Annotated in this window: 56 protein-coding genes and 1 pseudogene (2 of these 57 only partly in view); 28 read left to right on the top strand and 29 right to left on the bottom strand. The window is 55.3% G+C overall.

Features of this window, described 5'->3' with window-relative positions; genetic code table 11:
• A protein-coding gene (gene hcr, locus ACMYSO_RS22080) for an NADH oxidoreductase (protein WP_434585746.1) crosses the window boundary here: on the top strand, positions 1-617 show its 3' portion. The gene continues 352 nt to the left of window position 1, outside the view; only the last 617 of its 969 coding nucleotides appear in the window; its start codon lies beyond the left edge, outside the window; the stop codon is at positions 615-617.
• A gap of 72 nt (positions 618-689) precedes the next feature.
• Here hcr and ACMYSO_RS22075 read toward each other — a convergent pair whose 3' ends face one another.
• Positions 690-1,124: a DoxX family protein gene (locus ACMYSO_RS22075; protein ID WP_434667881.1), complete on the bottom strand. Its 435-nt coding sequence runs from the start codon at positions 1,122-1,124 to the stop codon at positions 690-692.
• Positions 1,125-1,276: 152 nt separating this feature from the next.
• Here ACMYSO_RS22075 and poxB point away from each other — a divergent pair, with 152 nt between their 5' ends.
• From poxB to ACMYSO_RS22055, 4 genes are all read left to right on the top strand, one after another.
• Positions 1,277-2,995 (top strand): ubiquinone-dependent pyruvate dehydrogenase, encoded by a 1,719-nt coding sequence (gene poxB, locus ACMYSO_RS22070; RefSeq protein ID WP_434667878.1) that lies wholly within the window; start codon positions 1,277-1,279, stop codon positions 2,993-2,995.
• A 149-nt stretch (positions 2,996-3,144) separates the two neighbouring features.
• Positions 3,145-4,146, top strand: a complete 1,002-nt coding sequence (gene ltaE / locus ACMYSO_RS22065) for a low-specificity L-threonine aldolase (RefSeq protein WP_123756134.1) — start codon at positions 3,145-3,147, stop codon at positions 4,144-4,146.
• A gap of 9 nt (positions 4,147-4,155) precedes the next feature.
• Positions 4,156-5,589, top strand: a complete 1,434-nt coding sequence (locus ACMYSO_RS22060) for a DUF2867 domain-containing protein (protein WP_434667874.1) — start codon at positions 4,156-4,158, stop codon at positions 5,587-5,589.
• Between the two features lie 96 nt (positions 5,590-5,685).
• Entirely contained in the window at positions 5,686-6,699 is a 1,014-nt protein-coding gene (locus ACMYSO_RS22055) for an NAD-dependent epimerase/dehydratase family protein (RefSeq protein ID WP_123756132.1), read from the top strand.
• Positions 6,700-6,706: 7 nt separating this feature from the next.
• Here ACMYSO_RS22055 and ACMYSO_RS22050 read toward each other — a convergent pair whose 3' ends face one another.
• Complete coding sequence (locus ACMYSO_RS22050; protein WP_434670857.1) at positions 6,707-7,537, bottom strand: N-acetylmuramoyl-L-alanine amidase; 831 nt, start codon at positions 7,535-7,537, stop codon at positions 6,707-6,709.
• A 405-nt stretch (positions 7,538-7,942) separates the two neighbouring features.
• On the opposite strand from ACMYSO_RS22050, the gene yahO reads away from it, so the two are divergent.
• Positions 7,943-8,218, top strand: a complete 276-nt coding sequence (yahO, locus tag ACMYSO_RS22045; protein ID WP_434667871.1) for a DUF1471 family periplasmic protein YahO — start codon at positions 7,943-7,945, stop codon at positions 8,216-8,218.
• A 298-nt stretch (positions 8,219-8,516) separates the two neighbouring features.
• Complete coding sequence (locus ACMYSO_RS22040) at positions 8,517-9,704, top strand: OmpP1/FadL family transporter (RefSeq protein ID WP_434667868.1); 1,188 nt, start codon at positions 8,517-8,519, stop codon at positions 9,702-9,704.
• Positions 9,705-9,755: 51 nt separating this feature from the next.
• Here the strand turns inward: ACMYSO_RS22040 and ACMYSO_RS22035 are convergent, their stop codons facing one another.
• On the bottom strand, positions 9,756-10,571 hold the full coding sequence (locus ACMYSO_RS22035) for a hypothetical protein (protein WP_434667865.1): 816 nt from the start codon (positions 10,569-10,571) through the stop codon (positions 9,756-9,758).
• 355 nt (positions 10,572-10,926) lie between these two features.
• On the opposite strand from ACMYSO_RS22035, the gene ACMYSO_RS22030 reads away from it, so the two are divergent.
• From ACMYSO_RS22030 to artJ, 6 genes are all read left to right on the top strand, one after another.
• A complete protein-coding gene (locus tag ACMYSO_RS22030) occupies positions 10,927-11,445 on the top strand; it encodes a lipoprotein (protein ID WP_434667862.1) in 519 nt (172 codons plus the stop codon).
• Between the two features lie 223 nt (positions 11,446-11,668).
• Complete coding sequence (artP, locus tag ACMYSO_RS22025; protein ID WP_123756129.1) at positions 11,669-12,397, top strand: arginine ABC transporter ATP-binding protein ArtP; 729 nt, start codon at positions 11,669-11,671, stop codon at positions 12,395-12,397.
• Positions 12,398-12,417: 20 nt separating this feature from the next.
• A complete protein-coding gene (gene artI, locus ACMYSO_RS22020) occupies positions 12,418-13,149 on the top strand; it encodes an arginine ABC transporter substrate-binding protein ArtI (RefSeq protein ID WP_123756246.1) in 732 nt (243 codons plus the stop codon).
• Positions 13,150-13,155: 6 nt separating this feature from the next.
• Positions 13,156-13,872: an arginine ABC transporter permease ArtQ gene (gene artQ / locus ACMYSO_RS22015; RefSeq protein ID WP_434667859.1), complete on the top strand. Its 717-nt coding sequence runs from the start codon at positions 13,156-13,158 to the stop codon at positions 13,870-13,872.
• Positions 13,872-14,540 (top strand): arginine ABC transporter permease ArtM, encoded by a 669-nt coding sequence (gene artM, locus ACMYSO_RS22010; protein WP_434585755.1) that lies wholly within the window; start codon positions 13,872-13,874, stop codon positions 14,538-14,540. Before artQ ends, artM begins: the two co-directional genes overlap by 1 nt.
• A 218-nt stretch (positions 14,541-14,758) precedes the next feature.
• Positions 14,759-15,490, top strand: coding sequence for an arginine ABC transporter substrate-binding protein ArtJ (gene artJ, locus ACMYSO_RS22005; protein WP_434667856.1), 732 nt, complete (start codon positions 14,759-14,761; stop codon positions 15,488-15,490).
• 60 nt (positions 15,491-15,550) lie between these two features.
• On the opposite strand, the gene ACMYSO_RS22000 is transcribed toward artJ, so the two are convergent.
• The 12 genes from ACMYSO_RS22000 to ACMYSO_RS21945 all read right to left on the bottom strand — a co-directional run bounded on the left by ACMYSO_RS22000 (position 15,551) and on the right by ACMYSO_RS21945 (position 26,710).
• Positions 15,551-17,029, bottom strand: a complete 1,479-nt coding sequence (locus ACMYSO_RS22000; RefSeq protein WP_434667853.1) for a sensor histidine kinase — start codon at positions 17,027-17,029, stop codon at positions 15,551-15,553.
• A complete protein-coding gene (locus ACMYSO_RS21995) occupies positions 17,026-17,742 on the bottom strand; it encodes a response regulator transcription factor (RefSeq protein ID WP_434667850.1) in 717 nt (238 codons plus the stop codon). Before ACMYSO_RS21995 ends, ACMYSO_RS22000 begins: the two co-directional genes overlap by 4 nt.
• Before the next feature lie 77 nt (positions 17,743-17,819).
• Positions 17,820-18,950 carry a 23S rRNA (uracil(747)-C(5))-methyltransferase RlmC gene (rlmC, locus tag ACMYSO_RS21990; RefSeq protein WP_434667847.1) on the bottom strand — a complete coding sequence of 377 codons (1,131 nt, stop codon included), beginning with the start codon at positions 18,948-18,950 and terminating at the stop codon, positions 17,820-17,822.
• A 42-nt stretch (positions 18,951-18,992) separates the two neighbouring features.
• Positions 18,993-19,466, bottom strand: coding sequence for a YbjO family protein (locus ACMYSO_RS21985; protein WP_123756123.1), 474 nt, complete (start codon positions 19,464-19,466; stop codon positions 18,993-18,995).
• Between the two features lie 75 nt (positions 19,467-19,541).
• Positions 19,542-20,387: a putrescine ABC transporter permease PotI gene (gene potI, locus ACMYSO_RS21980; protein WP_434585760.1), complete on the bottom strand. Its 846-nt coding sequence runs from the start codon at positions 20,385-20,387 to the stop codon at positions 19,542-19,544.
• Positions 20,384-21,337, bottom strand: a complete 954-nt coding sequence (gene potH, locus ACMYSO_RS21975) for a putrescine ABC transporter permease PotH (RefSeq protein ID WP_434667844.1) — start codon at positions 21,335-21,337, stop codon at positions 20,384-20,386. The genes potI and potH overlap by 4 nt, the downstream gene beginning before the upstream one ends.
• A 10-nt stretch (positions 21,338-21,347) precedes the next feature.
• Entirely contained in the window at positions 21,348-22,481 is a 1,134-nt protein-coding gene (gene potG, locus ACMYSO_RS21970; protein ID WP_123756120.1) for a putrescine ABC transporter ATP-binding subunit PotG, read from the bottom strand.
• A 190-nt stretch (positions 22,482-22,671) separates the two neighbouring features.
• Positions 22,672-23,784, bottom strand: coding sequence for a spermidine/putrescine ABC transporter substrate-binding protein PotF (potF, locus tag ACMYSO_RS21965; RefSeq protein WP_434585762.1), 1,113 nt, complete (start codon positions 23,782-23,784; stop codon positions 22,672-22,674).
• 349 nt (positions 23,785-24,133) lie between these two features.
• Positions 24,134-24,613 carry a YbjN domain-containing protein gene (locus ACMYSO_RS21960; RefSeq protein ID WP_123756245.1) on the bottom strand — a complete coding sequence of 160 codons (480 nt, stop codon included), beginning with the start codon at positions 24,611-24,613 and terminating at the stop codon, positions 24,134-24,136.
• A gap of 88 nt (positions 24,614-24,701) precedes the next feature.
• Positions 24,702-25,604, bottom strand: coding sequence for a 30S ribosomal protein S6--L-glutamate ligase (gene rimK, locus ACMYSO_RS21955; RefSeq protein WP_434585763.1), 903 nt, complete (start codon positions 25,602-25,604; stop codon positions 24,702-24,704).
• Between the two features lie 112 nt (positions 25,605-25,716).
• Positions 25,717-26,439 carry a nitroreductase NfsA gene (gene nfsA / locus ACMYSO_RS21950; RefSeq protein ID WP_434585764.1) on the bottom strand — a complete coding sequence of 241 codons (723 nt, stop codon included), beginning with the start codon at positions 26,437-26,439 and terminating at the stop codon, positions 25,717-25,719.
• A complete protein-coding gene (locus ACMYSO_RS21945; protein ID WP_123756116.1) occupies positions 26,423-26,710 on the bottom strand; it encodes a YbjC family protein in 288 nt (95 codons plus the stop codon). Before ACMYSO_RS21945 ends, nfsA begins: the two co-directional genes overlap by 17 nt.
• Positions 26,711-26,915: 205 nt before the next feature.
• On the opposite strand from ACMYSO_RS21945, the gene ACMYSO_RS21940 reads away from it, so the two are divergent.
• On the top strand, positions 26,916-27,179 hold the full coding sequence (locus tag ACMYSO_RS21940; RefSeq protein WP_004859945.1) for a GrxA family glutaredoxin: 264 nt from the start codon (positions 26,916-26,918) through the stop codon (positions 27,177-27,179).
• Between the two features lie 6 nt (positions 27,180-27,185).
• On the opposite strand, the gene ACMYSO_RS21935 is transcribed toward ACMYSO_RS21940, so the two are convergent.
• Entirely contained in the window at positions 27,186-27,569 is a 384-nt protein-coding gene (locus ACMYSO_RS21935) for an inner membrane protein YbjM (RefSeq protein ID WP_123756115.1), read from the bottom strand.
• A 265-nt stretch (positions 27,570-27,834) separates the two neighbouring features.
• On the opposite strand from ACMYSO_RS21935, the gene ACMYSO_RS21930 reads away from it, so the two are divergent.
• Both ACMYSO_RS21930 and ACMYSO_RS21925 read left to right on the top strand, forming a co-directional pair.
• The gene (locus ACMYSO_RS21930) at positions 27,835-29,520 is read left to right on the top strand and encodes an aspartate:alanine antiporter (protein WP_123756244.1); all 1,686 of its coding nucleotides are present in this window, start codon (positions 27,835-27,837) and stop codon (positions 29,518-29,520) included.
• Between the two features lie 514 nt (positions 29,521-30,034).
• The gene (locus tag ACMYSO_RS21925) at positions 30,035-30,277 is read left to right on the top strand and encodes a hypothetical protein (protein ID WP_434667840.1); all 243 of its coding nucleotides are present in this window, start codon (positions 30,035-30,037) and stop codon (positions 30,275-30,277) included.
• An 831-nt stretch (positions 30,278-31,108) separates the two neighbouring features.
• Here the strand turns inward: ACMYSO_RS21925 and ACMYSO_RS21920 are convergent.
• Positions 31,109-31,654 (bottom strand): TetR/AcrR family transcriptional regulator, encoded by a 546-nt coding sequence (locus ACMYSO_RS21920; protein ID WP_434667837.1) that lies wholly within the window; start codon positions 31,652-31,654, stop codon positions 31,109-31,111.
• A 160-nt stretch (positions 31,655-31,814) separates the two neighbouring features.
• On the opposite strand from ACMYSO_RS21920, the gene ACMYSO_RS21915 reads away from it, so the two are divergent.
• A complete protein-coding gene (locus ACMYSO_RS21915) occupies positions 31,815-33,017 on the top strand; it encodes an MFS transporter (RefSeq protein ID WP_434667834.1) in 1,203 nt (400 codons plus the stop codon).
• Positions 33,017-33,829, top strand: a complete 813-nt coding sequence (locus ACMYSO_RS21910; protein ID WP_434667831.1) for a Cof-type HAD-IIB family hydrolase — start codon at positions 33,017-33,019, stop codon at positions 33,827-33,829. The genes ACMYSO_RS21915 and ACMYSO_RS21910 overlap by 1 nt, the downstream gene beginning before the upstream one ends.
• A gap of 51 nt (positions 33,830-33,880) precedes the next feature.
• On the opposite strand, the gene ACMYSO_RS21905 is transcribed toward ACMYSO_RS21910, so the two are convergent.
• Positions 33,881-35,119, bottom strand: coding sequence for an MFS transporter (locus ACMYSO_RS21905; protein WP_434667828.1), 1,239 nt, complete (start codon positions 35,117-35,119; stop codon positions 33,881-33,883).
• 318 nt (positions 35,120-35,437) lie between these two features.
• On the opposite strand from ACMYSO_RS21905, the gene ybjG reads away from it, so the two are divergent.
• Both ybjG and deoR read left to right on the top strand, forming a co-directional pair.
• The gene (gene ybjG, locus ACMYSO_RS21900; protein ID WP_434667825.1) at positions 35,438-36,031 is read left to right on the top strand and encodes an undecaprenyl-diphosphate phosphatase; all 594 of its coding nucleotides are present in this window, start codon (positions 35,438-35,440) and stop codon (positions 36,029-36,031) included.
• Positions 36,032-36,101: 70 nt separating this feature from the next.
• Positions 36,102-36,860 (top strand): DNA-binding transcriptional repressor DeoR, encoded by a 759-nt coding sequence (gene deoR, locus ACMYSO_RS21895; protein ID WP_434667822.1) that lies wholly within the window; start codon positions 36,102-36,104, stop codon positions 36,858-36,860.
• 28 nt (positions 36,861-36,888) lie between these two features.
• Here deoR and dacC read toward each other — a convergent pair whose 3' ends face one another.
• Positions 36,889-38,091 carry a serine-type D-Ala-D-Ala carboxypeptidase gene (dacC, locus tag ACMYSO_RS21890; RefSeq protein WP_123756107.1) on the bottom strand — a complete coding sequence of 401 codons (1,203 nt, stop codon included), beginning with the start codon at positions 38,089-38,091 and terminating at the stop codon, positions 36,889-36,891.
• Between the two features lie 84 nt (positions 38,092-38,175).
• Between dacC and ACMYSO_RS21885 the strand changes: the two genes are divergently transcribed.
• Complete coding sequence (locus ACMYSO_RS21885) at positions 38,176-38,568, top strand: hypothetical protein (RefSeq protein WP_434667819.1); 393 nt, start codon at positions 38,176-38,178, stop codon at positions 38,566-38,568.
• 193 nt (positions 38,569-38,761) lie between these two features.
• Here ACMYSO_RS21885 and ACMYSO_RS21880 read toward each other — a convergent pair.
• The 3 genes and pseudogenes from ACMYSO_RS21880 to ACMYSO_RS21870 all read right to left on the bottom strand — a co-directional run.
• Positions 38,762-39,070: pseudogene (locus ACMYSO_RS21880) on the bottom strand (MliC family protein); the annotation flags it as partial.
• 3 nt (positions 39,071-39,073) lie between these two features.
• Positions 39,074-39,232 carry a hypothetical protein gene (locus tag ACMYSO_RS21875; RefSeq protein ID WP_434667816.1) on the bottom strand — a complete coding sequence of 53 codons (159 nt, stop codon included), beginning with the start codon at positions 39,230-39,232 and terminating at the stop codon, positions 39,074-39,076.
• Positions 39,233-39,623: 391 nt separating this feature from the next.
• On the bottom strand, positions 39,624-39,923 hold the full coding sequence (locus ACMYSO_RS21870) for a hypothetical protein (RefSeq protein WP_434667813.1): 300 nt from the start codon (positions 39,921-39,923) through the stop codon (positions 39,624-39,626).
• 485 nt (positions 39,924-40,408) lie between these two features.
• On the opposite strand from ACMYSO_RS21870, the gene ACMYSO_RS21865 reads away from it, so the two are divergent.
• Positions 40,409-41,035 (top strand): glutathione S-transferase family protein, encoded by a 627-nt coding sequence (locus ACMYSO_RS21865; RefSeq protein ID WP_434667810.1) that lies wholly within the window; start codon positions 40,409-40,411, stop codon positions 41,033-41,035.
• 2 nt (positions 41,036-41,037) lie between these two features.
• Here the strand turns inward: ACMYSO_RS21865 and ACMYSO_RS21860 are convergent, their stop codons facing one another.
• Positions 41,038-42,129 (bottom strand): PQQ-dependent sugar dehydrogenase, encoded by a 1,092-nt coding sequence (locus tag ACMYSO_RS21860; protein WP_434670856.1) that lies wholly within the window; start codon positions 42,127-42,129, stop codon positions 41,038-41,040.
• Positions 42,130-42,254: 125 nt separating this feature from the next.
• On the bottom strand, positions 42,255-42,638 hold the full coding sequence (locus tag ACMYSO_RS21855) for a biofilm formation regulator BssR (RefSeq protein WP_434587015.1): 384 nt from the start codon (positions 42,636-42,638) through the stop codon (positions 42,255-42,257).
• A gap of 403 nt (positions 42,639-43,041) precedes the next feature.
• Here ACMYSO_RS21855 and ACMYSO_RS21850 point away from each other — a divergent pair, with 403 nt between their 5' ends.
• From ACMYSO_RS21850 to rimO, 4 genes are all read left to right on the top strand, one after another.
• Positions 43,042-44,280, top strand: a complete 1,239-nt coding sequence (locus ACMYSO_RS21850) for an oligosaccharide MFS transporter (RefSeq protein ID WP_434667807.1) — start codon at positions 43,042-43,044, stop codon at positions 44,278-44,280.
• Between the two features lie 431 nt (positions 44,281-44,711).
• A complete protein-coding gene (locus tag ACMYSO_RS21845; RefSeq protein ID WP_434667805.1) occupies positions 44,712-46,400 on the top strand; it encodes an arylsulfatase in 1,689 nt (562 codons plus the stop codon).
• A gap of 76 nt (positions 46,401-46,476) precedes the next feature.
• The gene (locus ACMYSO_RS21840) at positions 46,477-47,739 is read left to right on the top strand and encodes an anaerobic sulfatase maturase (RefSeq protein WP_434667802.1); all 1,263 of its coding nucleotides are present in this window, start codon (positions 46,477-46,479) and stop codon (positions 47,737-47,739) included.
• Between the two features lie 198 nt (positions 47,740-47,937).
• A complete protein-coding gene (rimO, locus tag ACMYSO_RS21835) occupies positions 47,938-49,245 on the top strand; it encodes a 30S ribosomal protein S12 methylthiotransferase RimO (RefSeq protein ID WP_434667800.1) in 1,308 nt (435 codons plus the stop codon).
• A gap of 98 nt (positions 49,246-49,343) precedes the next feature.
• Here the strand turns inward: rimO and gsiD are convergent, their stop codons facing one another.
• From gsiD to iaaA, 5 genes are all read right to left on the bottom strand, one after another.
• Positions 49,344-50,255 carry a glutathione ABC transporter permease GsiD gene (gsiD, locus tag ACMYSO_RS21830; RefSeq protein ID WP_434667798.1) on the bottom strand — a complete coding sequence of 304 codons (912 nt, stop codon included), beginning with the start codon at positions 50,253-50,255 and terminating at the stop codon, positions 49,344-49,346.
• A gap of 1 nt (position 50,256) precedes the next feature.
• A complete protein-coding gene (gene gsiC / locus ACMYSO_RS21825; protein WP_123756097.1) occupies positions 50,257-51,177 on the bottom strand; it encodes a glutathione ABC transporter permease GsiC in 921 nt (306 codons plus the stop codon).
• Positions 51,178-51,243: 66 nt separating this feature from the next.
• Complete coding sequence (gsiB, locus tag ACMYSO_RS21820; protein ID WP_434667796.1) at positions 51,244-52,785, bottom strand: glutathione ABC transporter substrate-binding protein GsiB; 1,542 nt, start codon at positions 52,783-52,785, stop codon at positions 51,244-51,246.
• Positions 52,786-52,821: 36 nt separating this feature from the next.
• Positions 52,822-54,678, bottom strand: a complete 1,857-nt coding sequence (gene gsiA / locus ACMYSO_RS21815; RefSeq protein WP_434667794.1) for a glutathione ABC transporter ATP-binding protein GsiA — start codon at positions 54,676-54,678, stop codon at positions 52,822-52,824.
• Between the two features lie 12 nt (positions 54,679-54,690).
• Entirely contained in the window at positions 54,691-55,632 is a 942-nt protein-coding gene (gene iaaA / locus ACMYSO_RS21810) for a beta-aspartyl-peptidase (RefSeq protein WP_434667792.1), read from the bottom strand.
• 364 nt (positions 55,633-55,996) lie between these two features.
• Here iaaA and moeA point away from each other — a divergent pair, with 364 nt between their 5' ends.
• Both moeA and moeB read left to right on the top strand, forming a co-directional pair.
• Positions 55,997-57,232, top strand: coding sequence for a molybdopterin molybdotransferase MoeA (moeA, locus tag ACMYSO_RS21805; RefSeq protein ID WP_434667790.1), 1,236 nt, complete (start codon positions 55,997-55,999; stop codon positions 57,230-57,232).
• Positions 57,232-57,671 carry the 5' portion of a molybdopterin-synthase adenylyltransferase MoeB gene (gene moeB / locus ACMYSO_RS21800; RefSeq protein ID WP_434667787.1) on the top strand. Its footprint extends 319 nt past the window's final position, so 440 of the gene's 759 nt are visible here — the first part of the coding sequence; the start codon lies at positions 57,232-57,234; its stop codon lies off the right edge, out of view. Before moeA ends, moeB begins: the two co-directional genes overlap by 1 nt.

Raw genomic sequence — 57,671 nt, 5'->3', positions numbered from 1 at the left:
CGGCCGGCTGTGGCGTCACGCCAATCATGTCGATGCGTCGCTGGCTGGCAACCTATCGTCCGCAGGCTGATGTGCAGGTGATTTTCAATGTCCGCTCGCCGCAGGATGTGATTTTTGCCGACGAGTGGCGTCAGTATCCGCTGACGCTGGTCGCGGAAAACAACGCCACCCACGGTTTTGTCTCCGGTCGCCTGACGACGGCGTTACTGCAAAGCGTACCAGACCTCGCTTCGCGCACCGTGATGACCTGTGGACCGGCGCCTTACATGGAGTGGGTTGAGCGGGAAGTGAAAGCGCTGGGCGTAACGCGGTTTTATAAAGAGAAGTTCTTTACGCCGGTGGCGGAGGCCGCCAGCGAAGGACTGAAGTTTACGAAGCTCCAACCGGCGATGTCATTCTATGCGCCGGTCGGCACCACGCTGCTGGAGGCCATGGAGAGCAACCGCGTCCCGGTTGTCGCCGCCTGCCGCGCGGGCGTTTGCGGCTGCTGCAAAACCAAAGTGGTCTCCGGGGATTACACGGTCAACAGCACCATGACGCTAAGCGACACAGAAATCGCTGAGGGCTACGTGCTGGCGTGCTCCTGCCACCCGCAGGGCGACCTGGTCCTGGCGTAATCCAGTGCTCTTATCCGGCCTGTGCCAGCAGCGGCAGGCCGGATTAATCGTTAACGTCACACCCGCCATTTATTAGCGCCAGGCCGAATTTCCCACCACCGAATAACGTCCCGCCCCAAGACAGGCAATCGCCAGCGCGCTGATAAAGAAATAGACCAGACTTTCAATCGCCCAGGCCCCCACTGCATCCAGCATAAAGGTTTTGCCGGTCCCCACCATCAGCCATGCCACTACCATGGTAAACGCCAGCACCAGCGCCGCCGGACGTGTCAGGATCCCGAGAATCAGCAGGCACGGCACCACCACTTCCCCCACCAACACACCATACGCAATAAACCCCGGTAATCCTTTGGCAACCAGCATGGCGCTGATCCCGCCTACACCATCAAACAGCTTATGCAACCCGTGAAATAGCATTAGTCCGCCAACGGCAAGTCGTAACAAGAGTTTGCCGGCATCCTCATGCGATAGCATTTTATTAACAGTATTTAACAGTGATTTAACCATTTGAAATGATTCCTGTTTACCCTTTTGAGTGTTCACAGAGTATGCGGAATTTGTGCGGAATAACACCAGCGGAAAATGAGGGGGATCAGGGCACAGAACGGTCAGTTTCATCTAAGCTTGTAAGCGTTATCACAAAAAGGAGATGGAGAACCATGAAACAGACCGTGGCGGCATACATAGCAAAAACCCTTGAACAGGCTGGCGTCAAACGCATTTGGGGCGTCACCGGCGACTCCCTCAACGGACTGAGCGACAGTCTGAATCGAATGGGTACCATCGCCTGGATGCCCACCCGTCATGAAGAAGTTGCTGCTTTTGCAGCGGGTGCAGAAGCACAGCTCACCGGCGAACTGGCGGTATGCGCCGGCTCCTGCGGCCCTGGCAATCTCCATCTGATTAACGGCCTCTTTGACTGCCATCGCAATCACGTCCCGGTGCTGGCGATTGCCGCCCATATTCCCTCCAGTGAAATCGGCAGCGGCTATTTTCAGGAAACCCATCCGCAGGAGTTGTTTCGCGAATGCAGCCATTATTGCGAGCTGGTCTCGACGCCGGAGCAGATCCCGCAAGTGCTGGCCATCGCTATGCGCAAAGCGGTGATCAATCGCGGCGTTTCGGTGGTGGTGTTACCCGGCGATGTTGCCCTGAAAGCGGCGCCGGAAAGCGCCAGCACCCACTGGTACCCGGCGCCGCTCCCGCGGGTGGTCCCTGCGGAAGAGGAGATCAAAAAGCTGGCCCAGGTGCTGCGCTACTCCAGTAACATCGCGCTGATGTGCGGCAGCGGCTGCGCCGGGGCGCACGCCGAACTGCTGGCGCTGGCGGAAAAATTAAAAGCCCCGATTGTCCACGCCCTGCGCGGAAAAGAGCATGTTGAGTACGATAACCCCTATGATGTCGGGATGACCGGGCTGATTGGTTTCTCCTCCGGTTTCCATACCATGATGAACGCCGATACCCTGCTGCTGCTCGGCACACAATTCCCTTATCGCCCCTTCTACCCCACCGATGCCAAAATTATCCAGATTGATATCAACCCCGGTAGCATTGGTGCTCACAGTAAGATCGATATGGCGCTGGTCGGCGATATTAAATCCACCCTCAGCGCGCTGCTGCCGCACCTGGAGGAGAAAACCGACCGTCAGTTCCTCAATACCGCCCTTGAGCACTATCGCGACGCGCGTAAGGGCCTCGACGATCTGGCGAAGCCGAGCGAAAAAGCGATCCATCCTCAGTACCTGGCCCAACAGATTAGCCATTTCGCCGCCGACGATACCATTTTCACCTGCGATGTCGGGACACCCACCGTCTGGGCCGCACGCTATCTGAAAATGAACGGCAAACGCCGGCTGATCGGCTCATTTACCCACGGCTCGATGGCCAACGCGATGCCACAAGCGATTGGAGCCAAAGCCACAGCGCCGGAACGTCAGGTGGTGGCCATGTGTGGCGATGGCGGCTTTAGCATGCTGATGGGCGACTTCCTCTCGCTGGCGCAAATGAAGCTACCGGTAAAAATTGTCATCTTCAACAACAGCGTGTTGGGCTTCGTGGCGATGGAAATGAAGGCCGGGGGTTATCTGACCGACGGTACCGAACTGCACGACACCAACTTCGCGCGTATTGCAGAGGCCTGCGGGATCACCGGGATCCGCGTCGAGAAAGCCAGCGAGGTCGATGCGGCTTTGCAGACCGCCTTCAGTACCGATGGCCCGGTGCTGGTCGATGTCGTCGTCGCCAAAGAAGAGCTGGCGATCCCACCGCAGATCAAACTGGAACAAGCCAAAGGTTTCAGCCTGTATATGCTGCGGGCCATCATCAGCGGACGCGGTGATGAAGTGATCGAACTGGCGAAAACCAACTGGCTCAGGTAAAACAGTCTTTTGGTTTATCCCCACCATCATGCCTGACATCGTCATGTGGTCAGCCTGATAACGCCGACGACAGCCGCAAGGGTGTCGCCGGCGTCAATTAAGGCCCCCGCAGCGAATCCCTGCAGGATGAGCACCCAGAAGGAAATGCCGTGATAGATTTACGCAGTGATACCGTAACCCGTCCAGGACTCGCCATGCGAGAAGCGATGATGGCCGCACCGGTCGGAGACGATGTGTATGGCGACGATCCGACCGTCAATGAACTCCAGCGTTATGCCGCCGAACTTGCCGGCAAAGAGGCCGCGCTGTTCCTGCCGACCGGCACTCAGGCCAACCTCGTCGGCCTGCTCAGCCACTGTCAACGTGGCGAGGAATATATCGTCGGCCAGGGCGCGCATAACTACCTGTATGAAGCGGGCGGTGCGGCGGTTCTCGGTAGTATTCAGCCGCAGCCCATTGATGCCGCCGCCGACGGCTCGTTACCGCTAGATAAAGTCGCGGCAAAAATTAAGCCTGACGATATTCACTTTGCCCCGACCCGTCTGCTCAGTCTGGAAAACACCCACAACGGGAAAGTGCTGCCGCGCGACTACCTGAAATCCGCCTGGGAATTCACCCGTGAACACAACCTGGCGCTACACGTCGACGGCGCGCGCATCTTCAACGCGGTGGTCGAATACGGCTGCGAACTGCGCGACATCACGCAATATTGTGACTCGTTTACCATCTGTCTCTCCAAAGGGCTAGGCACGCCGGTCGGATCGCTGCTGGTGGGGAGCCATGACTATATTCGTCGCGCCACTCGCTGGCGGAAAATGGTCGGCGGCGGGATGCGTCAGGCCGGCATTCTGGCGGCGGCGGGCCTGTATGCCCTGCAAAACAACGTGCAACGTCTCAAAGAAGATCATGACAATGCGGCATGGATGGCCGGGCAGCTCAGCGCCATTGGCGCCGACGTGACGCGCCATGACACCAACATGCTGTTTGTCCGCGTGGGCGAAGAGCATGCGCAGGCATTAGGGGCATTTATGCAGGAACGTGGCGTCCTGATTAACGCCTCGCCGGTAGTGCGTCTGGTCATGCATCTCGACGTTAATCGCCAGCAGCTCACGGATGTCGTGAGCCACTGGCAGGCATTTTTGCAACGCTAAGGAGTCGGCGTGTCGCAACGAATTCTGGTGCTCGGCGCCAGCGGTTATATCGGCCAGCATCTGGTAGAGGCGCTCAGTCAGCAAGGTTACCCGGTTCTGGCGGCGGCACGCCATATCGACAGGCTACAGAGGCTGAACCTGCCTGGCGTCAGCTGCTTCTCACTCGACCTGAATCAGCCGCAGGGACTCGCTTCCCTGCTGGCACAGGCGGATACCGTTTACTATCTGGTGCACGGGATGGGCGAAGGCGGCGATTTTATTGCCCATGAGCGCCGGGTGGCGCTGAATGTTCGTGATGCCCTGCGCGCCACGCCGGTCAGCCAGCTGATTTTTCTCAGCTCACTGCAGGCGCCGGAAGCCGAGCAGTCGGATCATCTGCGCGCCCGGCAAATCACCGCCGATATTCTGCGCGAGTCCGGGGTGCCGATCACCGAACTACGCGCCGGCATTATCATCGGCGCCGGCTCCGCCGCGTTCGAAGTGATGCGCGATATGGTCTATAACCTACCGATCCTGACGCCGCCGCGCTGGGTACGCTCGCGCACGACGCCGATCGCGTTGGAAAACCTGCTCTACTATCTGGTACAGCTGCTCCGCCATCCAACCAGCGACCATCGCGTGCTGGAGGCTGCAGGCCCGGAAATTTTAAGCTACCAACAGCAGTTCAGGCGTTTTATGGCGGTGAGCGGTAAGCACCGCCTGCTTATCCCGATCCCCTTCCCGACCCGCTGGATTTCAGTGTGGTTTCTCAACGTGATCACCTCCGTTCCACCCACCATCGCACGAGCTTTAATTCAGGGGCTGAAACACGATTTGCTCGCCGACGATCGCGCCCTGCGCGCGCTGATCCCGCAGCCACTTATCGCTTTCGATGAGGCCGTGCGCCGGACCCTGAAAGAGGAACAGCAGCTCGCGAATTCCAGCGACTGGGGCTATGACGCCCAGGCCTTTGCCCGCTGGCGACCGGAATATGGCTACTACCCGAAACAGGCGGGCTGCACCGTCCGTACCCACGCCAGCGCGGCAGCCATCTGGCAGGTCGTTAATCAAATCGGCGGTAAAGAGGGCTACTTCTTTGGCAATATCCTGTGGAAGATTCGCGGCGCTATGGACCTGCTGGTGGGCCATCGGCTGGCGAAAGGCCGCCCGGAAAGGGCCGAACTGCGCACCGGTGATACCGTGGATAGCTGGAAGGTGATTATCGTCGAACCGGAAAAGCAGCTAACCTTATTATTTGGTATGAAAGCGCCGGGGCTGGGCCGTCTGAGCTTTACCCTCAGCGACCAGGGCGACCACCGGACCCTGGATGTGCGGGCATGGTGGCATCCGCATGGGATGCCAGGGCTGTTCTACTGGCTGCTGATGATCCCTGCACATCTGTTTATCTTTCGCGGTATGGCACGGCGCATTGCCCGACTGGCAGAACAAATCACAGACAAATAGGCAGTATGTATTGGATTCTTTCATCATTCTCATTGCATCATGAGGAGAATCACGGAAAAATGCGCACGAAATTCTTTTCTGGGACAGTAGGTTGATATGAAGGTACTGGTTACCGGTGCGACCAGCGGATTAGGCCGCAACGCGGTGGAATATCTGCGTAACAAAGGCATCAGCGTCAGAGCGACCGGGCGTAACGAAGCGATGGGTCGTCTGCTGAGCAAAATGGGCGCCGAGTTTGTACCGGCAGATTTAACCGAGCTGGTGTCTTCTCAGGCCAAAGTGATGCTCGCCGGTATTGACACCCTGTGGCACTGCTCAAGCTTTACCTCTCCCTGGGGTACCCAGCAAGCCTTCGACCTCGCGAATGTTCGGGCCACCCGCCGCCTTGGCGAATGGGCCGTCGCCTGGGGGGTACGCAATTTCGTGCATATCTCCTCGCCGTCGCTGTACTTCGACTATCACCATCACCGCGCCGTACAAGAAGACTTTCGTCCCCAGCGTTTTGCCAACGAGTTTGCCCGCAGCAAAGCCGCCAGTGAAGAGGTGATCAACCTGCTGGCGCAGGCCAACCCCAACACCCGGTTTACGATTCTGCGTCCGCAAAGCCTGTTTGGCGCCCATGATAAAGTGTTTATTCCGCGCCTGGCGCAGATGATGCAGCACTATGGCAGCGTCCTGCTGCCACGGGGCGGCAATGCGCTGGTGGATATGACCTATTACGAAAATGCCGTGCATGCCATGTGGCTTGCCAGCCAACCGCACTGCGACCATCTGCCTTCAGCCCGGGCGTGGAACATCACCAATGGCGAGCCGCGTCCGCTGCATACTATCGTGCAAAAGCTGATTGATGAACTGGGGATCAAATGCCGGATTCGTTCGGTGCCCTACCCGATGCTGGATATCATCGCCCGCAGCATGGAGCATTTTGGCAATAAGTCAGCCAAAGAGCCGGCCTTTACCCACTACGGCGTCTCGAAGCTGAACTTTGATTTTACCCTGGATATCACCCGCGCTCAGGAAGAACTAGGCTATCAGCCGGTGGTGACGTTGGATGACGGGATTGTCCGTACCGCGGCCTGGCTTAAAGACCACGGTAAATTACACCGCTAACAGCGCGCTATCCCTGACCGTATTTCTCCAGCAGCGCTTCGGCGATAGCCTGGGTTTCGGCATCGGCGACGCCGTCCCAGCGGGCCGGGCGGAAATGCATCTGAAAGACCATGATCACCCGTTTTTGCTGCGCCGGTGTCATCTCCGGCGTCACCTGATAGCCGTAACGGGCCAGTAAATCCAGAAGTTCGACGCTATCGACAGGTTCATTTGACGGACGGCCGCGCAGGTAGAAGCGCACCCGATCGGCATCCGGCCAGGCGCCGATCCCCTGCTGCGCCAGCTGCCGCCACGGGAACAACGGCCCGGGATCGTCTTTGCGCTGCGGGGCAATATCGGCATGGGCAACCACATTCTGGGGGCTGATGTGATAGCGAGAAATAATATCTTTCGCGAGTGGAACGAGCGCATTAATTTGCGCCGGATTAAACGGCGTAAAGCTTTTTACCCCGGCGGTCTGCTGCCAGCCGAGGTTTTCCAGCTCAATGCCGATAGAAGTATCGTTAATCCGCGTACTACCTCGCCAGAAACTCACACCCGCATGCCAGGCTAAATCTTCTTCGGGCACCAGTTGCCAGATACGCGGCTTACCTTGATACAGCGGTGGCTGTTGGGGAATTAAATAATGAGAGCTGACCTGTTCATCGGTTAATGTCGCCAGCGATACGTCAAAATCATCTGCGGTATAGTGGATAACCAGCACCTTCACTCGCGGATAAGCGGCCTGTGCCGGGTGGCGTGTATCCAGCTGATAACCGTCTCGGTCGATAATCCCTTTCTCAGTGCTACAGCCGGCGAGTAGCAATAGCAGGAACGCAATAAGCCCGGAACGTTTCATCAAGAGGCGAACGCCCCGCTTACAGTAGATAAAGCCATCAGTCAGATCCTTCATGTCAACAAGCGGCCGCCGATTTAAAATGTGACTTAACGCATAATAGACCATCCCCCCAGTGATGTCTTCCGACACCTTTTTGGTTTTACATACGGCAATTTATATAAGATAAATTTATACTATCTTTCGTTAAAAACGAGCATAAGTAGAGTCTCAACACCTTTCAGCAGAATTGACAACGCAAATCAATTCCCTGCGTTCATTTTTTCCTTATGAGTTCACAAGTTAGAGGTCATATTTTTGTAGTATTTAGCTTGAAAAAAAAATTCACTTGATTCAATCTGGTGCCGCTCATTGGTTAGTTAAAACAAGAGCATGATGATAGCAAGTTAAACAATGGAGATTAAAAATATGAAATATGCAGCTTTAGTGGCAGGTGCAGCATTGTTTTTAACCGCAAACGCATTCTCTGCAGAAATCTTATCTAAAGAAGATTTCGCGAAAGTGCAAACCCAGTATCAGAAAGTGGGTACTATTTCCTCTACAGGCCAGACCGCTCCGAGCGATGCGCGTGCAGAGCTGCTGAAGAAAGCTGAAGAAAAAGGCGCGGATGTTGTGGTTCTGTCTTCTGGCAACACCGACAAGAAACTTCACGTTTCTGCCAATATTTATAAGAAAAATAATTAATTTTTTCTCTGAAGGAGCATTATCATCAACCGGTGATAATGCTCCATCTGCTGTTTTGACAATATTTATTTTTAGATAGCATTTAATTTTACAATCCTTTCATTCTATTATCAAATAACCATCTCCGCACAATAAGCACTCTCAAACCCAGGTCATTACTTCTAATTATCTACGAAATTATTCTTTTATCGCTGAGGGCGACATTATTTTGCAAAAGAATCCCTTCCGGAGAAAAAAGTGTTGACTATACTTAGCGGGTATAAAAACGAGACATAAATTAACACATTGCAGGTGGCAAATGAAAAAAGTCGCATTACTTATCTCTGGATTGATCTGTTCCAGTTTCTCGCACGCCAGTGCGCTCTATTTTTATGAAATAGGCACTGAAAATGTCGGCCTTGCTGGTGCAGGACAGGCCGCGCGCGCGCAGGACGCTTCCACTATCGTCACCAACCCTGCCGGGATGACCCGCCTACCAGATCATATGTTCACCGGGGGCATGCAGGTGATGGGCGGCGATATTTCCTATCAGTTAAAAGATGAAGATGGCAGAAGCAGTCCGGGAAATGTGATGAACCTGTTTCCCAATGCCAGTGGTTTCTATTCGCAAAAAATTAATGATGATTTATACGCTGGCATCGGTTTATACGGCAACTACGGCTTAGGTATCGATTTTGGTGACTGGGCCGGCGACCGCTTGATTAAAAAGAGCACCATGGTGGCGATGACCTTGAGCCCGTCGCTGGCCTATAAGCTCAACGACCGTCTGTCTATCGGCGCCTCCGCCAACCTGAACTACGGCTATCTCTCGCTGACCCGTAATGTTGATGGCAGCGATCAGAAAGATAAAGATTACGACTGGGCCATGAGCTACCGACTGGGTCTGCTGATGCAGTTAACGGAACAAACCCGCGCCGGGATTACCTGGAACAGCAAGACCGATTACAACTTTAATATCGATGGTAAAGCCCGTCTCCCCAATCTGCCGAATACCTCTTATGACTTGCCAATTTCAGCGCAGGTGCGTGCTCCCCAGCAAATTATGCTGAGCCTTGTGCATGATATTAATAAACAGTGGTCGGTGATGGGCGATCTCGGCTGGCAGGACTGGAGCCAGTTTGGCAGCCCGCAAATTACCGTCGCTGGTCGGGAAAGCGATAAACAGAACCGGCTAAAAGACTCCTGGCATACTGCACTCGGCGTTCAGTATCGACCAACCGAGCAGTGGCGTTTGAACGCCGGCGTGGGCTTCGACAGCACGGTCTACAATTCACAAAGTGATGTTGCGCTGTCGATGCCGACGGGTGACGAATGGCGCTTTGCCACCGGTGCGCAATACCAACTGACGCCTGCCAGCAATATTGGCGTGGCGGTATCTTATCTGCATATGCAGTCGGGACATGTGAAAACGCCAGAGATTATCGCCGGCGATTATGACCATCCCTACCTGTGGTTTGCGAGCATGAACTACAGCTATCAGTTTTAATCCACAACCGAGCCTGGGGTGTTCACCGCACCAGGCTCTGCTGGCTTCCTGCTAGATCAGTTTGAATAAAAAGCGCACCGGCTTAATTTGTAAAATATCCTGCCAGATTTTATGTAAATCAATCACCCCAGCCAGGCCGAGTAATGCCAAGGTAATAAAAACGGTGGCGACGGTAATGACCAGCATCAGACGGATCATATTGCGCTGCATTTTGTCCTGCTGCTGCGAGCGGCGTTCATCTTTTTCAAACTCGACCAGGGTGGTGATGGCGTTGCCCTGAACGGTATAACGCTGGTTTTCAACCGCCAGATCCCCTGACAGCACCAGGGATTCAATCAGCAGCGTGACTTTATATCTGAACTGCTCATTGCGGATATGCTTGTACCACAGCTTGCCATAAAGAAGCTCAATCACTTCATCAATGGTGATGCCTGCGACAGGTCTCGACGGGCGACGCTTCACAAACTCGTTGACGATCAGGCCGAGTAAAAAAACGCGTTCCCGGCTCTTTAATTCACGTTCTCTGAAGAAGGTGGAAACCAGCGCGCCTTTCCCGCGCAGGAGAAACGTTTTGATATCGATAAGGTGTAAATAGTGATTAATGGCGAAAACAAATATAGAGTTAAGCGTTATTTTGCCATATTTTTTATAGCTGACAATTTCACTTTCCATCTCCAGCAATTGCGCCAGCGAAAATTTATTTCGTAGCTCACAGTCATCTGGCTGGGGATCTAAATATTCGAGGGTAACGTGACGGCCATTAAACCTGACCAGGCGGTAGCGGCATCGATTAACGTCGGCAAAGTAGACGACGTAGTAATCATACGGATCGCCGGCATTAGCATCGTTTTTAATGAAATACGGCAAAAACTTTACCCAGAGCTTAGTCTTAGCATTCGCTAGTATATTTTTAATCATTGTCAACCCAACATAAATATGTGTATTGCTATAAACATAGCAAACTTCAATATATATTATTGAGCATTTAAGCCGCGCGTACAGTTTACTTTTATGCAAAAAAAAATATTCTGTGATGAACGGTTAAACATGCCGACCCTTGCACATCGCGGAGATAAATATCCGTCAACGTTAATGCGGTGGCCGTAGTTTACCGCTTCCCGCAAACGCATAACCTGAGCTCTTAGAGTCAAGCACATCCTGGAAGCAGTAAGCTATGCTTGAACAGAAACTAATAACGTAGTGAGCTTATAAGGAAATCATCATGCGCTACAAACTCGTTGCATTTATTCTCCCTTGCGCGCTCGCGCTGAGTGCCTGTACCACCGTGACACCAGCCTATAAAGATAACGGCACCCGCAGCGGCGCCTGCATTGAAGGTGGGCCAGATGCCGTGGCACAGAAATTTTACGATTATCAGATCCAGCACCGTAATAACGATCTGACGGCGTTGCGTCCTTATCTGAGTGACGATCTGGCGAAACTGCTGGACAGCGCTCGTCAGGACCCGGCGCGTAGCTCCCTGCTCCAGTCTAATCCTTTCTCCAGTTCCGCCACGCCGGCAGATAGCGCCAGTGTAGCCAGTGCTTCTACTATTCCTAACCGCGACGCCCGCAATATCCCGCTGCGTGTCGATTTAAAACAGGGCAGTCAAAGCTGGCAGGATGAGGTGCTGATGATTCAGGAAGGACAGTGCTGGGCCGTCGATGACGTGCGCTATCTCGGCATAAACTCGCATGCTCCGGCAGGATCGCTGCAACAGAGTCTGGAGAAACGCGGATAAGGGGGTGGAAGCCACGCCGCTGAAACGATAACCCCGGTAAAATGTCGGTATTTCTCCAGGTTATACCGACATTTGTTCCTCCCCACCCCACGAACCCCTATTTTGTGCTAAGTTTAGAGGTAAATGTGGTTTACATTTAACTTTTAACGCATAAATATTGCATAACTATTCTGTCAAAGGTAGTATTTGCGGCCTCAATAGCTATTTGTATCAGACAGCCCAGATGAGTATTAAACTAAACGGCATTAACTGCTTCTACGGCGCGCATCAGGCGCTGTTCGACATCACGCTGGATTGCCCGCAGGGGGAAACGCTGGTGCTGCTCGGCCCCAGTGGCGCCGGGAAAAGCTCGCTGCTTCGCGTACTCAACCTGCTGGAAATGCCGCGTTCCGGTACATTACATATCGCCGGTAACCACTTTGACTTTACGAAAGCGCCTTCTGATAAAGCCATCCGTGAGCTGCGCCAGAACGTCGGTATGGTCTTCCAACAGTACAATCTGTGGCCGCACCTGACCGTGCAGCAAAATCTGATCGAAGCTCCCTGCCGCGTGCTGGGCCTAAGCAAAGATCAGGCTCTGGCTCGCGCCGAGAAGCTGCTGGAACGTCTTCGCCTCAAACCTTACAGCGATCGCTACCCGCTGCATCTTTCCGGCGGGCAGCAGCAGCGTGTCGCCATTGCGCGGGCGCTGATGATGGAACCTCAGGTTCTGCTGTTTGACGAACCAACGGCAGCACTCGATCCGGAAATCACCGCCCAGATCGTCAGCATTATTCGTGAGCTGGCCGGCACCGGCATTACCCAGGTTATCGTCACCCACGAAGTGGAAGTGGCGCGTAAGACCGCGAGCCGGGTGGTGTACATGGAAAATGGCCATATCGTTGAACAAGGGGATGCCAGTTGCTTTACGCATCCGCAGACCGACGCGTTTAAAAACTATCTTTCACATTGATGTTTTTCGGGGAAATGACGATGAAAAAAGTACTGATTGCCGCGATCCTGGCAAGCATGAGCCTTTCAGCTACTGCCGCCCAGACCATTCGTTTCGCCACCGAGGCGTCCTACCCTCCGTTTGAATCGATTGATGCCAACAATAAGATTGTCGGTTTTGACGTCGATCTGGCAAACGCGCTGTGTAAAGAAATTGACGCCACCTGTACCTTTACCAACCAGGCGTTCGACAGCCTGATCCCAAGCCTTAAGTTCCGTCGTTTCGACGCGGTCATGGCCGGGATGGATATCACGCCTGAGCGTGAAAAACAGGTGCTGTTCACGACCCCTTACTATGAAAACTCTGCGCTGTTCGTCGGCCAGCAGGGTAAATTTACCAGCATCGACCAGCTGAAAGGCAAGAAAGTCGGTGTGCAGAACGGTACCACCCACCAGAAATTCATTAACGACAAACACCCGGAAATCACCACCGTGCCGTACGACAGCTACCAGAATGCCAAACTGGATCTGCAAAATGGTCGTATTGACGCAGTATTTGGCGATAATGCCGTCGTCACCGAGTGGCTGAAGAGCAACCCGAAACTGGCCGCTGTGGGTGATAAAGTCACCGATAAAGACTACTTCGGTACCGGCCTCGGCATTGCGCTTCGCCAGGGCAATACCGAACTGCAGCAGAAATTTAATGCTGCGCTGGAAAAAGTGAAAAAAGATGGGACTTACCAGACCATCTATAGCAAATGGTTTCAGAAGTAACGCTAAATGAATGAAATTTTTCCATTAGCAAGTGCCGCCGGGATGACCGTCGGCCTTGCCGTTTGCGCACTCATTATCGGCCTCGTGCTGGCAATGCTGTTTGCCGTGCTGGAGTCAGTAAAATGGCGCCCGCTGGCATGGCTCGCAACCGGCGTGGTCACCGTCCTGCGCGGACTACCGGAAATTCTGGTGGTCCTGTTCATCTATTTCGGCTCTTCACAGCTGCTGCTCACCCTGTCTGACGGCTTTACGATCAACCTCGGGTTCGTGCAGATCCCGGTGCAGATGCAGATTGAGAACTTCGACGTCAGTCCGTTCCTCTGCGGTGCCATTGCCCTCTCCTTGCTATATGCGGCTTACGCCTCACAAACCCTGCGTGGCGCGCTGAAAGCAGTACCTCAGGGGCAATGGGAGTCTGGCCAGGCGCTGGGGTTGTCAAAGGCGGCAATCTTCTTCCGCCTGGTGATGCCGCAGATGTGGCGCCATGCGCTGCCGGGTCTGGGCAACCAGTGGCTGGTGCTGCTGAAGGATACCGCGCTGGTGAGCTTAATTAGCGTGAACGATTTGATGCTGCAAACCAAAAGTATTGCCACCCGCACCCAGGAGCCTTTCAACTGGTATATCATCGCGGCGGCCATCTACCTGGTCATCACCCTGCTCAGTCAGTACATCCTCAAACGTATTGACCAACGTGCGACGCGCTTCGAACGGAGACCGGGCTGATGCTTGATTATTTACCCGAACTGCTAAAAGGGCTGCATACCAGCCTGACGCTGACGGTGGCCTCCATCGTCGTGGCGCTGATCCTGTCGCTGATCTTTACCATCGTGCTGACGCTGAAAACGCCAGTGCTGGTGTGGATCGTCCGCGCTTACATCACGTTATTTACCGGTACGCCGCTGCTGGTGCAGATCTTCCTGATTTACTACGGTCCAGGGCAGTTCCCGTCACTACAGAACTACCCGGTACTGTGGCATCTGATTTCTGAACCGTGGCTGTGCGCGCTGATTGCTCTGTCCCTCAACAGCGCAGCTTATACCACTCAGCTGTTTTATGGTGCGATTCGCGCGATTCCTGACGGCCAGTGGCAATCCTGCAGCGCGCTGGGCATGAGCAAGAAAGACACCCTGGCGATCCTGCTGCCGTACGCGTTTAAACGCGCGTTGTCTTCGTATTCCAACGAAGTCGTGCTGGTCTTCAAGAGCACCTCGCTGGCTTACACCATTACCCTCATGGAAGTGATGGGCCACGGTCAGTTGCTGTACGGACGGACCTACGATGTGATGGTGTTTGGCGCGGCCGGTATTGTCTATCTCATCGTCAACGGTCTACTGACCCTGATGATGCGACTGCTGGAACGCAAAGCGCTGGCCTTTGAACGGCGAAATTAATGCCCGGTGTTAAGGGCATCCGAGCGGCGGGTTCACCGCCGTTCATCAATGCATAATTAATATACTTAAAAACGGGCCAGTCTCATCACTGCCCGTTTTTTATATCTCATAAAAAATAATTATACGTAATTATTGAATATAAATTCATTTAATGGCATTGTGAAAATCAGCCGCAGACACGGCACAACATCATAAGATTGACCGACGGGAGTTCCACGATGAAAAAGTTAGTTTTGGCTGCACTGCTTTCCTCTTTCGCCTTTGGCGCCGCTGCCGCGGAAAAAATCAGCTTTGGCGTTTCCGCCACCTATCCGCCATTTGAATCCATGGATGCCAACAATCAGATCGTCGGTTTCGACCTCGACCTGGCGAAAGCGCTGTGCAAACAGATGCAGGCCGATTGCACCTTTACCAATCATGCATTCGATAGCCTGATCCCGGCGCTGAAATTTAAAAAATATGACGCGGTGATTTCCGGCATGGACATTACCCCGGAACGTAGCAAGCAGGTGGCGTTTACCGAGCCGTACTACGCGAACTCAGCGCTGGTTATCGCCAAAAAAGATGCCTACCACTCCTTTGCTGATCTAAAAGGCAAACGTATTGGTATGGAAAACGGCACCACCCACCAGAAGTACCTGCAGGACAAACATCCGGAAGTCAAAACCGTCGCCTATGACAGCTATCAGAATGCGATTATCGACCTGAAAAATGGCCGTATCGATGGGGTGTTCGGTGATACCGCGGTGGTCAATGAGTGGCTGAAGACCAACCCGCAGCTGGGCGTGGCAACGCCAAAAGTGACCGACCCGCAATACTTCGGCACCGGCCTCGGCATTGCAGTACGCCCGGATAACAAGGCGCTGCTGGAGAAACTAAATGGCGCGCTGAAAGCGATTAAAGCCGACGGCACCTATCAGAAAATCAGCAACCAGTGGTTCCCGGAATAAACATCCGCCAACCGGGCTACTCCAGTAGCCCGTTAAACCACGCGCGGGGAAGCCTCCCCGCTACGGACGCAGCGGCAGGGTGAAACGGAAGCTGGCCCCTGTCGTGACCTCCAACAGACGAATATCGCCGCCGTGCAGTTGCAGCATACGCCGGACAATCATCAGCCCTAATCCTCCTCGCGTCCCGCGACTCTGACCGGGTTCCAGTACCGAAGGTCGTTCAAACAGCGTGGCCCGCAGCTCACCGGCAACGCCCGGGCCGCTGTCCGTCACTTCCACCACCATTTCTGCGCCCTGCTGACGCGCCGTCAGGCTGATGCTGCCCCCGTCCGGGGTGTGGCGAATGGCGTTATCCAGCAGGTTGGTCAGCACCCGCTCCATCATCGACAAATCTGCGACCACCGGCGGCAAACCGCTGGCTAGCCCCAGCTGCAGACGAATATTGCGCGTGGCAATCGACAGATCGAACTTCTGCGCCACGTCCTGAACCAGCTCGGCCAGGAAAAACTTCTCCGGCTGCGGTTTAATACCGCCGTGTTCCAGCCGCGCCAGTTCAAACAGCTGCGACGAGAGATAGCGGACTTTATTTCCCTGGCGCAGCGCGATATCGAGGTAACGCCGACGTTCTTCTGGGCTGAGCCGGTCGGCTTTCAGCGTCAGGGTCTCAAGGTATCCCAGCAGCGACGTCAGCGGCGTCCGCAGGTCGTGGGAGATATTAGCCACAAACTCACGACGCTGGCGATCGCTGTCGGCCAGACGATCCCACTGCCCGGCGATCTGCCGGGCAAGGTCAATAAAGCGGTTATGCAAAATCGCCACTTCATTTCCCGGATGCGGATCGGGGGTTTGCGCCGCCAGTAATTTGATCGCCCCGATGCTGTCTTCTTCAGGGATGACCACCTGGGCGGTCAACTGACGCACCGGACGCGTAACCCAATACCAGGCAAGGCCGCCGGCCAGCAGACCAAACAGCGCCACCAGCAGCAATGTCCAGATCACCAGGCTGCCCAGCGTCTTCTGCCAGGCGTTGGCCGCCAGTTCGTTAAAGGTTTCCCCTTGCAGAATGATATAGAGATAGCCGCGAAGCTGACCGTCAACGTTCAGCGGCGCGACGCTGAAGACTTTCTGCTGATCCGGGCTGCGCGGGTCGTCGCCGTACACCGGCCAGGCGCTACCGGAAAGAAACGCCTGGATCGGCGCGATCGCCACCCGCTGGCGTTTGATATGGCCAGGAGGCGCGGCATCGGCCAGCAGTTCACCTTCAGGAGAAATCAGGTACAGCTCTACGCTGGGATTAAAAACCATCAGCCGGTCAAAAAGCGGCTTCAACGCCTGGCGGTTCACCTGCCCCTGCGCATCAAGAAGCGGTTCGCGGGCCACGATTTGCTGGGCTAGTCCAGCCGACAGCCGCTGCACCATTGCATTACCGTATTGCGCGCTGCTGTACAACTGCACCACGCAGACGGCCGCCGCGCACAGCAACAACAGCGAGGTAAAAACCAGTGCCAGGCGCTGACTCAGGCTCAGTCGGCGCATCATTGCCCCGCTCCTTGACGAGCCGGCGAAAATTTATAGCCCTTGCCCCAGACCGTCAGAATTATTTCCGGCTCGGCCGGATCGTGTTCGATTTTACTGCGCAGGCGGTTGATATGGGTATTCACCGTATGCTCATAGCCTTCGTGCTGATAACCCCAGACGTGATCGAGCAGCGCCAGGCGGGAAAAGACCTCGCCGGGATGGCGAGCGAAGTAGTACAGCAGGTCGAATTCGCGCGGGGTTAGGTCTACCGGTTCGCCGCGTAGCCTGACCTCCCGCGCCAGCGGATCGATGCTCAGGCCGTGGCAGTTAATGCGCCCGGCGTCCATCAGCAAATTCTGCCCCATCGCCTCCTGGCGACGAAACAGCGCCTTGACCCGCGCCACCAGTTCAATGATCGAGAACGGCTTGGCAAGGTAGTCGTCTGCACCCATTTCCAGCCCCAACACACGATGTGTCTCGCTGGCGCGGGCGCTGATGATAATCACCGGCAGATAGCGGGTCATCTGGCGAATACGGCGGCAAATCTCCAGACCGTCGACATGGGGCAGCATCAGGTCAAGGATCACCGCATCCCAGCTTCCCTTTTCAAGCTGCACCAGCGCCTGGGCGCCATCGGCCTCATGGACAATCTGGAACCCTTCATCCTGCAAATTCAGGCGCAGCAACGTAGCGATATCGTCGTCATCTTCGACCAACAGAATTTTCTTTGCCATCGTCTCGCTCCGCTCATTTCAACCTGTTATTCGCCAAGCTTACCCGATTTACACCTGCAGAAGAGTTCACATTTTGTTTAAACTTCGCGGACCAGTAACGTCAGCACTTCATAGTGCGCGGTGTGAGGGAACATATCGAACAGCTGCACCCGCTCAACCCGATAGCCGGGCAGCAGCGCGAAGTCTTTCGCCATCGTCCGGGCGTTGCAGCTGGAGTAGATTATATACGGGGGCGCCATCCGGCCTAAATAGTCGCACAGCTCGTGGCCGATACCGCGACGTGGCGGGTTCACCAGCACCAGGTCCGGAATATCGCCCTCAGCAGTAGCAAACTGCGTCGAGTCCAGCGCCTGAAAATGGAGGTTCGTCAGCCCCAGTTCAGCGGCAGATTGCTTCGCACTGGCAATGGCCTCTGGCGCAATCTCAATGCCCGTCAGCCGCATCTGCGCCGTAGCACAGTGCAGGCCAAAACCGCCTACGCCGCAGAACAGATCCCACATATGCTTCACCGGCAGCTGGCGCACCCAGTCGCGAGCGGTGGCATACAGCTGGCTGGCAACGGCCGGGTTGGTCTGAAAGAAGCTCTGCGGGCGGATCCACAGCGGAACGCCATTAAAGTTTTCCGCCAGCGCGGGCTGCTCGCCGAGCAGAATTTCCTGCTCGCCTTCCATAATGGCCATATGCACCGGCTGAATATTAGCGGTAATCACCTTCAGCTGCGGCAGCTGTGCCTGCAGCCAGGGTAGCGCGGCGCGAAGCTGCTCGAGTTTCGCCGTCGAACGCAGGACAAAACGCAGCATCATCCCGCCATCCAACTGGCTTTCGGTGAGCAGCAGATACTTCAGCTCACCGCGTTTGCGGGCGACGTTATAGGGGGTTAACCCGGCCCGCGCAATAAACGGCTTTAATACACCAAACACCGGCGCAAAATGAGGCGGATAGAGCGGGCAGTCGGTCAGGTCTTCAGGGGTGCCGTCGCGGTGCAGCATGCCCAATAGCGGGCGTTCAACGCTGCCGCTGACCACCATTTTGGCTTTGTTGCGAAAACCAGCCTCCGGGCCGGAAACCGGCGGCTCCCATTGCGCTACCGGGAAGTCCGCTAACAACGTCCTGAGGTCGGCCATTTTACTGGCGAGTTGTTGTGTTAACGGCAGTTCCAGCCACTGACAGGAGCGACAGCAGCCCGCGTCATAGAGTGCGCAGTGCATAAAAAGACCTTCAAAAAAACAGGGGCGGGGATTGTATCATCGTTATTGTAGTCGGAAAAACCGTCGGCACGAAGTCGGAACAAACAGCAACAGCAACACCAGGTAATCGGGCAATTTTTGCATCACCAGAGAACGGAAAATTTCACGCTTTGATTCGCCGGCAATACTGAACAGTTCCGGATAGCCATACCCCAGCGAAGCCGCCCACAGGTAGCCGGTGACAATGATCTGCGTCAGCAGAAAGATCCAGCGTGCCAGATTACGCCCCTTCACTAGCGAGAAGGCGCACCATATCTCGATGAACACCAGCAGCAGGCTGGAGAGAAACACCAGCGTCAGGTTCCAGGTCTGGACGCTGCGGCGAATAAACTCTTCGATGCCGCTGACCCCAAGCTGGTTGAAGATCATCAGCAGGTCAACGCCACGAATCAAAATAATGGCGAACGCCGCCACCTGCACCAGGGCAGGAACGTTCAGGCGTGCATGAGAGGAACGTGCTTTAGTAAACAATCCCAACGGAAACGTCTTCCATGAAAACGGCGTCGTACTATCACGACGCCGATACCAGTTTTACCGTAGATTTTAGGGGGTTCAGCTGCGTCTTGCACGCTGGATATCGCGTACTCGCTGCTTTTCTGCGCGGGCCATCAAATACCAGGCGATAAAACCAACAACCCCGACCACCGCGAGGATTAACGTCGCCAGGGCGTTGATTTCCGGGTTCACCCCCATCCGCACGCTGGAGAAGACCAGCATCGGTAAGGTGGTGGCCCCAGGACCGGAGACGAAGCTGGCAATAACCAGATCGTCCAGCGACAAGGTAAAGGCCAGCAGCCAGCCGGAGATCACCGCCGGCATAATCATCGGCAGCGTGATGATGAAAAAGACCTTCAGCGGCGGCGCACCTAAATCCATCGCCGCTTCCTCGATAGAGTGGTCCAGTTCACGCAGCCGGGACGAAATGACCACCGCCACGTAGGCGGTACAGAAGGTCACGTGCGCCAGCCAGATGGTCAGCATCCCGCGATCCGACGGCCAGCCGATAGCGTGCCCGAGCGCCACAAACAGCAGCAACAGCGACAGTCCGGTGATCACATCAGGCATGACCAGCGGTGCGGTGATCATAAAGGCAAAGCCGTTTGAACCGCGGAAGCGGCCAAAACGCACCATTACCACCGCCGCAATGGTGCCCAGCACCGCCGCCGCCGTTGCCGCACAGGTGGCGATGGTCAGACTGAGCCCGACGGCGCTCATCATCGCATCATCGTGGAACAGCTCGCTATACCAGCGCGTTGACCACCCGGCCCATACCGTCACCAGCTTCGAGCTGTTGAATGAGTAGATCACCAGCATCAGCATCGGGGCATATAAAAACGTAAAGCCGATCACGAGGATTAAAATTCGCCATGGCGAACGTACTACCGGCAAATCGTTCATCCGTGCTCCCCCATCTGTTTTTGCTGATGCTTGTGGAACCACATGATCGGTACGATCAGCAGCAACAACATCACAATTGCCACCGCCGAGGCCACCGGCCAGTCGCGGTTATTAAAGAACTCCTGCCACAGGACGCGCCCGATCATGATGCTGTCCGGCCCGCCTAACAGTTCCGGGATCACAAACTCCCCCACTGCGGGGATAAACACCAGCATCGACCCGGCAATAATCCCGCCTTTGGTCAGCGGCACGATCACCTGGAAGAAGGTTTTCAGCGGTCGCGCGCCCAGATCCAACGACGCTTCCACCAGCGAGTAGTCGATCCTCGTCAGCGCGGTATAGATAGGCAGCACCATAAACGGCAAATAGGCGTAGACAATGCCGATGTACACCGCGAGGTTGGTATGGAGGATCTCCAGCGGCTGATCGATAACCCCAAGCCACAGCAGGAAATTATTCAGCACGCCGTTGCTTTTCAACAGCCCCATCCACGCATACACGCGGATCAGGAATGAGGTCCACGACGGCAGGATCACCAGCAGCAGCAGAATATTTCGCGTGGACGGCTTGCTGTGCGCCACCGCCCATGCCAGCGGATACCCCAGTACCAGACAGCAGAACGTCGAGATGCCCGCCACCTGCAGCGACTGCAGATAGGCTTCGAAATAGAGCGGATCGTCGGTCAGTTGTAGGAAGTTACCGAGGTTCAGTGTTAACGTCAGCTGGCCGTCCGCCCACGCCCATAGATCGGTGTAGGGCGGGATCGCCCGTGCCATCTCCGCCAGGCTGATTTTAAATACGATCAGGAACGGCAGCAGAAACAGCAGGATCAGCCACAGATACGGCAGCGCGATCACCAGCTTGCGGCCATGGGCCATCTGCAGGCGCGCGAGCCAGAGCGCAAAACCGCCCGGTTTTTTCTCCCCGGCCGGTGGTTCTAATGTACTCATCGCCCTCTCCTTACACCGTCAGAACAACGCAGCTGTCGGCATCCCAGCACAAACGAACTTCATCACCCCAGGTTGGCGACCCTTTACGATGACGGTGTTCATTCTGTAGCTGTGCGCTGATCATCTGCCCGCTTTTCAGGCGTACGTGGTAGATAGACAGATCACCGAGATAGGCAATATAAATCACTTCCCCCACCGCGAAGTTGTAGCCATCCGCCGGCGGCTCATCGCAGAGCATGATTTTTTCCGGACGCAGAGCCACCCACACCGGAACATTATCAATCACCGACGCATCAGGGTCGACCTTCAGCGGATGAGTCAGCCCCGGTGAGTTCAGCACCAGGCCATCTTCCAGGCGCTCTTTCACCAGTCCTTCAAACACATTGACCGAACCGATAAATTCCGCGCTATAGCGGGTCGTCGGATGTTCATAGATCTCTTCCGGCTCGCCAATTTGCACGAACTTACCGCGGTTCATAATGGCGATACGCCCAGCCATGGTCATCGCCTCTTCCTGATCGTGGGTCACCATCACGCAGGTCGCACCGACACGCTCGAGAATATCCACCACTTCCAGTTGCATCCGGTCACGCAGTTTTTTATCCAGCGCGCCCATTGGTTCGTCGAGCAGCAGCAGTTTTGGCCGCTTCGCCAGGCTACGCGCCAGAGCAACACGCTGGCGCTGGCCGCCGGACAGCTGGTGCGGTTTACGTTTGGCGAATTCCTGCATATGCACCAGCGCGAGCATCTCCTGCACCCTGCTGGTGATTTCGGCTTTCGGCAGTTTGTCCTGCTTCAGACCAAAGGCAATGTTCTGCTCCACCGTCATATGAGGGAACAGAGCGTAAGACTGGAACATCATGTTGATCGGCCGCTGATAAGGCGGTACGCGAGACAGATCGACGCCATCAAGCATAATCTGGCCGGCCGTCGGTTCCTCAAAGCCTGCCAGCATACGCAGCAGCGTTGATTTACCACAGCCAGATGCGCCAAGCAGCGCGAAAATTTCGCCTTTATAAATGGTGAGATTGACGTCATCGACGGCGTGTTGACCATCGAAGGATTTCGTCAGGTTACGGATTTCCAGCAGCGGGGTTAGCGCTTTGGGGGTTTTCGCCTGTGGGCGGGAAATTGCGTCATTCACTCGGGTGCTCTCCGGCAAAAAAGCTAACCACCGTATGGCCCGGTTGCCATACATTCTACTTTACAGTGCAGGTGCACCATCCTGGTGCATACATTCGCTGCACGTTGCATCTGTGTTTACGCTGGCCGGGTAATGCAATCTCCCGGCCGGGTAAGATCTGTTCAGGCCCGGCGAACCGGGCCCTAAGATGTTATTTCCCGCTTTTCACTTTCGTCCACGCACGGGTACGCACGCGGTCGATTTTCGGATCCTGAACTTTCAGGGTGAACAGCTTGGCAAAAACGTCCGCCGGCGGGTAAATAGCCGGGTTATTACGGATCGCTTCGCTCACCAGCGGAGTCGACGCTTTGTTACCGTTCGCGTAGTACACCTGGTCGCTGATTTTGGCGATAACTTCCGGGCGCATCAAATAGTTAAGGAACTGATATGCTTCATCTTTATTCTTGGCATCCGCAGGCATTGCAAAGACGTCAAAGAAGGCCAGTGCACCTTCTTTCGGGATAAAGTAAGAGACGTTCACGCCATTCTTAGCTTCTTTCGCCCGGTTCGCCGCCTGCCAGACGTCGCCCGCCCAGCCGATCGCGACGCAGATATCGCCATTCGCCAGGTCATTGATGTATTGCGAGGAGTGGAAGTAGCGAATATTCGGCCGCAGCTTGAGCAGCAGGTCGGTTGCCGGCCCGGTGTAGTCGTTGGCTTTGCTACTGTTAGGATCTTTGCCCAGATAGTTCAGGACCGTCGCAAAAATCTCTTCCGGTGCATCGAGGAAGGAGACGCCACAGCTTTTCAGTTTTTCGAGGTTCTCTGGCTTCAGGACCAGATCCCAGCTATCCAGCGGGGCATCTTTACCCAATACGGCTTTCACTTTATCGACGTTGTAGCCGATACCGGTTGTCGCCCACAGATACGGCATCGCATATTTATTATCCGGGTCGTGCTTCGCCACCAGTTTCAACACTTCCGGGTCGAGATTTTTCCAGTTCGGTAACTTACTCTTGTCCAATGGCTGGAAAACGCCGGCAGCCAGCTGCCGCTCAAGGAAACTCGCCGACGGTACGACCAGGTCAAAACCGGTGCTGCCGGCCATCAGCTTGCCTTCCAACACTTCGTTGGAATCAAAAACGTCATACACCACTTTAATACCGGTCTCTTTTTCGAAATCGGCTACCGTGTCCGGCGCGATATAATCAGACCAGTTATAAACATGTAGGGTTTTCTGTTCCGCTGCGAGTGAACCGGCAGAGACGGCCATCAACGCACCCGTAACCAGACCTGTTAACCATTTTTTACCAAAGGCGGTCATATCTCTTATTCCTTCTCAAATGCCCGTTAACAAGCGGGCTTAATATACGCACTTGTCTGCATGCAATAATCGTGCATGTTTTTTCATTGCCTAAGAAAAGGAGAGAGGACCTCTCCCGGAATGGTTGCCCGCAACTGGAAGCATCGCCAGAATAACTGTAGCCAGAATAAGAGGCTATAGCCCAGGTAAAATAACGCCTTTTATCAATTTTTTATGCAATAACGGTCTACGTGATAAGCCAAAAGCGGCAGAACGGCGGTGAAAAATTCTTTAAGGAAAGGTTAATAGCAGAATAAAAGCGTGTAATACACAGCCACCGTGGCAGTGGCTGCGCTATTCATCGACAGGTTTAGTGAAGAAAATGGTGCTGAACTTCTTCAGCGGGGTACTCTTCTTCTTCGGCTTTAAAGAGCACCTGGTTGGCGGCCGCTTCGAGGATCACCATTGAAATTTGCTCTTCGCTCTGGCGGAAGAACCAGCCAAATTGCTCAACGGTAATGCCAACGCCGACGGATAACGCCTGGCACACCACCAGTTTAGGCAGGTTATCATCCTGGATATCCAGGAACGCTTTGACGGTTAACGAACTGGCGTTGATCGCCGACAGATCGGCAGACAGCGGCAGCAATGCCGAAGGCTTCACTTCCGCAAGGGCAGAAAAGAGCACCACGTTGTCTACCAGATCGATTTTTGCATCGAAAATGCCTTCGAAATTCTGCATATGCGGCAGGTGCAAAGCCTGGCAGGAATCACACTCAAAAAAGCTAATGCCTAGCTCATCGAGCCAATGACGTAGCGTATCCAGACCCGGAACGACCAGTGAATCCATATGACCTGTGACCTCTTGCTGTGTAAAAACGACGCCATAGCTTACGCAAAAAATACGCGGCATACCACGAAAGTGTCAGCGCGACCGATTATCCGCCCATTTTCAGACAAAATTCAGGCGTGGCCTGACGCTCGATCCAGGCGATCATCCGCCCGGCAATATCAATTCCGGTGGTCGTTTCAATCCCTTCAAGACCCGGTGAGGCGTTAACCTCCATCACCAGTGGCCCGCGGGTTGCGCGTAAGATATCGACCCCGGCCACGTCCAGACCGAGGGTCTGCGCCGCTTTGATGGCCATCGCCCGCTCCTGCTCGCTGATAATGGCGACCGTTGCCACCCCACCACGGTGCAGGTTAGAGCGGAAATCACCCTCTTTCGCCCGTCGCTCAATCGCCGCCACCACTTCGTTGCCCACCACCAGACAGCGAATATCCCGCCCTTTTGCCTCGGCGATGTACTCCTGAACCAGAATATGCGCGTTCAAACCCCGGAAGGCATCAATCACGCTTTCGGCTGCCTGACGCGTCTCTGCCAGCACCACGCCGATCCCCTGCGTGCCCTCCACCAGTTTGACGACCAGGGGCGCACCGCCCACCATGGCAATCAGGTCGCTGGTATCGTCCGGAGAGTGGGCGATCCCGGTCAGGGGAAGATCGATCCCCTGGCGTGCCAGCAGCTGCAACGAGCGCAGCTTGTCGCGGGCGCGGGTAATCGCCACCGACTCATTGAGCGGATAGCTGCCTAACAGTTCAAACTGGCGCAGTGCCGCGGTACCGTAATAGGTAATGGCGGAACCGATCCGTGGGATCACGGCATCAAAATGCGGGAGCTGGCGGCCTTTATAGTGAATTGATGAGGCCACCGGACTGACGTTCATATAACAAGAAAGCGGATCGAGGATTTCCACCTGGTGACCGCGCTTCTGCGCGGCTTCACGTAGGCGACGACATGAATAGAGCGTTCCATCCCGGGATAATATGGCAATTTTCACCCTGCACCTCTGCAAAAAGACCCGCTCCGGCGGGCCTTCACTGTATTAATTACGCCACCACCGCCTGGCCTCTGACTCTTGAGGCGCTAAGCAGGCAGCAGTGTACACGCAATCAGCGCGTTGCCCAGCCCTGCTTATGCAGGTAATCCAGAATAAACGGGCGGCTTTCTTTAATGATAGTGCGGCGAATATGGTCGCTCCAGGTATCGCGACGCGTATTGCTGCCGCGTGACAGATAATACTGTGCCATCTGCTCATCATATTCTGCCAGCACCGTTTCATCCAACGGCTGCCAGCTATTTTCATGCACCAGCATCGCCGCCGGCATACGCGGCTTCACATCCGGGTTATCGGCAGGCCAGCCGAGGCACAGGCCAAACAGCGGCAGAACATGCTGCGGCAGGTTCAACAGCTCGGTCACCGCATCAATACTGTTACGGATCCCGCCAATGTAGACGCCACCCAGCCCTAACGACTCAGCGGCAACCAGCGCGTTTTGCGCCAGCATCGCGGTATCTACCGCCCCCAGCAGCAGCTGTTCTGCCAGACCCAGTTGAGCATCCGGGCAGATCTGCAGATGGCGGCTAAAATCGGCACAAAATACCCAGAACTCCGCCGCACGGGCCACATGCTGCTGGCCGCCGCTTAGCGTCACCAGCTGCTCGCGAAGCTGCGGGTCGGTCACGCGAATAATAGAGCTGCATTGTAAAAAGCTGGAGCTGGATGCCCCCTGTGCGCTGGCGATGATGGCGGCACGCTGTTCGTCGCTGATGGGCGCATCGGTAAAATGGCGAATGGAGCGGTGGCTACGCAGCAGATCAATGGTCGGCGTCATCTCGTTTTTCTCTGTCAGGTGAAGAAGGTGGTTTTTGAGTTTGCGTCAGCTGTGGCGCCACGATCCTTGCCATACGCCACATCAGCGCAATGGCCGCAGGCAGCATCAACAGGATCCCGGCGAAAATCATCAGCAGGGCTGCCGTAGGGCTGGAAAACGGCGCCGGCAGCTGCAGGTACTGGTTGAGCGAGAGCCAGGCCAGGGTCAACAGCACAATACCGATAATTTCTATCACCAGGACGCTTTTTGGTAAGGCGGCGGGCGATCGCATAACTCTCCTCCGGTCAATGTAGGCTCTGCGGACAAGCGGTTAAGCGCCGCACAGCGGGGACAGTATAGTCATTTAACAGGACCGACATTTATCAAACATAGCCTTAAACCATCGGAGAAAAAGGCAGAACCTTCTTTTACTCACCGCCGGAACAGGTCATCATAGTCAGTATTCGCCATCCGGCAGAGAGTTAAGGAGAAAAAGCATGTTTACGGTTATTTTTGGTCGTCCCGGTTGCCCTTATTGCGTTCGTGCCAAAGAGCTGGCTGAAAAACTGACCAATGAACGCGATGATTTTAACTATCGCTACGTTGATATTCACGCTGAAGGCATCAGTAAGAGCGATCTGGAAAAGACCGTGGGTAAACCCGTTGAGACCGTTCCGCAGATTTTTGTCGATCAGAAACACATCGGCGGCTGCACTGATTTTGAAGCCTGGGCAAAAGAGAATCTCGGCCTGTTTGCCTGAGCCGACTCATTCTCTTGACGAGTGCTTGCGCCTGGAATCTAGCCAGGCGCAGATAAACATAAAGCACAGCGCGCCCAGCGCACACCAGAACACCGCACTAAACAACCACGCCAGCTGCTGCCAGAATGTCCGTTGTGCCACAAAAAAAAGCCGCATTGCCAGCAGGCAGACCGGCGCCGCCAGAATAGCGCCCACCACCGGTAGGATCACCCGTCGTCCTGGAGAAAGGCTACTGGCCGCCGCACCGGGCAGCAAAAAGAACAGCAGCCCGACTTCAGAATTGCCGGCAGCACGAAAGACTCCGTTCATATGCAGTAACAGAAATAAACAGACCACGATAAACAGAAAGAACCCGCAAGTAATACCGATCCAGGCGCGCTCAGATTTCACACCATCCTCCTGATTCTGCCTCTAACCCACTTCAATACATCCAGTCAGATAAAGCATTCTGGCAATCCATGCCATTTTTGCACCCACTCACCTAAAAACGATTGTGACTAGCCGCAGCATCCAGGAAGGATTAAACTAGCGACTCATTTTTAGTGGTTATACCGGGATGCCGGAACAAGGTTCGGAATGTCACGAACACTGGCCAACCTTAGACTAAATAACCATTTCCTTCAACAACTTACTAGTAAATGAGAAGTTGGCTTTCGTGAATATAAACGTCGCAGATTTGTTAAACGGGAATTACATCCTGTTATTATTCGTTGTACTTGCGCTGGGGCTTTGCCTCGGAAAACTGCGCCTGGGTTCAGTACAACTTGGTAATTCTATTGGCGTTTTAGTGGTTTCATTATTATTAGGCCAGCAGCATTTCAGTATTAACACTGATGCGCTGAATCTGGGCTTTATGCTGTTTATTTTTTGCGTTGGCGTGGAAGCCGGTCCCAACTTTTTTTCTATCTTTTTCCGCGACGGGAAAAACTATCTGATGCTCGCCCTGGTGATGGTCGGCAGCGCGATGCTGCTGGCAATGGGGCTGGGTAAACTGTTTGGCTGGGACATCGGCCTGACGGCGGGGATGCTGGCAGGCGCCATGACCTCAACCCCGGTGCTGGTAGGCGCCGGCGATACCCTGCGCCACTTAGGGATGCCCAGCGATCGGCTGGCGCTCTCTCTCGACCATTTGAGCCTCGGCTATGCGCTGACCTACCTGATTGGTCTCGTCAGCCTGATAGTCGGCGCCCGCTATATGCCGAAGCTGCAGCATCAGGATTTGCAGACCAGCGCCCAGCAGATTGCCCGTGAGCGCGGGCTGGATACCGACTCCAAACGTAAAGTCTACCTGCCGGTGATCCGCGCCTACCGCGTCGGCCCGGAGCTGGTGGCCTGGGCCGATGGTAAAAATCTGCGTGAGCTGGGGATCTATCGTCAAACGGGCTGCTATATCGAACGGATCCGCCGTAACGGCATTCTGGCTAACCCGGATGGCGATGCGGTCCTGCAAATGGGCGATGATATCGCGCTGGTGGGCTACCCGGACGCCCACGCTCGTCTCGACCCGAGCTTCCGTAACGGTAAAGAGGTTTTCGACCGTGACCTGCTGGATATGCGCATCGTCACCGAAGAGATCGTGGTTAAAAACCACAATGCCGTTGGCCGCCGCCTGGCGCAGCTGAAGCTGACCGACCACGGCTGTTTCTTAAACCGCGTTATCCGTAGCCAGATTGAAATGCCAATCGACGACAACGTGGTGCTCAACAAGGGCGACGTTTTGCAGGTCAGCGGCGATGCGCGACGCGTTAAAACCGTTGCCGATCGTATCGGCTTTATCTCGATTCACAGCCAGGTAACCGACCTGCTCGCCTTCTGCGCCTTCTTTATCGTCGGCCTGATGATCGGGATGATCACCTTCCAGTTCAGCTCTTTCAGCTTCGGGATTGGTAATGCGGCGGGGCTGCTGTTTGCCGGGATTATGCTTGGTTTCCTGCGGGCCAACCATCCAACCTTCGGCTATATCCCACAGGGCGCGCTGAATATGGTGAAGGAGTTCGGCCTGATGGTCTTTATGGCCGGGGTCGGCCTGAGCGCCGGCGCCGGGATTGGTCACGGCCTGGGCGCCGTTGGCGGCCAGATGCTGGCAGCCGGCCTGATCGTCAGCCTGGTACCGGTGGTGATTTGTTTCCTGTTTGGCGCCTATGTGCTGCGTATGAACCGCGCGATGCTGTTTGGCGCCATGATGGGGGCCCGTACCTGCGCCCCAGCAATGGAGATTATCAGCGACACCGCGCGCAGCAACATTCCGGCTCTGGGCTACGCGGGGACCTATGCCATCGCCAACGTGCTGTTAACCCTGGCGGGGACGCTGATCGTCATCATCTGGCCAGGGCTTCAGTAAATATTTAAGAAAAAAATGGATAGAGGCAGAACTTTTCTCTCGGGCGTCAGTCATAAGTAGTGCCACTGCTTTTCTTTGATGTCCCCATTTTGTGGAGCCCATCAACCCCGCCACTTCGGTTCAAGGTTGATGGGTTTTTTGTTGCCTGAAATCCGTGTTTTTGAAATCACCATGTCACCCACTCTCCTTCATGTCAGCGATCGCGATGGCCTCAAAGAGCTCCTGCCGTCTCGCCCTAACCCGGTTCCCTCCCCAGGATGTACTGGTGCACAGCTGCGTTGATTGCTATTTGTGTCGTGTTAAACGCCACCAATCATTCAGCACATTTATTTATACCCTGAATTCTATTTCGGATTTTTCCAAAAAATATAAATCTGATCGTTTACGTTCCAGGGGAAATCTTTAGATAATCTTAATTACACGGCGTGTTCTTGTAACGCCTTGACTTAGTATCCTCTGGTCCGTAGGGTTCAATCAATACAACAACCCAGCACAGATAAATAAGGATATCATTATGAAAACATTAACTCCGCATGAAATGGAACACGTTAACGGCGCAGGTATTATTGGTTCAGGCCTGGCTTTTCTCGGCTGCACTACAATTGCCAAGCCTATTAATGACATTGAAAATAGCATCCTGGAGGGAACCATTGGGCGAATCCCTGGAATTGGCGGCGCCCTGGTTGACCTCCTGAGAGATCCTTTCGGTGCATTGACACCAAAGTATGTCCCGGTGACAAAGTCCTCAGGTAAGTGATACAAACAATATCGATTATCAGCACATTATAAATGGCTCTGCTGTTAATCGACAATCCGGAGTCCCCCGACTCCGGATTATTATCTGTAAAAATAAAGCGTTCTATTTTCTCAGAAAAACATGGCTATTGTAATAATGTAAAAAAGACTTCGATTCAGCCCCTTGAACTGACTATACCCCATCTCAATCCGGCATTCTGCTGCGCAATGATGATACTCGCCCCCAGATGAGGTACAGAGGTAAATAAATCACAACACCACACAGAAGCCAGATGTTTTCAGTCTCAAGCAAAACGCCCATATGGATTGAAAACATCAATAACATTGAACACACAATAATAACATGGAGCTTGTTATGTTTTTTTGAATATAAAGCATATGAATACAACATGGTTTATTCCAACCAGAAGAATTTATGTATACATATTACAATAACCGCGCGGATAAAAAATCTGAAAATGCGATCTAACTGTTTTCCCTTTCTGTACCGAAGACATCAGGAATGGAGGCGATGCGATATCTATAGCAACATTTTAGGTACAAATTAACAACCTGATTATTACTTGAATCTTTACACCAAAATAAATACATAACCAGTTGACACTTAATATAATATAAAGAAAGCCATTCCTTTATCAGGCAGAACGATTTTTTAACACCTCACAATTAAAGTCAATAAGGTCGGTTCTCTGATATTCCTGGCATTAAACCACTATCGCAATCATCCTCAATGATCAATTGTTGGATTCAGCTCATTGAATAAACATGTTTCCCTTTTGGCACTCATGATAATCCCAAAGGGAAACTGACATCCCGGGGTAACGATACCCCCTCACCCCTCTCCGGCCAGCCGCCCGACCATCAGGCGGATCGCCGGTTTAGAAAGCGGCGCGCTATCCGTGACGAAATGCAGGGTCATGCCCTCAATAAACGCATCCAGCCCGCGGGCGGTGGGCGGATCAAACCACTGCTCCAGGGTTTGCTGGCTGCGCTGCATCCAGTGCTGCATCACCGCCTTTAACGCCGGCTGGCTGCTGCAGAACGCATACAGCTGATACATCAGCTCCATGTTCCGCGCGGTGGTGACCTGGGCGCTGAAAATCAACTCGGCAATGGCATCGCAGGCCTCTTCGCGATTGCTGACCGAGGCAAAAAATTGCTGATACTGCTCCGACATATCGCGAGTGAAAATACGAAATGCCTCTTCAATCAGCGCTTCAATACCGCTGAAATAGTACGTCAGTGAGCCCAATGGGACCTCCGCGCAGCTGGCGATTTTACGGTGCGTGACCGCATGGATCCCGTGGGTGGCGATAGTCTCCAGCGTCGCCTGCAAAATGCGCTCCCGGCGCTGCGGATCGTTCGGTCGGCGGGCCATAGTTTTCCTCATTCATCGCGTTTATACACAAGCCATCCGGCAGCTATGCCGTTTTCCTGATGCCAGGCGTTGTCATGAAACTGACATCCTGAAGTATATGTACAAATGTACACAACCTTGCTACTGTTGTCTCTATCTTCTCATTCACTGGCATGGACGAATGACCGCGCAAACCTCCCGCAGAGCATTGCAGCTTCGGCTGTGGGCACTCTTTATGTTCTTCTTTATTCCCGGATTACTGATGGCGTCATGGGCCACCCGTACGCCGGCGATCCGCGACCTGCTCACGCTGTCGACCGCGGAAATGGGCATCGTTTTATTTGGCCTCTCTATTGGTTCGATGAGCGGCATTCTCTGCTCGGCATGGCTGGTTAAGCGCTTCGGAACCCGCAAAGTTATTCGAACTACCATGTCCTGTGCGGTCGTTGGCATGATGGTCCTCAGCCTGGCCCTGTGGCTTACCTCGGCCACGCTGTTCGCCATCGGGCTGGCCATTTTTGGCGCCAGCTTCGGTTCTGCGGAAGTCGCAATTAACGTCGAAGGTGCCGCCGTCGAACGAGAAATGAATAAAACCGTCCTGCCGATGATGCACGGCTTTTACAGCTTCGGGACGCTGTTTGGCGCCGGCGTGGGGATGGCGGTAACCGGTTTTGGCTTGCCTGCCGCACCGCATATTCTGCTGGCTGCGCTGGTGGCTATCGCCCCTATCGCTATCGCAATTCGCGCTATTCCTGACGGTACCGGGCAGAATGCCGCCGAAAGCGCTCATCACGAAGAAAAAGGGTTGCCGGTATGGCGCGACGTGCAGTTGCTGCTGATTGGCGTGGTGGTGCTGGCGATGGCCTTTGCTGAAGGCTCTGCCAACGACTGGCTGCCGCTGCTGATGGTGGATGGACACGGCTTCAGCCCGACCTCTGGCTCCCTGATTTACGCCGGGTTTACCCTCGGCATGACCATCGGTCGCTTCACCGGTGGCTGGTTCATCGACCGCTACAGCCGGGTCACGGTGGTACGTGCCAGCGCGGTGATGGGCGCCCTGGGTATCGGCCTGATTATTTTCGTCGATAACCCATGGGTGGCCGGAATCTCGGTGCTGCTGTGGGGACTGGGGGCGTCGCTCGGCTTCCCGCTGACCATTTCCGCCGCCAGCGATACCGGCCCCGATGCGCCGAAACGCGTTAGCGTAGTGGCGATAACCGGCTACCTCGCCTTTCTTGTCGGGCCGCCGCTGCTGGGCTTCCTCGGCGAACATTTCGGCCTGCGCAGCGCCATGATGGTGGTGCTGGGCCTGGTTATGGTGGCCGCGCTGGTCGCGAAGGCGGTGGCAAAACCACAACATGAACCTGTCATGGAGAACAGTTGATGAGTATCAAACTGATTGCGGTAGACATGGACGGCACCTTCTTAAGCGATGCCAAAACCTACAATCGCCAGCGTTTCCTGAGCCAGTATCAGCGGATGCGCGAGCAAAATATTCGTTTTGTGGTAGCCAGCGGCAACCAGTATTACCAGCTGATTTCGTTTTTCCCCGACATCGCCCATGAAATCGCCTTCGTCGCCGAAAATGGCGGCTGGGTGGTCAACGCCGGTGACGACGTCTTCAACTGCCAGATGCCGAAAGATCATTTCCACACGGTGATCGATTATCTGCAGACGATGCCGAATATTGAGATCATCGCCTGCGGCAAACGCAGCGCCTGGACCCTCAACCAGTATAACGATGAGCTGAAAGCGGTGGCGGCGAAGTATTACCATCGCCTGCAGCTGGTGGATGATTTTAACCATATCGATGACGTTATTCTGAAATTCGGGCTCAACGTCCCCGACAGCCTGATCCCGACCATTCAGCCGCAGCTGCATGCCGCCTTAGGCAACATGGTGACCGCCGTAGCGACCGGTTTCGGCAGCATCGACCTGATTATTCCCGGCATCCATAAAGCCAACGGCCTGCGTATCCTGCAACAGCGCTGGGGCATTGAGGATCACGAAGTGGTGGCGTTTGGCGACAGCGGAAACGACATTGAAATGTTGCAACATGCTGGATTTGGCTTTGCGATGGCTAACGCGGCTGCCCCGGTGAAGGCCGTGGCGGACTACGATGCCCCGCATAACAACGAAGAAGGTGTATTGCACATCATCGACAAAGTGTTGAATCGCGAAGCGCCGTTTGCCTGATGCGGTTCCGGGGGTAGCGTGCATTGCCGCCCCTGGAACCATCCAGAAACGTCAGGCCTGCGGGTCGTTGGCGTTTCCTATGCTCTTGTCTTTGAGGAAATAGACCATCATCGCCAGCCACAGCACACCGCTGAGCAGATTAAACAGGCTGAACACACCGCTCCCTCCCAGCGCATAGGCATGCTTGCTGACTTCAATCCCGACGGTAAAAATCAGCATCTGCAGCATCCCCATCGCCGCTGACACCGTCCCCTTACTCATATCGCTGGCAAACAGCGTCAGACGAACCAGCCCGGCGTTTGCCAGGCCAATTCCGAAGGCGTATACGCTCAGTCCGGCGGTCATCCATAGATAAGCATGGCTCGACACCACCGTTGCCGCCGCAGCCAGCAGCAGACCGAGCGAAATCGGCCAGCCGCCGAGAATAATCAGCGATCGTACCGTACGCCTCGAGGTCAGCCGCGCCAGCACCAGATTACCGGCAATCAGGGCGCCGAAAATCGGCACCTGCAGCAGCCCGTATTCATAGCTGGTGGCCTGTTCGCCACTGATAATAATCACCGGAGACTGCGCAATCCATGCCAGCAGCGGCAAGCTCACGAAACCAATCGCCAGAGAGCCGGCGACAAAGCGCAGATTCTTCAGCACAAGGGCATAGTCGCGCCCCAGCTCTTTCATCGACAGCTTCTCGCCCATGCGGGTAGCGGTTTCCGGCATCGCCCGCTGAAGGCCGAAAAACGCGATGGCCGCCAGCACGGCAAACAGCACAAACATCATCTCCCACGGCAGGATGTGCACCCATGCTGCCCCCACCAGCGGGCCGAGCAGCGGCGCAATCAACGCCACGTTAGCCATCAAGGCGGTGATTTTGATACACATCGCCTCCTCAAATGACTCCTGAATCGCGGCGTAACCCACAGCGCCAATAAAGCACAGGCTGATACCTTGTAAAAAACGCAGCAGCGTAAACTGTTCAATGGTTTGCGCCAGCAGGGTAGCCAGGCAGGTCACGATAAACCACACCACGCCGGTGAGCATCACCGGACGACGGCCGATACGATCCGACAGCGGCCCTAACAACCACTGTAAAAACATGCCGCCGGCGAGATAGGCGGTCATTGAGGTAGGCACCCATTCATTGCCAGCCTGAAACTCCTCCACCACCGTCAGCATCCCCGGCTGAATCATATCGTTGCCGATATAGGTGGAGAATTCGTATAACACCAGGCACAAGGGGAACAGCAGCGCCTGCCGTCCGAGGCGGCGACCTGAAAGCGAATAATTCTGCATGCAATCTCTTATTTAAAAAAAAATCGCGCAAAGTTTAATGAAAGTCGTGCTGAGGAGATAGTGAATTGTGAGTGACAATGAAAAATAGCGCAAAGTCCCCCAGGACGGCCCACCCGTTTTATCTCAACCTCTCTTTATTTCGTTTATATTTCAATTAGGTTACAGGCGATATACTCATCGCAGCTGCGTGTATGCGAAGAAACGGTCTCGCCATGCTTCCTATAACGAGCTGATAATTAAGACAACACCACTTTACCTCATCGCCACCGCTGCTTAAGGTGGGCGGCTTATTGCTATCGGACACAAGAGCCTGGACATATGCTGGAAAATATCAACGACGCGCTGTTCGCCTTAATTAACGCCACCCCTGCCTCCCCGGCATGGGCTATCGAAATTGCCACCTTCATCGCCAAAGAGGTGATTTTGCTGGTGCCATTGCTGGCGGCGGCGCTGTGGCTCTGGGGACCGAATCAGCGGCAACTGGTATGTAAAGTGGCGCTGGCGCTGGCGATCAGCCTGAGCCTCTCGTGGATATTTGGTCATCTGTTTCCCCATGACCGTCCCTTTGTTGCGGGTGCCGGCTACCAGTTTTTGCATCACGCGCCGAATAACTCCTTCCCCAGCAACCACGGCACCATCAGTTTTACCTTCGCGCTGGCTTTTTTATTCTGGCATCGCCTGTGGTCTGGCGTCGCGTTAATGGCCACCGCCGTCGCAATCGCCTGGTCCCGGGTCTATCTCGGCGTGCACTGGCCGCTGGATATGGTAGGTGGTCTGCTCACCGGCATGTGCGGTTGCCTGGCAGCCGGATTGCTGTGGCAAGTGGGTGGTCAAGGGCTTTATCGCTACCTCGAGCAGGCATACCGCCTGTGCTTCTCCCTACCAATTCGTAAAGGCTGGGTGCGTGACTAACCCTCTCCCGACAGGTAAAATTGCCCACTAACGCCCTGCCAGTGCAGGGCGATTTCAGCTTAGAGGGTATATGGAAACACGTCGTGATGAACGTATCAGCCAGCTCATTCAGGCGCTCAAGCGCAGCGATAAGCTTCATTTAAAAGAGGCCGCAGCGCTACTGGGCGTGTCAGAGATGACCATTCGTCGCGACCTGAACGGCCATAATGGCCCGGTGGTGTTATTAGGGGGCTATATTGTCCTTGAACCACGCAGCGCAACCCATTACCTGCTCAGCGACCAGAAAACCCGCCTCGTGGATGAAAAACGCCGCGCTGCCCGGCATGCCGCCGCTCTGCTACAAGCGCATCAGATGGCCTTTTTTGACTGCGGCACCACGACCCCGTGGATTATCGAAGCTATCGATAACGCCCTGCCCTTCACCGGCGTCTGCTATTCGCTGAACACCTTTCTGGCGCTACAGGAGAAGCCGCAGTGCCGGGCGATATTATGTGGCGGGGAATTTCACGCCAGCAACGCGATTTTTAAACCCCTAAGCCTTCAGGATACCCTCAGCCATCTGTGCCCGGATATCGCCTATTATTCGGCTGCCGGGATCGACTGCGAACAGGGCGCCACCTGCTATAACCTCGAAGAGTTGCCGGTAAAGCAGTGGGCGATGCGCAGCGCGCGCTATCATGTGCTGGTGGTCGATCACAGTAAGTTTGGCAAGGTCAGGCCGGCGCGGATGGGAGATCTGGCGAATTTTGACGTGATTGCCAGCGATGTCTGTCCGGATGACGACCTGCTGGCACTGGCAAAAGAAAAACAGATTTCACTGCTGTACTGACCGCGCCCCGCAGGGCGCGGCCTGTCGGTTACGAGAACCAGCTACCGAACCAGCCGTGCAGTTTCATCAGCACGAAGTCCATCATCCGGCTGAAGAAACCGCCTTCATTAACGGCTTCCATCACGATCAGCGGACGCTGTTCGATCGTTTTGTCGTTAAGCTTAAAGTCGATAGTCCCGACCACCTGCCCTTTAGTCAGCGGCGCCGTCAGCTGCGGATCCTTCAGGGTATAGCTGGCCTTCAGGTTTTTCAGCTGGCCTCTTGGCAGCGTAATCGAGCCCGCTTCACCGGCGCCCAGCTTAGCCTCACTGCTGTCACCAAACCAGACCCGCTGGGTGATAAAGGTGGCATCCGGTTTGATCGGCGTGACCGTTTCATAGAAGCGGAAGCCCCAGGTCAGCAGCTTTTCGGATTCATTAAAGCGAATACGGTCGGTCTTCGTTCCGAGCACCACGGCAATTAGTCGCATGTCACCCTGAGTTGCCGAAGAGACCAGGTTATAACCGGCACCGGCGGTGGTCCCGGTCTTCACGCCATCGGCGTTCAGATTTGAGCTCCACAGCAGACGATTGCGATTCGGCTGGCGAATTTTATTGAACGTAAACTCTTTTTCTTTATGGATGGCGTACTCTTCAGGGACGTCATGGATCATCGCTTTGGTCAGCAGTGCCATATCACGTGCGGTACTGAACTGGCCCGGCGCATCAAGGCCGTGGACGGTCATAAAGGTGGTATTGGTCAGTCCCATTTTCTGCGCATAGCCGTTCATCAGGCTAACAAAGGCGTCCTGGCTCCCCGCCACATAGTCAGCAATCGCGATACTGGCATCGTTACCGGACTGAATGATGACCCCTTTATTCAGGTCTTCAACCGAAACCTGCATGCCCGGCTTGAGGAACATCACCGATGAACCGCGCAGCGCCGGGTTTCCGGTCGCCCAGGCATCACGCCCGACGGTCACCATATCGGTGGACTTAATTTTGCCCGCCTTCAGCGCCTGCCCGACGACATAGCTGGTCATGATCTTGGTCAGACTCGCCGGGTCGAGTTTTTCATCGGCATTGCCTTCGCTGAGCACTTTGCCGCTGGCATAGTCCATCAGAACCCAGGCACGAGCATCAATTGACGGGGCATCAGGGAGTTGTTCCGCAGCCTGCACCGCAGGCGCCACAAGAACGAGGAGAGCGCAGCCTGCCACGAGGCCGCGTAGGGAAAAAGCATCACGCGTCATAAGAACCACCCAAGTATCCTTTCCAAACAAAATATGCCGCAAAACCCTTCCGGCACGGCAGCAGCCGGTGAGTAAAGCGTACAAATGACCTTAAAGAAACAGCGAGTTGGTAAAGTTTTTAAAGTTTACGCAATAACCCCGCTCCCTGCTGAAAACAGCGCATTTTTTTTGATCATGATGGCTAAAAATTATCGTCATTATGCCACGATGATAAATAATTGTATAAAATCAATACAATACCTTACTTCCCATACCATAACACATCTGACTTTTGTGCCGAAACCGGCATTGATGCTTATTTATGCACGACGTCGGGTTCAGGGCAGCCATTTGCTATCAACGCCAGGCCGCTTCCCCTGCGGCTTCCCCGCAGAAACGTTTAATAAAAAACGTTTTGGCAGATGCGTGAATGAACCCGATTCTCTAGTATTTCGTCGTCCACTGTTGGGGACGCGTTTTTTCTGGTTTGGGCAGTAAGCATTCAGCGCTGGTACCCGTCAGCGCTATTTTTCATTTTTGTAGCCGGGTCATTCCTTACGAACGTTCGTTCATCTCTGCAGACCAGAAGCATAACGGCCCCGATCGGGGCCTGTGGTTATTCAGATGGCGGCTGGTTTTTATTCCAGTTCAAGAAATCTCCTTTAAAGAGCGTCTCCGGTTGCGCTTCAGGTCGTAACGAACAGTTATGCAGGATCGTCCGATCGCGTCGATACAGCGTCGCCTGATCCCCTTCAACCCAGTACACATACACCCCGTCAGAATAGCGCTTGCCTGAAGCGGATAACCCTTCATCGAGGAGCAACGGTTCGCCGTCGACCACCAGCGACACCTGTTTTTTAGTGTCGTTCTGCCATAAAAACAGCGCGGTCTCATCGCACTGGTATTCCAGGGTTTTGGTTTGCCCTTGTTCCACCAGCTGATGGTAGTAACTGCATCCAGAAAGCAAAGCCGGGAGTAACACGCAGATAATCTTTTTCATTTTTTACTCTGGCGTCGCCATCTCAGAGGAATGAGCCGCTACGGGTTTCACTATCTGATCAAATACCGTCGTTAACTTGTCAAACACCGCTCTCATTTCTGTTGGATAGGTTAAAGATAACCACGTTGCTAATACTGCCCCGGCCAAAAAACCCAACTTCATACTCTGCCCCTGATTGTTTTTACTTTGCCTCCCGTCAGTGACGAAGAGCCAGTTTTAATGCGTGGTGCTTGTGCCCCCTGCGAGCCAACTGACGCAACTTGCCGTCGAGCATGGGCGTCCACCACAGCGAAAACTAACATAAGATGCCAGACACACTCAGGCGCTATTATGTTTAAAATTGGAACGATATCAGGGTGATTATCCCTGCAGGCTAGTGAGGCGCCTGGGGAAATAAAATTGCCCAGGTTCGCAAGTGTGATATCAAAACAGAGAAATGCTGACGTTCGGGTTCGGCAGTCAGATTTGAGGGCGGTGACAATATGGCGGGCTGGCATGGCCACGGGTGATTGACGGGCCAGAATTATCCCCGACATCGCTGCCGGGGAAGATCTTAATTTCCGGTCACAGCCGCAGCGGCAACAGGATGGTCAGAATTCGCGACCACGGTGGTGCGGGCAATCGGATGGTTACCGTTATCGCTGGTAGCTGCAGCAACAGCAACCGGGTGGTCAGCAGAGGCCACGGCAGTGCCACGTGCAACCGGATGGTTGCCATTACCGCTGGTTGCGGTCGCCACGGCGACAGGGTGATCGGAGGTCGCGACCGCGGTGGTACGAGCAATCGGATGCGAACCTGCAAAGGTAGGGGCCGCGACAATTGCGAGAACTACAGCCAGAATTGTTTTATTCATAAATCATCTCTTTTATTAATGCCGACCTGATATTTTCAGGCCCCGGCGTTATTTGGATAAGGCGTCGTTTAAATTAATAACCTGAGCAACATAACGAACAACCTTAATATCCCTGTCAAGCATCAACAACCAAAAGCATTATCCAGGTAATCATAAGCTCACCAATTATTGTTAAACAAAAAAGTTAAGCATGAAAAGGCGCTTTTGATTTTATTTTAAATATTCAAAATTGCGCTTGTTCTTATTGCTTTTACCTTTACTGGCTGCACACCGAGATATCCGGATAAATAAAAAGGAGGTAATCCATTCCCATCGTCACGCTGATACCCGCCGCCTCAAGCGGGGTCGTATCGCCCCGTACACCCAGGGTTCGCGCGGGTTGCGTCCTTGCTGGCAAATAAAAGCACTTGCCGGAATATGCGCTTTATTCCAACATGGCGGTTCACCATACTGCAATGTTGGCTCAATAACAGACAGGAACCGATATGATTACGCTGTGGGGCAGAAATAATTCGACGAATGTGAAGAAAGTGCGCTGGGTACTGGCAGAGCTGGAGCTTCCTTATCAGCAGATCCCTGCCGGGCTGGAATTTGGTCTCAACCACGACCCCGAGTTTCTGGCGATGAACCCGAATGGCCTGGTGCCACTTCTGAAAGATGACGCTAACGGCCTGGTGCTGTGGGAATCGAACGCCATTATTCGCTATCTGGCGGCGGAATATGGTCAGGAACGTCTGTGGCCCAACTCCCCCCTGCAACGCACCCGGAGCGACAAATGGATGGACTGGGCGAATGGTTCGCTTTCTCCGGCCCACCGCCCGGTATTGATGGGGCTGGTGAGAACGCCGGTGGAGAAACGTGACCCGGCGGCCATCGCTGCCGCCATTGCCGCCTGTGAAGCGTTGTTCGCTATCCTTGATGATGAACTGGCGACCAGCGCATGGCTGTCCGGCGAGCAGTTTGGGCTCGGTGACATTGCCGTGGCCCCCTTTGTCTACAATCTGCTGTCGATTATCGACAGCTGGCAGCCGCGCCCGCACCTGCAGCGCTGGTACCAGCAACTGCACGAGCGTCAGCCATGGCGCGACGTGGTGATGATTCCGGTGACCTGATCCTACGCGGCCGGGCTCACCTTCAGCAGTTCACCGTTGGACTCGTCGGTTAAGAGATACAGATAGCCGTCGGGTCCGACGCGCACATCGCGAATACGTTTACCGCGGTCGCCGAGCAAGCGCGTCTCTTCATGCACCTTTTCGCCGTTCACCCGCAACACAATCAGCGACTGATCCTTCAAAGCCCCGATAAACAGCTTATTGCGCCACTGGGGAAAGGTCTGCGCATCGTAAAATGCCATACCGCTCACCGCCGGCGACTGTTTCCAGACAAACAACGGCGCTTCGGTTCCGGCAACCGCGGTACCCTGTGCTTCAGGAATCGCCAGGCCGCTGTAGTTAACCCCGTGCGTCGCCAGCGGCCAACCGTAGTTTTTACCTTTCTGGGGAATGTTGATCTCATCGCCACCGCGCGGCCCGTGTTCGTTCAGCCATAGGGTATGGCTCCACGGATTCATCGCCATTCCCTGCGGGTTGCGAATGCCATAAGACCAGATCTCGGCTCTGGCACCGGCTTTACCGACAAACGGATTATCGTCCGGCACACGACCATCTTCGGTCAGGCGCACCACCTTGCCCTGTAGCTTGTCCAGATCCTGCGCCGTGGCACGCTGGTTATTTTCCCCCAGTCCAATAAACAGATAGCCCTTGCCGTCAAACACTAGCCGTCCGCCAAAATGGTTGCCGGTGGAGAGCTTCGGCTGCTGGCGGAATACCACGTGAAAATTTTCCAGCCGCCGCTCATCGTCGCTCAGACGACCAAACCCAACAGCGGTGCCGGCTTTACCCTCCTCCCCGGCTTCGGCATAACTGAGCCACACCCGCCGGGATTGGACAAAATCGGGGGCCAGCGCCACATCCAGCAGTCCGCCCTGGCCGTTGGCCCACACCTGCGGCACTCCGGATATCGCCGCTGAAAGCCCCTCGCCCTGGCGCCAGCGCTTCAGCTCACCGCCGCGCAGGGTAATAAGCATTCCCCGATCGTCCGGCAGAAATGCCAGCGCCCACGGGTGTTCCAGTTGGTTTTGCAATACCTCGACGCGGACCTTTTCGGCGAGGGTCACGGCGGGAAAGCAGAACGTGGCTATCGTCATCAGAATAACGGTCTGGCGCATGGAGACTCCTTTTATCGGCAATCCGATAAGGGTAGCCAGCGAGGCGCATCAGGAAGGGATTTTTACATAACATTAAACAGGGGGAGCTCAACTCCCCCTGACGATCAGGCGTGGCTTGCTGCCGCCAACTTATTCAGTTTATGAATATTCAGCGACAACGCTGCCAGGTAGCGTTCCAGCATCTCGACGTTTACCGCGATATACGACGGGCAGTCATGGCGCCCGCTCATCAAGCAGATCGCCGCAGAGGCGACGGCTTCACCCGCAGAACGGAAAGCGTCCTTCTCTTCCGGCGCGAGGGCATCCCGCAATAGCGCTCCGTATTCACGCATTTCACGGCAGAGTTCAAACAAGTTATCCCGCAGATGCTCATTTTCGCTGACTGACATATAGCCCTTCGCTTTGCGTAGCTGCAAATAAGCATCAAGATCGATACTGGCATTAATCAGCTTATTCAGAAGGTTACGGTAGCGTCTGTCAACGTTCATCATGGTTCCTCCTCTTTTGTTGTCCATGCTCACAATCATAATATGGTTATTTTTTGTGCAGAAAGATGCGCAAGGTCAATCATTCCGGTTAATTAACATCATTTACAATGTTAAAAAGATGGTTATCCTCTCCCGCGCGCCGTTGCGTCGTTAAGATACGACAATAAAACAAAAAATGTTATACGTAACACATACCATCGAAGGGGATGATGAATACGTTTAAATCATTAAATTACTATTTATTGCCGGTTACATCACAGAACAACACCATAAAAATTGATCAAATCCGTTCCCAGGTGTCATATCAGTATCGCAAATGTATTACGTATAACACTCAATAAAAAACACATCCTACAGCTTAGAGCTGTAACATAACCGCGATCCGCCTGAAGGAACTGAAATCATGACGCCCGGCAAAAGAAACTACGTCTTGTTGAGTCTTTTCGATTTCCTCTATTTATTCGCCTGGTCATCGACCATGGCGTTCTTTGTTATCTGGACCACCCAGCACCTTGGGATCAGCGCCACCAAAACCGGCCTGCTGTACTCCGTTAACGCCTTTATCGCCCTGCTGATGCAGCCATTTTTCGGCTTTATTGCCGATAAATTTGGCCTGAAAAAGCGGCTTATCTGGATCCTGCTGGCCATGCTGTTGCCGGTAGGGCCATTCTTTATCTATCTGTACGCCCCGCTGCTGGTCCATAGCTTCTGGCTGGGTGCTTTACTGGGTGGTATCTATCTGGGGATGATTTTTAACTCAGGCTGTGGGGTGATCGATTCGTATATCGACAAAATCTCCCGCCGCTATCACTTTGAATATGGCCGGGTGCGGATGTGGGGGTCGTTGGGCTGGGCCGCTGCGGCCTGGATTGTCGGCAAGTATATCGACAGCAATCCAAACCTCGCCTTCTGGCTGGCCAGTATTGCCATCGTTATCGCCGCCATCTGTTTTATGCTGACCAAAATCGAGCTCACCGAAGATGAGATACAAAAAACCAGTGCGCTGAAGGTCTCCCATGCGCTGGAGCTGGCGAAAAATGGTCAGTTCTGGATGCTGCTGATCTTCACCCTGTTCGTCACTCAGATTTACGACACCTACGATCAGCAGTTTGCCCAGTACTTTTCGCTGCAGTTCGCCACCCCGGAAGAGGGCAACCGCTGGTACGGTATTCTGGCGTCGATACAGGTCTGTGGTGAAACGCTCTTTTTGTGTCTGATGCCGTGGTTTGTTAACCGTACCGGGGCAAAATGGGCGCTGATTATTGCCGGGCTAATTATGTCAGTGCGCATCGTGGGTTCCGCCATCCCGCTAGGTCCGGTATGGATCGGCGCGGTGAAAATGATGCACGCGCTGGAAAAACCGCTGATCCTGGTGTCGGTGTTCAAATTTATCGCCGCCAACTTCGACCATAAACTCTCCTCGACGGTCTATTTACTGGTGCTTTTCGTGGCCTCGATTGCCACCGCTATTTACTCACCGCTGGCGGGTTACCTGTACGACACCATTGGCTTTGCCCACACTTATTACATTCTCGGCAGCATTGCCGGACTGTTTACCCTGATCTCGATTTTCACCTTGCGTGATAAGCGCGAGCCCACCGCCCCCGGTGCTGCACCGGCAGGCAATGTCACCTCTTCCTGACCATCAGGCCCCGGGAAACCCTCCCGGGGCCGTTGTTGATAATTTAAAAATATTATTCAATGCGGCTGAAATCGCTCGGCATTTATTAATGAAGAAATATTTGATGACAAAAAATACGCTTATTATAACGCTTCGTTTTCTTGAATTAATTCCAATTCCAGCGTTTATTTCACCCTCCATCCCGCTATCAAAACCCGTCAAAGCCGCACAGGACAAGGCCTGAATCCCTTTGGTCTGTTCTCGTTCAGAGGGTAACCGGGGGTCCTGGCATTTTTTATCAATCTCAACTTCACTTACAGCGTTTGCCCGGACACTAAATAAGATGCCGATTATTTCATGGCTACGTTGGGGTATTGAACTGATTCATCTTAGGCATCCCGGACAGCGTTAAATAATACTCATTATCAAATGCAACTGTGGTGGGGAAAAACATGAATAAAACATATAAGGGTATAGGAGTATTGGCGTTCGCCGCCGGCTCTCTCTTACCCTATGGCGCTGTGCGGGCCGCCGATCAAAACAGTACGGCCCAAAACGGTGAATCAGCAAAGAAACCTAACATCATTTTAATCGTCTCAGACGATACCGGCTATGGCGATCTCGGCGTGTATGGCGGGGGTGAAGGTCGCGGTATGCCGACCCCTAACCTCGACCGGATGGCCGATGAAGGGATGACCTTCTTTGACTTCTATGGTCAGCCCAGCAGTACCCCTGGCCGTGCCGCGATGCAAACTGGACGGATCCCTAACCGCAGCGGTATGACCACCGTGGCCTTCCAGGGTCAGGGCGGCGGCCTGCCGAAAGAAGAGTGGACTCTGGCATCGGTGCTGAAAACCGGCGGATACAAAACCTTCTTCACCGGAAAATGGCACCTTGGCGAAGCCGATTATGCCCTGCCAAATGCCCAGGGTTACGACGAAATGAAATACGTCGGCCTGTATCACCTCAATGCCTACACCTACGCCGACCCTACCTGGTTCCCGGATATGGACCCGCAACTGCGCGAAATGTTTGCTCGCGTAACCCGCGGTGCCCTCTCAGGAAAAGCCGGTGAAGCCCCGACAGAAGACTTCAAAATCAACGGTCAGTATGTCAACACCCCAGTGATCGATGGCAAAGAAGGGGTGATCGGCATTCCGTTCTACGATCGCTACGTTGAGAAAGCCTCGCTGGATTACCTGACAGCCAATGCCAAATCGACGGAACCGTTCTTTATGAGCATCAACTTCATGAAGAACCACCAGCCGAACATGCCTGACCCTGATTACATCGGTAAATCGATGTCGAAGAGCAAGTACGCGGATTCGATGGTGGAGATGGACGCCCGCGTCGGCCACATCATGGATAAGCTGCGTGAACTGGGTCTCGATAAGGACACCCTCGTGATCTGGACCACCGATAACGGCGCCTGGCAGGATGTCTATCCGGATGCCGGCTACACGCCGTTCCGTGGTACTAAGGGCACCGATCGCGAAGGCGGAAGTCGCGTTCCGGCTATCGCCTGGTGGCCTGGGAAAATTAAAGACCATAGCCGCAACTACGACATCGTCGGGGGCCTGGATCTGATGGCCACCTTTGCCTCCGTAGCCGGTATTAAACTGCCGGACAAGGACCGCGCGGGTCAGCCCATTATCTTTGACAGTTACGACATCTCCCCGGTGCTGTTCGGCACGGGCAAAGATCCGCGGACGTCATGGTTCTACTTTACGGAAAACGAGCTGACCCCGGGGGCCGCACGCGTCGGGCACTACAAGGCGGTATTTAACCTGCGCGGCGACGACGGTGCCAAAACCGGCGGACTGGCGGTTGACGCGAACCTCGGATGGAAAGGACCAGAGTCGTATGTCGCCACCGTGCCACAGATTTTTGACCTCTGGCAGGATCCACAGGAACGTTACGACATCTTTATGAACAACTATACCGAGCACACCTGGACGCTGGTGACCTTCAATGAGGCCATCTCAAACCTGATGAAAACCTATGTCCAGTATCCGCCGCGTAAATCGCAGAGTGAAACCTACAATGGCCCGATCACGCTATCTCAGTATGAGCGTTTCAAAAACGTACGCGATCAACTACAGAACGAAGGTTTCCAGCTGAGTTTACCTACCGGTAACTAACATCACGGTCCGGCCCGCGGTGTTTACTCCCCGGGCCTTTTTTACTTCAGACGCTCCATGACACAGGTTAGGGTTGATGAAAAAAAGCACCGAGATCCCTCTGACGCCGTTACAGAATGAAGGCCGATATCTTCCCGCCTACAAACGGCGCTACCACGTGATGGCGAAACCCAGCGGTTCAACCTGTAATCTTGACTGTCAGTACTGCTTTTATCTGCACAAAGAGCAACTGCTGCACCAGCCACACGATAAGGGGATGAGCGACGAGGTTCTGGAAAACTTTATCCGCCAGTATATTCAAAGCCAGGATGGCGAGGAGATCATATTCTCCTGGCAAGGGGGAGAGCCCACCCTGATGGGGTTGGATTTTTTCCACAAGGTGGTGGCGCTGCAAAAGAAATACCAGCCAAAACATCAGCGTATTGAGAACGATCTGCAGACCAATGGCGTGTTGATCAACGACCAGTGGGCAGCGTTTTTAAAAGCGCATAACTTCCTTGTGGGGGTCTCTATTGATGGCCCGCGCGAGCTCCATGACCGTTTTCGCGTCACCCGCAGCGGCAAACCCACCTTTGATAAAGTAATGGCTGGCATTGCCGCCCTCAAGCGTCATCAGGTACCTTTCAACGCGCTGGCGGTGATCAACCGGGTCAATGCCCGTTTTCCCCACGAGGTCTACCGGTTCCTGACTCAGGAACTTGGGGCGACCTATATTCAGTTCACCCCCTGCGTGGAGGCGGCGGAGTTCAAAACCACGGCCCCGCAGTTCTGGCAGGACGATACCATTCCGCTGACCGGCAGCCGGCGGGCTAAACCGGGGGATCTTGACTCCATCGTCACCGACTGGTCCGTTGACCCGGACGACTGGGGGCATTTTCTGACCGCAACCTTTGATGACTGGATCACCCACGATCTGGGCCGCGTGCAGGTTAATCTGTTTGAAACTGCGGTGGTACAAACCATGGGGCTACCTTCTCAGCTGTGCATCACCGCGCCCTTTTGCGGCAAAGCGCTGGCCATTGAGAAAAATGGCGACGTCTATTCCTGCGATCACTACGTCTATCCCGAGTACAAACTGGGGAATATCCGTGCCCACAAACTGGCGCATATGGTCTTTTCTGAACGGCAGAAAGTATTCGGTATGGGCAAAAAAGAGACTCTGCCCGCCTACTGCAAATCCTGCCCGCATTTGAATCTGTGCTGGGGGGAGTGCCCGAAAAATCGCATCGTGCGCGCCCCGGATGGTGAAGAGGGCCTCAACTATCTGTGCTCGGGCTTTCGCCACTTTTACGCATCGGTCACTCCGACGCTGGAGAAAATAGCCGCCATGCTGAAATAGCCTTTGGCCAACAACGCGGCAGCGATCCCCGCATCGCGCCGCACTTTTTATCGCGCGCTGACTATTATTGCAGCAGCTTTCTTGTTATCTGCTGTGAGGTTACGTCTTTATTCGTCCTTTGCCGCTCATCGGGGGCTGGAAACGACAATCAAGGCATAGGTATAATCGCGCCATTCCGAGCAATGTATAGTATAAAAAATGGCCAAAATTGGATTTATCTCATTAGGGTGCCCGAAAAACCTCGTGGACTCCGAGCGCATTCTGACCGAACTGCGTACCGAAGGTTATGAAGTGGTTCCCAGCTACGACAATGCCGATATGGTTATCGTCAACACCTGCGGCTTTATCGACAGCGCGGTCCAGGAATCTCTGGAAACCATCGGCGAAGCGTTAAAAGAAAACGGCAAAGTTATCGTTACCGGTTGCCTGGGCGCAAAAGAAGATCAGATTCGTGAAGTGCATCCGAAAGTGCTGGAGATCACCGGCCCGCACAGCTACGAGCAGGTTCTGGAGCATGTCCACCACTATACGCCAAAGCCAAAACACAACCCGTTCCTGAGCCTGGTGCCGGAACAGGGCGTGAAGCTGACGCCGCGTCATTACGCCTATCTGAAAATTTCCGAAGGCTGTAACCACCGCTGCACCTTCTGCATTATCCCGTCGATGCGTGGCGACCTGGTCAGCCGTCCGATTGGTGAAGTGCTTGCCGAAGCCAAACGCCTGGCCGATGCTGGCGTTAAAGAGTTGCTGGTCATCTCCCAGGATACGTCTGCTTACGGCGTCGATGTTAAACACCGCACCGGCTTCCACGACGGCATGCCGGTCAAAACCAGCATGGTCAGCCTGTGTGAAGAGCTGGCGAAGCTGGGGATCTGGGTGCGCCTGCACTACGTCTATCCATATCCGCACGTGGATGACGTGATCCCGTTAATGGCCGCCGGCAAAATTCTGCCGTACCTGGATATCCCGCTGCAGCACGCCAGCCCGCGTATTCTGAAACTGATGAAACGCCCGGGCTCTGCGGACCGCCAGCTGGCGCGCATCAAGCAGTGGCGCGAAATCTGCCCGGATCTGACCCTGCGTTCGACCTTTATCGTCGGCTTCCCGGGTGAAACCGAAGAAGATTTCCAGATGCTGCTCGACTTCCTGAAAGAGGCCCGCCTCGATCGCGTCGGCTGCTTCAAATACAGCCCGGTTGAAGGCGCGACCGCCAACGAACTGGCGGATCAGATCCCGGAAGAGGTGAAAGAAGAGCGCTGGAACCGCTTTATGCAGCTTCAGCAGCAGATTTCCGCCGAGCGCCTGCAGGAAAAAGTGGGCCGTGAAGTGATGGTGCTGATCGACGAAGTCGACGAAGAAGGCGCGATTGGCCGCAGCATGGCCGATGCCCCGGAAATCGACGGCGCGGTCTACCTGAACGGCGAAACCAAGGTCAAACCAGGCGACGTGGTGCGTGTGAAAGTTGAACACGCCGACGAATACGACCTGTGGGGCAGCCGGGTTTAATTCCTCTCTCTGAGACTATCCCGGATTACGGCGCTAACGCGCCTGGTCCGGGTATCAGTCTGTAGCCCCGGTAAGCGACAACGCCACCGGGGATTGTTTTAGCCTTTGATCTTCGGATCCAGCGCATCCCGTAGTCCATCGCCCAGCAGATTAAACGCCAGCACCGTCAGGAAAATCGCAATCGCCGGAAACAACGCCACGTGCGGCGCCATTACCATATCCGCGCGCGCTTCGTTGAGCATCGCCCCCCACTCCGGCGTCGGTGGTTGCGCCCCTAGCCCCAGGAAGGACAGACTGGCGGCAGAGATAATCGATACCCCGATCCGCATGGTGAAATAGACCACGATCGACGATACCGTGCCGGGCAAAATATGGCTGAACAGGATCGTCATATCGCTGGCGCCGATGCTGCGCGCCGACTCGATAAAGGTCTGCTGCTTGAGCACCAGGGTGTTCCCGCGCACCAGTCGGGCAAACGCCGGGATCGAGAAGATCGCCACCGCAATGATCACGTTTGACATGCCGCTGCCCATCACCGCCACCACCGCAATCGCCAGCAGGATCCCAGGAAACGCGAACAGCACATCGCAAATGCGCATGATGATGCGGTCCCACCAGCCTTCGTAATACCCGGCTAGTAAACCGAGCACGGTGCCAATCACCGCGCCGATCAGCACCGCCAGCACCCCGGCCGCCAGTGAAATCCGCGCGCCGACCAGCACCCGGCTAAAGATATCCCGTCCTAACGAATCCACACCAAACCAGTGGATCATCGACGGGCCATCATTGAGCCGATCATAATCAAAATAGTTTTCCGCATCGAACGGCGCGATCCACGGCGCCACCAGCGCAAGCATAATCAGCAACAGGACAAACACCCCCGCCCCCATCGCCACCGGCTGACGACGAAATCGCCGCCAGAACTCGCGCCACGGCGTGCGAATTTGTCCGGGTCTGATGCCCGGCATCGCGTTGATAACCGCCTGCCTTCTCCAGTTGAGCAATCGCACCTTACTTGTACCTGATAGCCGGGTTAATGGCGGCATACAGCACATCCACCACTAAATTGATAAGAATAAACTCCAGCGAAAAAAGGAGAACTTCCGCCTGAATCACCGGATAATCGCGCATCTCCACCGAATCCACCAGCAGCCGCCCGAGACCTGGCCAGTTAAAGACCTTCTCGACCACAATCGAACCACCAAGCAGAAAGCCAAACTGCAGCCCCATCATGGTAACGACCGGGATCATGGCGTTGCGCAGACCATGTTTGAGCACCACCAGCGTCTCGCTCACCCCTTTGGCACGGGCGGTGCGCATATAGTCTTCGTGCAGCACATCGACAAACGACGCCCGGGTAAAACGCGCCATCACCGCCGCCACCGCCGCTCCTAGCGTCAATGAAGGCAGAATATAGTGTCGCCAGCTATCGGCGCCCACCGTCGGTAGCCAGCCCAGCTCCACCGAGAAGACCTGCATCAGCAGCATCCCCAGCGCAAAGGCCGGAAATGAGATCCCGGTGACCGCCAGCGCCATCCCCAGCCGGTCGGGCCAGCGATTGCGCCACACGGCAGCCACAATCCCCGCCGCCATGCCAAAGATCACCGCCCAGCTCATACTGGCGAGCGTCAGCCACAGCGTCGGCATAAAGCGGCTGGCGATTTCGCTGCTGACCGGACGACGCGATGCCATCGAGGTACCAAAATCGCCCTGCAGCACGCTGGTGATGTAGTGCCAGAACTGCACATGCAGCGGCTGGTCAAGCCCCAGTTGCTGGCGCACCATCGCCACCACCTGCGCGTCGGCTTCCGGACCGGCAATCAGCCGCGCCGGATCGCCGGGCAGCATATGCACGAATAAGAACACCAGCACCGCCACAATCAGCAGCGTGGGGATCAGGCCCAGCAGGCGCTTAAGCACATAGTTGAGCATCATCCCCCCTTTGCCTGCGGGTCTGCATCCCTCTCCCGGTATGGGAGAGGGTCAGGGTACATACCATCACTGTGCTAAATCCGCCTGTTCAAAGCTAAACCCGGTATCCGGCTGAATATAGAAACCACTGAGGTTCTTGCTATGCGCAGAGACCAGTTTTTCGACCACCAGCGGTACCCACGGAGACTCCTTCCAGATAGTCTCCTGCGCCGCTTTGTAAAGCCGTGTTTTTTCCTGCACGTCGGTGGTTTTCAGCGCATCGCTGAGATCTTTATCCACCTGCGGATTGCCATAGAAGGCGGTGTTGAACAGGGTTGGCGGCCAGTTTTGCGAGGCAAACAGCGGCGACAGCGCCCAGTCCGCTTCGCCGGTTGAAGCGGACCAGCCGGTGTAGAACATCCGCACCCCGCTCTCTTTCTGCCCCTTGCCTTCCACTTCCGCCGCTCGCTGGCCGGCATCCATCGCCGTCAGCTGCGCCTTAATCCCCACCTGCGCCAGCTGCTGTTGAGTAAACTGCAACACTTTCTGCGCGGTGCTGTGGTTATGCGACGACCACAGGGTGGTACTGAAACCATTGGGGTACCCGGCCTCTTTCAGCAGCTCGCGCGCTTTCGCCGGATCGTACGGCCACGGTTTAAAACTCTCGGCATAGGCAATCGACGGCGGCACGACGCCGGTCGCCGGGGTGGCGTAGCCGGCAAAAGCGACTTTCACCAGCGCCTGGCGATTGATGGCGTAGTTGATCGCTTCCCGCACTTTCGGGTTATCGAACGGCTTCTGCGTGACGTTCATGCTGATGTAACGCTGCATGATTGACGGGCTGGCCACCAGCTCCAGCTTGCTGTTTTTCTCCAGCAGCGGGGCCTGCTCGTAGGGGATGGGGAAGGCAAACTGCGCCTCGCCGGTTTGCAGCATCGCCGCACGGGTGTTGTTATCTACCACCGGACGCCAGGTGATCGAGTCCAGCTTCGGCAGGCCCGGCTGCCAGTAACCGGCAAACTTCGTCACTTTGACAAAATCGGTCTGATTCCAGGTATCGAGCTTATACGGCCCGGTCCCTACCGGATGGAAGCCAATCTCCTTACCGTATTTTTTCAGCGCCGCCGGGGAGATCATCGCCGTTGCCGGGTGGGCCAGGATATTGATGAACGCCGAGAAAGGCTGCTTAAGGGTGATCTTCACCGTCGTCGGGTCAACGACGTCGGTGCTGGCGATATTTTTATACAGGTTGTAGCGCTTGAGGTGGTTGTCCGGATTGCTGGCGCGGTCGAGATTGGCCTTCACCGCATCGGCATTAAAATCGCTGCCGTCCTGGAACTTGACGCCCGAATGCAGCTTAATGGTATACACCAGGCCGTCCGGCGAAATGGTATAGCTTTCCGCCAGCACATTCTGCAGCTTCATCTCCTTATCAAGACCAAACAGGCCTTGATAAAAAGACTTCGCGACCGCCTGTGACAGCGTGTCATTGGCGTCATAAGGGTCAAGGGTCGTAAAGTTAGAACCGACCGCCACGACGACATCTTTGGCGGCAAGGGCCGGGCTTGCAGCCAGCGCCGACACGATGCCCAGCGCCAACAACCCTTTGCGTAATACGCGTTGTGTCATGTTGTTCTCCTGAATACTGTTTTGTTGGTGTCGTTGTTATCTTCCCAGCACGTCGGCGACGGGTTCCCTGGCGACATAATGCCCCGGTCCCACCTGTTGTAACGGCGTGCTGATGACCTCTTCCCCTCGCTTGTAAATATTGCCCGGCAGTTCGTCAGACAGCAGTACACGCTGCGGGTGACGATGCGCCGGGTCGGCCACCGGTACGGCGGCCATCAGTTTGCGGGTATAAGGATGCTGCGGGTTTTCAAACACGGCACGACGTGGGCCAATCTCAACGATGCGCCCACGATACATCACCGCCACGCGGTGGCTGATGCGTTCAACCACCGCCATATCGTGCGAAATAAACAGAAAGGCGATGCCCATTTCGCGCTGTAAATCGAGCATCAGATTAATAATCTGCGCGCGGATCGACACATCAAGCGCCGAGACTGCTTCATCGGCAATGACCACTTTCGGGTTGAGCGCCAGCGCGCGGGCGATGCAGACGCGCTGACGCTGGCCGCCGGAAAACTCGTGCGGATAACGCCACGCGTGTTCCGGCTGCAGGCCAACACGCTCCAGCAGCCAGCTGACGCGCTGACGTGCGGCCTCACCCTCAAGCATGCCGTGGATCCGCAGCGGCTCCATAATCGAATAGCCGATGGTTTGTCGCGGGTCGAGCGAGGCGAACGGATCCTGGAAAATAAACTGGATATCACGGCGCAGCGCCTGCAGCTTGCTGTTGGCCAGGGTATCGATGCGCTCACCGTTAAAGATAATTGACCCGCCCTGCGTCGCCACCAGCCGCAGCAACGCGCGCCCGGTCGTTGACTTGCCGCAGCCGGATTCGCCGACCAACGACAGGGTTTCCCCCGGCCACAAATCGAAGCTGACCTTTTCCACCGCGTGAACTTCCCGGGTGATACGGTTCAGAATACCGCTACGCAACGGGAAGCGCGCCACCAGGTCGCGCACTTTGAGAATCGGCTCACCGGTCCCCACCGTGTTCTGTTGTTCCTCCTCCGGCGGGTCTTGCGCTAACAGCGGGAAACGGCGTGGCAGCACGCTTCCGCGCATCGCCCCCAGCCGCGGTACCGCCGCCAGCAGCGCCTGGGTATACGGATGCTGCGGCGCGCGGAAAATCTCCTCGACGCTGCCGCTCTCTACCGCTTCGCCGCGGTACATTACCAGCACGCGGTCGGCGATATCGGCCACGACGCCCATATCGTGAGTGATAAAAATCACCCCCATCGCCATCTCTTTTTGCAGCACGGCGATGAGCTGAAGAATCTGCGCCTGGATGGTGACATCCAGCGCGGTGGTCGGTTCATCGGCGATCAGCACCGCCGGGTGGCACGACAGCGCCATCGCGATCATCACCCGCTGGCGCATTCCGCCGGAAAGCTGATGGGGATAGCGCGAGAGCATCGTTTCCGCTTCGGGAATGCGTACCTGATCGAGCATTTTCTTCGCTTCCCGCAGCGCCGCCTCACGCCCCAGCCCCTGGTGCAGACGCAGGGACTCGGCGATCTGCTCCCCAACGGTAAACACTGGGTTCAGCGAGGTCATTGGCTCCTGGAAAATCATCGCCATATCGGCCCCGCGCACGCTGCGCATTTCGGCGTCGGACAGCGCGTCGAGGGCAATGATCTGGCCGTTGCGACGGCGCAGTCTCAGCGCCTCGCTGCTGACCTGGCTCGCCGCCTGGTCAAGCAGACGCATCAGCGCCAGCGCGGTTACCGATTTGCCTGAGCCGGACTCCCCGACGATGGCTAAGGTCTCGCCGCGCCGCAGGGTGAACGAAAGGTGACGCACCGCAGCAAAGCTCGCCTGCTCCTGGCGAAACGCCACGTTCAGATCGCGTACCACCAGAACGTCACTGGCGTCGATATCTTGACTATGCGGCAACGCGTTTCCTCCTTATTCCCGATAAATCCCAATCGTCGGCGTATCGCCGGCATAGCACCAGGCCCGATACATGCCTTCGCTGTTAAACGGCAGTACCACGTTGCCTTCTCTGTCGATGGCAATCAGCCCACCGCTGCCGCCAAGCGCCGGCAGTTTTTCCATCACCACCCGCTCGCAGGCATCGAACAGGCTGAGGTTGCCATACTCCATCAGCGCGGCGATATCGTAGGCCGCCATGGCGCGGATAAACACCTCACCGGTACCGGTACAGGAGACCGCCACGCTGGCGTTATTGGCATAGCACCCGGCCCCCGGCAACGGGCTGTCGCCAACGCGGCCGGGCAGTTTATTGGTCATGCCGCCGGTCGAGGTCGCGGCGGCCAGATTACCGTTCAGATCCAACGCCACGGCACCGACGGTACCCATTTTTTGCCGCTCATCCAGCGGTGCGGCGTGGTGATCGAGCACGATGGCATCGTCACGCTGGGCCTGCTGGAGCTGCAGCCGCCGTTCGGTGGTCGAAAACAGATCGTTGTCGACCTGCGCCATCCCCTGAGAGGCGACAAACGCCTCGGCCCCTTCGCCAATCAGCAGCACATGCGGGCTGCGCTCAAGCACCAGACGCGCCGCCAGCACCGGGTTACGCAGATGTTTGACCCCGGCGACCGCCCCAACCTGCAGCTGGTTACCGTCCATCACGCAGGCGTCCAGTTCGTGGGTGGCGTCGCGGGTAAAGACCGAGCCGATCCCGGCATTAAACAGCGGGCACTCTTCGAGCAGCCGCACCGCTTCGGTCACCGTATCCAGCGCGCTGGCCCCTGCTGCCAGCATTTTTTGCCCGCTGTCGACAATCTCTGAGAGCGCCGCCACATACTGCCGCTCGCGCTCCGGTGTCATGGTCGCGCGCGTCAATGCGCCCGCTCCGCCATGAATTGCTATCACCGCCTTGCCCATTCAGCGATCCTTTAACGATGTGAGTCTTAGCCTGACATCCTGTAAACCACCACTGAGTGGCAAAGAGTGTCCAGAGATAATTTTATGTATAAATATCATTATCGTGCTGACAGTCCTATACAATTTTTGAATATAGAAAGCGCATCTTGCGGTGTATGCCCTAGATAATTCGAATTGCAGGAAGGCGGCGACGCAGGGAATCCCCAGGAGCTTACTGAAGTAAGTGACTGGGGTGAGCGAGGAAAGCCAACGCCCATGCAATTTGAAGTATGACGGGCATATAGCACAAACGGTGAAGCCGTATGGACGGCAACGCTTTTCTGGCATAATGCCCCTTTCGCAGTTTTACCCGCAGGAGAGCCCCATGGATTTTAACGCCGGACTGATGCCCCTCGACACAGCCCTGACAGAAATGCTCAATCGAATTACGCCGCTGAGTGCGGTGGAAACCGTACCGCTGTTGCAGGCCTTTTCCCGCGTGACTGCCCATGATCTTAGCTCGCCGCTGGACGTACCTGGCTTTGATAACTCGGCGATGGATGGCTATGCCGTGCGGCTGGCCGACCTCGCCGATGGCGCCGCGCTGCCGGTGGCGGGTAAAGCCTTCGCCGGGCAGCCTTTCCACGCACCGTGGCCTGCCGGAAGCTGCATCCGCATTATGACCGGCGCACCGATCCCACCGGGCTGTGATGCGGTGGTGATGCAGGAAGAGACCGAACAGACCGACGACGGCGTGCGTTTCCTTGCGTCGGTGAAAGCCGGACAGAACATTCGCCTGCGCGGGGAAGACATCGCCGCCGGCGCGGTGGTGTTCCCGGCGGGGACCCGTTTAACCGTCGCCGAACTGCCGGTTCTGGCGTCGCTGGGGATCGCGCAAGTCGAAGTGGTACGCAAAGTGCGCGTCGCGGTGTTCTCAACCGGGGATGAACTCCAGTTGCCGGGCCAACCGCTTGGCGACGGGCAAATCTACGATACCAACCGCCTGGCCGTACACCTGATGCTGCAACAGCTGGGCTGTGACGTCATTAATCTTGGCATTATCCCTGATGACCCGGACAAGCTGCGTGCCGCCTTTATCGAAGCGGACCAGCAGGCCGACGTGGTAATTAGCTCCGGCGGCGTCTCCGTCGGAGAAGCGGATTACACTAAAACCATCCTCGAAGAGCTGGGCGAAATTGGCTTCTGGAAGCTGGCTATCAAACCGGGCAAACCTTTTGCCTTCGGTAAACTGAACAACAGCTGGTTCTGCGGTCTGCCCGGTAACCCGGTTTCCGCAACCCTGACCTTCTACCAGCTGGTGCAGCCGCTGCTGGCGAAGCTGAGCGGCAACCACGGCCAGGCTCAACCTACCCGTCTGCGCGTACGCGCCGCCACCCGCTTGAAAAAATCGCCGGGGCGCCTCGACTTCCAGCGCGGCGTGCTACAGCGTACCCCGGAAGGTGAACTGGTGGTCAGCTCTACCGGTCACCAGGGTTCGCATATTTTCAGCTCTTTCAGCCTCGGCAACTGTTTTATTGTGCTCGAACGTGAACGCGGCCCTGTTGAAGCCGGTGAATGGGTGGAAGTCGAGCCCTTTAACCATCTGTTCGGGGGACTGTAATGGGCGTCGAGCTGAGCGATGAGGAGATGCTGCGCTACAACCGACAAATCATCCTGCGCGGGTTCGATTTTGACGGTCAGGAGCAGCTGAAGTCCTCGCGGGTGCTGGTGGTCGGGCTCGGCGGGCTCGGCTGCGCCGCCGCGCAGTATCTGGCCGCAGCGGGCGTCGGTCAGTTGACGCTGCTGGATTTCGATACCGTCGCGCTTTCCAATTTACAGCGCCAGACGCTGCACAGCGATGCCACCATCGGCCAGCCGAAAGTTGACTCGGCCCGCGACGCGCTGGCGCGTATCAACCCGCATGTTCAGCTCACCCCAGTGAATGCCCTGCTGGATGAAGAGGCCTTACGAGCGCAGATCGCCGCCCACAACCTGGTGCTCGACTGCACCGATAATGTCACGATTCGCAACCAGCTGAACGCCGGCTGTTTCCTGCACAA

The organism is Klebsiella sp. B345, assembly GCF_051131735.1.
In the GTDB taxonomy this organism is placed as follows: Bacteria; Pseudomonadota; Gammaproteobacteria; order Enterobacterales; family Enterobacteriaceae; genus Klebsiella.
The sequence above is the reverse complement of the archived record's forward strand: the minus strand, read 5'-3'. Positions and strand labels throughout refer to the sequence as shown.

Coding starts and splice junctions, on each gene's coding strand:
- ACMYSO_RS22040 (WP_434667868.1), top strand. CDS start 8,517: ATGAAAAAAGTCGCATTACTTATCTCTGGATTGATCTGTTCCAGTTTC.
- ACMYSO_RS21840 (WP_434667802.1), top strand. CDS start 46,477: ATGAAAAAAAGCACCGAGATCCCTCTGACGCCGTTACAGAATGAAGGC.
- poxB (WP_434667878.1), top strand. CDS start 1,277: ATGAAACAGACCGTGGCGGCATACATAGCAAAAACCCTTGAACAGGCT.
- ACMYSO_RS21885 (WP_434667819.1), top strand. CDS start 38,176: ATGACCTTAAAGAAACAGCGAGTTGGTAAAGTTTTTAAAGTTTACGCA.
- gsiC (WP_123756097.1), bottom strand. CDS start 51,177: ATGCTCAACTATGTGCTTAAGCGCCTGCTGGGCCTGATCCCCACGCTG.
- ACMYSO_RS22030 (WP_434667862.1), top strand. CDS start 10,927: ATGCGCTACAAACTCGTTGCATTTATTCTCCCTTGCGCGCTCGCGCTG.
- yahO (WP_434667871.1), top strand. CDS start 7,943: ATGAAATATGCAGCTTTAGTGGCAGGTGCAGCATTGTTTTTAACCGCA.
- ACMYSO_RS21945 (WP_123756116.1), bottom strand. CDS start 26,710: ATGCGATCGCCCGCCGCCTTACCAAAAAGCGTCCTGGTGATAGAAATT.
- potI (WP_434585760.1), bottom strand. CDS start 20,387: ATGAACGATTTGCCGGTAGTACGTTCGCCATGGCGAATTTTAATCCTC.
- ACMYSO_RS21925 (WP_434667840.1), top strand. CDS start 30,035: ATGAAAACATTAACTCCGCATGAAATGGAACACGTTAACGGCGCAGGT.
- ACMYSO_RS21855 (WP_434587015.1), bottom strand. CDS start 42,638: ATGAACGTTGACAGACGCTACCGTAACCTTCTGAATAAGCTGATTAAT.
- iaaA (WP_434667792.1), bottom strand. CDS start 55,632: ATGGGCAAGGCGGTGATAGCAATTCATGGCGGAGCGGGCGCATTGACG.
- ACMYSO_RS21905 (WP_434667828.1), bottom strand. CDS start 35,119: ATGCAGAATTATTCGCTTTCAGGTCGCCGCCTCGGACGGCAGGCGCTG.
- ACMYSO_RS21995 (WP_434667850.1), bottom strand. CDS start 17,742: ATGGCAAAGAAAATTCTGTTGGTCGAAGATGACGACGATATCGCTACG.
- ACMYSO_RS22055 (WP_123756132.1), top strand. CDS start 5,686: ATGAAGGTACTGGTTACCGGTGCGACCAGCGGATTAGGCCGCAACGCG.
- ACMYSO_RS22050 (WP_434670857.1), bottom strand. CDS start 7,537: ATGAAACGTTCCGGGCTTATTGCGTTCCTGCTATTGCTACTCGCCGGC.
- dacC (WP_123756107.1), bottom strand. CDS start 38,091: ATGACGCGTGATGCTTTTTCCCTACGCGGCCTCGTGGCAGGCTGCGCT.
- ACMYSO_RS21910 (WP_434667831.1), top strand. CDS start 33,017: ATGAGTATCAAACTGATTGCGGTAGACATGGACGGCACCTTCTTAAGC.
- ACMYSO_RS21845 (WP_434667805.1), top strand. CDS start 44,712: ATGAATAAAACATATAAGGGTATAGGAGTATTGGCGTTCGCCGCCGGC.
- ACMYSO_RS22000 (WP_434667853.1), bottom strand. CDS start 17,029: ATGATGCGCCGACTGAGCCTGAGTCAGCGCCTGGCACTGGTTTTTACC.
- gsiB (WP_434667796.1), bottom strand. CDS start 52,785: ATGACACAACGCGTATTACGCAAAGGGTTGTTGGCGCTGGGCATCGTG.
- nfsA (WP_434585764.1), bottom strand. CDS start 26,439: ATGACGCCGACCATTGATCTGCTGCGTAGCCACCGCTCCATTCGCCAT.
- potH (WP_434667844.1), bottom strand. CDS start 21,337: ATGAGTACATTAGAACCACCGGCCGGGGAGAAAAAACCGGGCGGTTTT.
- artJ (WP_434667856.1), top strand. CDS start 14,759: ATGAAAAAGTTAGTTTTGGCTGCACTGCTTTCCTCTTTCGCCTTTGGC.
- rlmC (WP_434667847.1), bottom strand. CDS start 18,950: ATGCACTGCGCACTCTATGACGCGGGCTGCTGTCGCTCCTGTCAGTGG.
- ACMYSO_RS22075 (WP_434667881.1), bottom strand. CDS start 1,124: ATGGTTAAATCACTGTTAAATACTGTTAATAAAATGCTATCGCATGAG.
- ACMYSO_RS21850 (WP_434667807.1), top strand. CDS start 43,042: ATGACGCCCGGCAAAAGAAACTACGTCTTGTTGAGTCTTTTCGATTTC.
- artM (WP_434585755.1), top strand. CDS start 13,872: ATGCTTGATTATTTACCCGAACTGCTAAAAGGGCTGCATACCAGCCTG.
- ybjG (WP_434667825.1), top strand. CDS start 35,438: ATGCTGGAAAATATCAACGACGCGCTGTTCGCCTTAATTAACGCCACC.
- rimO (WP_434667800.1), top strand. CDS start 47,938: ATGGCCAAAATTGGATTTATCTCATTAGGGTGCCCGAAAAACCTCGTG.
- ACMYSO_RS21915 (WP_434667834.1), top strand. CDS start 31,815: ATGACCGCGCAAACCTCCCGCAGAGCATTGCAGCTTCGGCTGTGGGCA.
- ACMYSO_RS21860 (WP_434670856.1), bottom strand. CDS start 42,129: ATGACGATAGCCACGTTCTGCTTTCCCGCCGTGACCCTCGCCGAAAAG.
- ACMYSO_RS21870 (WP_434667813.1), bottom strand. CDS start 39,923: ATGAATAAAACAATTCTGGCTGTAGTTCTCGCAATTGTCGCGGCCCCT.
- ACMYSO_RS21940 (WP_004859945.1), top strand. CDS start 26,916: ATGTTTACGGTTATTTTTGGTCGTCCCGGTTGCCCTTATTGCGTTCGT.
- ACMYSO_RS21960 (WP_123756245.1), bottom strand. CDS start 24,613: ATGGATTCACTGGTCGTTCCGGGTCTGGATACGCTACGTCATTGGCTC.
- ACMYSO_RS21865 (WP_434667810.1), top strand. CDS start 40,409: ATGATTACGCTGTGGGGCAGAAATAATTCGACGAATGTGAAGAAAGTG.
- ACMYSO_RS21875 (WP_434667816.1), bottom strand. CDS start 39,232: ATGAAGTTGGGTTTTTTGGCCGGGGCAGTATTAGCAACGTGGTTATCT.
- moeA (WP_434667790.1), top strand. CDS start 55,997: ATGGATTTTAACGCCGGACTGATGCCCCTCGACACAGCCCTGACAGAA.
- artI (WP_123756246.1), top strand. CDS start 12,418: ATGAAAAAAGTACTGATTGCCGCGATCCTGGCAAGCATGAGCCTTTCA.
- ACMYSO_RS21920 (WP_434667837.1), bottom strand. CDS start 31,654: ATGGCCCGCCGACCGAACGATCCGCAGCGCCGGGAGCGCATTTTGCAG.
- artQ (WP_434667859.1), top strand. CDS start 13,156: ATGAATGAAATTTTTCCATTAGCAAGTGCCGCCGGGATGACCGTCGGC.
- deoR (WP_434667822.1), top strand. CDS start 36,102: ATGGAAACACGTCGTGATGAACGTATCAGCCAGCTCATTCAGGCGCTC.
- potF (WP_434585762.1), bottom strand. CDS start 23,784: ATGACCGCCTTTGGTAAAAAATGGTTAACAGGTCTGGTTACGGGTGCG.
- artP (WP_123756129.1), top strand. CDS start 11,669: ATGAGTATTAAACTAAACGGCATTAACTGCTTCTACGGCGCGCATCAG.